Annotated in this window: 51 protein-coding genes (1 of these 51 running past the window's edge); 15 read left to right on the top strand and 36 right to left on the bottom strand. The window is 69.9% G+C overall.

The features are described from left to right. The 21 genes from ACFQ6N_RS20280 to ACFQ6N_RS20180 form a co-directional block, all read right to left on the bottom strand. On the bottom strand, positions 1 to 819 hold the 5' portion of the coding sequence (locus ACFQ6N_RS20280) for a hypothetical protein (protein WP_380650623.1). Its footprint begins 84 nt before the window's first position; 819 of the gene's 903 nt are visible here — the first part of the coding sequence; the start codon lies at positions 817 to 819; its stop codon lies beyond the left edge, outside the window. Then, positions 816 to 2,582 carry a type IV secretory system conjugative DNA transfer family protein gene (locus tag ACFQ6N_RS20275; RefSeq protein ID WP_380650701.1) on the bottom strand — a complete coding sequence of 589 codons (1,767 nt, stop codon included), beginning with the start codon at positions 2,580 to 2,582 and terminating at the stop codon, positions 816 to 818. The genes ACFQ6N_RS20280 and ACFQ6N_RS20275 overlap by 4 nt, the downstream gene beginning before the upstream one ends. A gap of 165 nt (positions 2,583 to 2,747) precedes the next feature. Then, a complete protein-coding gene (locus tag ACFQ6N_RS20270; RefSeq protein ID WP_380650621.1) occupies positions 2,748 to 3,521 on the bottom strand; it encodes a hypothetical protein in 774 nt (257 codons plus the stop codon). Next, positions 3,499 to 4,302, bottom strand: a complete 804-nt coding sequence (locus tag ACFQ6N_RS20265; RefSeq protein ID WP_380650619.1) for a DUF317 domain-containing protein — start codon at positions 4,300 to 4,302, stop codon at positions 3,499 to 3,501. Before ACFQ6N_RS20265 ends, ACFQ6N_RS20270 begins: the two co-directional genes overlap by 23 nt. Positions 4,303 to 4,321: 19 nt before the next feature. Then, positions 4,322 to 4,777: a hypothetical protein gene (locus tag ACFQ6N_RS20260; protein ID WP_380650617.1), complete on the bottom strand. Its 456-nt coding sequence runs from the start codon at positions 4,775 to 4,777 to the stop codon at positions 4,322 to 4,324. A 12-nt stretch (positions 4,778 to 4,789) separates the two neighbouring features. Then, positions 4,790 to 5,380, bottom strand: coding sequence for a hypothetical protein (locus ACFQ6N_RS20255; protein ID WP_380650615.1), 591 nt, complete (start codon positions 5,378 to 5,380; stop codon positions 4,790 to 4,792). Positions 5,381 to 5,560: 180 nt separating this feature from the next. Continuing rightward, the gene (locus tag ACFQ6N_RS20250; RefSeq protein ID WP_380650613.1) at positions 5,561 to 5,818 is read right to left on the bottom strand and encodes a hypothetical protein; all 258 of its coding nucleotides are present in this window, start codon (positions 5,816 to 5,818) and stop codon (positions 5,561 to 5,563) included. A gap of 285 nt (positions 5,819 to 6,103) precedes the next feature. Then, positions 6,104 to 6,523 (bottom strand): hypothetical protein, encoded by a 420-nt coding sequence (locus ACFQ6N_RS20245; protein WP_380650611.1) that lies wholly within the window; start codon positions 6,521 to 6,523, stop codon positions 6,104 to 6,106. A gap of 4 nt (positions 6,524 to 6,527) precedes the next feature. Continuing rightward, positions 6,528 to 7,445: a hypothetical protein gene (locus ACFQ6N_RS20240; protein ID WP_380650609.1), complete on the bottom strand. Its 918-nt coding sequence runs from the start codon at positions 7,443 to 7,445 to the stop codon at positions 6,528 to 6,530. Positions 7,446 to 7,735: 290 nt separating this feature from the next. Beyond that, entirely contained in the window at positions 7,736 to 8,146 is a 411-nt protein-coding gene (locus ACFQ6N_RS20235) for a hypothetical protein (protein WP_380650607.1), read from the bottom strand. A 25-nt stretch (positions 8,147 to 8,171) separates the two neighbouring features. Then, entirely contained in the window at positions 8,172 to 8,936 is a 765-nt protein-coding gene (locus ACFQ6N_RS20230; protein ID WP_380650605.1) for a hypothetical protein, read from the bottom strand. Positions 8,937 to 8,947: 11 nt separating this feature from the next. Further along, the gene (locus ACFQ6N_RS20225; RefSeq protein ID WP_380650603.1) at positions 8,948 to 9,361 is read right to left on the bottom strand and encodes a hypothetical protein; all 414 of its coding nucleotides are present in this window, start codon (positions 9,359 to 9,361) and stop codon (positions 8,948 to 8,950) included. Positions 9,362 to 9,406: 45 nt separating this feature from the next. Beyond that, positions 9,407 to 9,817 (bottom strand): hypothetical protein, encoded by a 411-nt coding sequence (locus ACFQ6N_RS20220; protein WP_380650601.1) that lies wholly within the window; start codon positions 9,815 to 9,817, stop codon positions 9,407 to 9,409. A 234-nt stretch (positions 9,818 to 10,051) separates the two neighbouring features. Next, the gene (locus ACFQ6N_RS20215) at positions 10,052 to 10,255 is read right to left on the bottom strand and encodes a hypothetical protein (RefSeq protein WP_380650599.1); all 204 of its coding nucleotides are present in this window, start codon (positions 10,253 to 10,255) and stop codon (positions 10,052 to 10,054) included. Further along, positions 10,252 to 11,523 carry an ATP-binding protein gene (locus ACFQ6N_RS20210; protein ID WP_380650597.1) on the bottom strand — a complete coding sequence of 424 codons (1,272 nt, stop codon included), beginning with the start codon at positions 11,521 to 11,523 and terminating at the stop codon, positions 10,252 to 10,254. The genes ACFQ6N_RS20215 and ACFQ6N_RS20210 overlap by 4 nt, the downstream gene beginning before the upstream one ends. Before the next feature lie 252 nt (positions 11,524 to 11,775). Beyond that, positions 11,776 to 12,219, bottom strand: coding sequence for a DUF6238 family protein (locus tag ACFQ6N_RS20205; protein WP_380650595.1), 444 nt, complete (start codon positions 12,217 to 12,219; stop codon positions 11,776 to 11,778). A gap of 14 nt (positions 12,220 to 12,233) precedes the next feature. Beyond that, positions 12,234 to 13,694 carry an SCO6880 family protein gene (locus ACFQ6N_RS20200; protein WP_380650699.1) on the bottom strand — a complete coding sequence of 487 codons (1,461 nt, stop codon included), beginning with the start codon at positions 13,692 to 13,694 and terminating at the stop codon, positions 12,234 to 12,236. A gap of 68 nt (positions 13,695 to 13,762) precedes the next feature. Next, a complete protein-coding gene (locus ACFQ6N_RS20195; RefSeq protein WP_380650593.1) occupies positions 13,763 to 15,238 on the bottom strand; it encodes a conjugal transfer protein TrbL family protein in 1,476 nt (491 codons plus the stop codon). Positions 15,239 to 15,269: 31 nt separating this feature from the next. Beyond that, positions 15,270 to 15,974: a hypothetical protein gene (locus ACFQ6N_RS20190; protein WP_380650591.1), complete on the bottom strand. Its 705-nt coding sequence runs from the start codon at positions 15,972 to 15,974 to the stop codon at positions 15,270 to 15,272. Next, positions 15,974 to 16,297 carry a DUF6112 family protein gene (locus ACFQ6N_RS20185; RefSeq protein WP_380650589.1) on the bottom strand — a complete coding sequence of 108 codons (324 nt, stop codon included), beginning with the start codon at positions 16,295 to 16,297 and terminating at the stop codon, positions 15,974 to 15,976. Before ACFQ6N_RS20185 ends, ACFQ6N_RS20190 begins: the two co-directional genes overlap by 1 nt. 99 nt (positions 16,298 to 16,396) lie before the next feature. Further along, positions 16,397 to 17,557, bottom strand: coding sequence for a C40 family peptidase (locus ACFQ6N_RS20180; protein ID WP_380650697.1), 1,161 nt, complete (start codon positions 17,555 to 17,557; stop codon positions 16,397 to 16,399). Positions 17,558 to 18,275: 718 nt separating this feature from the next. On the opposite strand from ACFQ6N_RS20180, the gene ACFQ6N_RS20175 reads away from it, so the two are divergent. The 7 genes from ACFQ6N_RS20175 to ACFQ6N_RS20145 all read left to right on the top strand — a co-directional run bounded on the left by ACFQ6N_RS20175 (position 18,276) and on the right by ACFQ6N_RS20145 (position 26,818). After that, a complete protein-coding gene (locus ACFQ6N_RS20175; RefSeq protein WP_380650587.1) occupies positions 18,276 to 19,046 on the top strand; it encodes a DNA-methyltransferase in 771 nt (256 codons plus the stop codon). 111 nt (positions 19,047 to 19,157) lie between these two features. Further along, positions 19,158 to 19,844, top strand: coding sequence for a DUF317 domain-containing protein (locus tag ACFQ6N_RS20170; protein ID WP_380650585.1), 687 nt, complete (start codon positions 19,158 to 19,160; stop codon positions 19,842 to 19,844). Positions 19,845 to 19,888: 44 nt separating this feature from the next. Further along, positions 19,889 to 21,352 (top strand): DUF317 domain-containing protein, encoded by a 1,464-nt coding sequence (locus tag ACFQ6N_RS20165; protein ID WP_380650583.1) that lies wholly within the window; start codon positions 19,889 to 19,891, stop codon positions 21,350 to 21,352. 39 nt (positions 21,353 to 21,391) lie between these two features. Next, complete coding sequence (locus tag ACFQ6N_RS20160; protein ID WP_380650581.1) at positions 21,392 to 22,279, top strand: DUF317 domain-containing protein; 888 nt, start codon at positions 21,392 to 21,394, stop codon at positions 22,277 to 22,279. Then, on the top strand, positions 22,276 to 24,486 hold the full coding sequence (locus ACFQ6N_RS20155; protein WP_380650695.1) for a DUF317 domain-containing protein: 2,211 nt from the start codon (positions 22,276 to 22,278) through the stop codon (positions 24,484 to 24,486). The genes ACFQ6N_RS20160 and ACFQ6N_RS20155 overlap by 4 nt, the downstream gene beginning before the upstream one ends. Positions 24,487 to 24,722: 236 nt before the next feature. Then, positions 24,723 to 25,889 carry a DUF317 domain-containing protein gene (locus ACFQ6N_RS20150; RefSeq protein WP_380650579.1) on the top strand — a complete coding sequence of 389 codons (1,167 nt, stop codon included), beginning with the start codon at positions 24,723 to 24,725 and terminating at the stop codon, positions 25,887 to 25,889. 116 nt (positions 25,890 to 26,005) lie between these two features. Beyond that, the gene (locus ACFQ6N_RS20145; RefSeq protein WP_380650577.1) at positions 26,006 to 26,818 is read left to right on the top strand and encodes a hypothetical protein; all 813 of its coding nucleotides are present in this window, start codon (positions 26,006 to 26,008) and stop codon (positions 26,816 to 26,818) included. Positions 26,819 to 27,225: 407 nt separating this feature from the next. Here ACFQ6N_RS20145 and ACFQ6N_RS20140 read toward each other — a convergent pair whose 3' ends face one another. Next, the gene (locus tag ACFQ6N_RS20140) at positions 27,226 to 28,038 is read right to left on the bottom strand and encodes a DUF5655 domain-containing protein (RefSeq protein WP_380650575.1); all 813 of its coding nucleotides are present in this window, start codon (positions 28,036 to 28,038) and stop codon (positions 27,226 to 27,228) included. Positions 28,039 to 28,655: 617 nt separating this feature from the next. Continuing rightward, positions 28,656 to 30,098, bottom strand: coding sequence for a tyrosine-type recombinase/integrase (locus tag ACFQ6N_RS20135; protein ID WP_380650573.1), 1,443 nt, complete (start codon positions 30,096 to 30,098; stop codon positions 28,656 to 28,658). 254 nt (positions 30,099 to 30,352) lie between these two features. On the opposite strand from ACFQ6N_RS20135, the gene ACFQ6N_RS20130 reads away from it, so the two are divergent. Beyond that, the gene (locus ACFQ6N_RS20130) at positions 30,353 to 31,207 is read left to right on the top strand and encodes a methyltransferase domain-containing protein (RefSeq protein WP_380650571.1); all 855 of its coding nucleotides are present in this window, start codon (positions 30,353 to 30,355) and stop codon (positions 31,205 to 31,207) included. A 354-nt stretch (positions 31,208 to 31,561) separates the two neighbouring features. Next, positions 31,562 to 31,921 carry a hypothetical protein gene (locus ACFQ6N_RS20125; RefSeq protein ID WP_380650569.1) on the top strand — a complete coding sequence of 120 codons (360 nt, stop codon included), beginning with the start codon at positions 31,562 to 31,564 and terminating at the stop codon, positions 31,919 to 31,921. Positions 31,922 to 31,957: 36 nt separating this feature from the next. On the opposite strand, the gene ACFQ6N_RS20120 is transcribed toward ACFQ6N_RS20125, so the two are convergent. Genes ACFQ6N_RS20120 through ACFQ6N_RS20085 form a run of 8 tightly spaced genes read right to left on the bottom strand, consistent with a single transcriptional unit; the run spans position 31,958 to position 41,796 of the window. Continuing rightward, positions 31,958 to 32,491 carry an adenylyl-sulfate kinase gene (locus ACFQ6N_RS20120; protein ID WP_380650567.1) on the bottom strand — a complete coding sequence of 178 codons (534 nt, stop codon included), beginning with the start codon at positions 32,489 to 32,491 and terminating at the stop codon, positions 31,958 to 31,960. After that, complete coding sequence (locus ACFQ6N_RS20115; protein WP_380650565.1) at positions 32,488 to 33,222, bottom strand: sulfotransferase family protein; 735 nt, start codon at positions 33,220 to 33,222, stop codon at positions 32,488 to 32,490. The genes ACFQ6N_RS20120 and ACFQ6N_RS20115 overlap by 4 nt, the downstream gene beginning before the upstream one ends. After that, a complete protein-coding gene (locus ACFQ6N_RS20110; protein WP_380650563.1) occupies positions 33,215 to 34,012 on the bottom strand; it encodes a hypothetical protein in 798 nt (265 codons plus the stop codon). The genes ACFQ6N_RS20115 and ACFQ6N_RS20110 overlap by 8 nt, the downstream gene beginning before the upstream one ends. 5 nt (positions 34,013 to 34,017) lie before the next feature. Next, positions 34,018 to 35,670 (bottom strand): pyridoxal phosphate-dependent decarboxylase family protein, encoded by a 1,653-nt coding sequence (locus tag ACFQ6N_RS20105; protein ID WP_380650561.1) that lies wholly within the window; start codon positions 35,668 to 35,670, stop codon positions 34,018 to 34,020. Next, positions 35,663 to 36,706, bottom strand: a complete 1,044-nt coding sequence (locus ACFQ6N_RS20100) for a radical SAM/SPASM domain-containing protein (RefSeq protein WP_380650559.1) — start codon at positions 36,704 to 36,706, stop codon at positions 35,663 to 35,665. The genes ACFQ6N_RS20105 and ACFQ6N_RS20100 overlap by 8 nt, the downstream gene beginning before the upstream one ends. After that, positions 36,706 to 37,905 carry a glycosyltransferase gene (locus tag ACFQ6N_RS20095; protein WP_380650557.1) on the bottom strand — a complete coding sequence of 400 codons (1,200 nt, stop codon included), beginning with the start codon at positions 37,903 to 37,905 and terminating at the stop codon, positions 36,706 to 36,708. Before ACFQ6N_RS20095 ends, ACFQ6N_RS20100 begins: the two co-directional genes overlap by 1 nt. Positions 37,906 to 37,916: 11 nt before the next feature. Then, positions 37,917 to 39,929 carry a radical SAM protein gene (locus ACFQ6N_RS20090; protein ID WP_380650555.1) on the bottom strand — a complete coding sequence of 671 codons (2,013 nt, stop codon included), beginning with the start codon at positions 39,927 to 39,929 and terminating at the stop codon, positions 37,917 to 37,919. Positions 39,930 to 39,975: 46 nt separating this feature from the next. Beyond that, positions 39,976 to 41,796: a hypothetical protein gene (locus ACFQ6N_RS20085; RefSeq protein WP_380650553.1), complete on the bottom strand. Its 1,821-nt coding sequence runs from the start codon at positions 41,794 to 41,796 to the stop codon at positions 39,976 to 39,978. Between the two features lie 305 nt (positions 41,797 to 42,101). Here ACFQ6N_RS20085 and argS point away from each other — a divergent pair, with 305 nt between their 5' ends. Beyond that, on the top strand, positions 42,102 to 43,862 hold the full coding sequence (argS, locus tag ACFQ6N_RS20080) for an arginine--tRNA ligase (RefSeq protein ID WP_380650551.1): 1,761 nt from the start codon (positions 42,102 to 42,104) through the stop codon (positions 43,860 to 43,862). Positions 43,863 to 44,046: 184 nt separating this feature from the next. Here the strand turns inward: argS and ACFQ6N_RS20075 are convergent, their stop codons facing one another. After that, positions 44,047 to 46,365, bottom strand: coding sequence for a DUF262 domain-containing protein (locus ACFQ6N_RS20075; protein WP_380650549.1), 2,319 nt, complete (start codon positions 46,363 to 46,365; stop codon positions 44,047 to 44,049). Positions 46,366 to 46,914: 549 nt separating this feature from the next. On the opposite strand from ACFQ6N_RS20075, the gene ACFQ6N_RS20070 reads away from it, so the two are divergent. The 5 genes from ACFQ6N_RS20070 to ACFQ6N_RS20050 all read left to right on the top strand — a co-directional run bounded on the left by ACFQ6N_RS20070 (position 46,915) and on the right by ACFQ6N_RS20050 (position 54,412). Then, a complete protein-coding gene (locus ACFQ6N_RS20070) occupies positions 46,915 to 48,093 on the top strand; it encodes a cysteine desulfurase family protein (RefSeq protein ID WP_380650547.1) in 1,179 nt (392 codons plus the stop codon). 57 nt (positions 48,094 to 48,150) lie between these two features. Further along, complete coding sequence (locus ACFQ6N_RS20065; RefSeq protein ID WP_359820509.1) at positions 48,151 to 49,257, top strand: DUF4007 family protein; 1,107 nt, start codon at positions 48,151 to 48,153, stop codon at positions 49,255 to 49,257. 2 nt (positions 49,258 to 49,259) lie between these two features. Then, a complete protein-coding gene (locus ACFQ6N_RS20060; RefSeq protein ID WP_380650545.1) occupies positions 49,260 to 52,871 on the top strand; it encodes an ATP-binding protein in 3,612 nt (1,203 codons plus the stop codon). Continuing rightward, positions 52,868 to 53,701 (top strand): phosphoadenosine phosphosulfate reductase family protein, encoded by an 834-nt coding sequence (locus ACFQ6N_RS20055; RefSeq protein ID WP_380650543.1) that lies wholly within the window; start codon positions 52,868 to 52,870, stop codon positions 53,699 to 53,701. The genes ACFQ6N_RS20060 and ACFQ6N_RS20055 overlap by 4 nt, the downstream gene beginning before the upstream one ends. Before the next feature lie 192 nt (positions 53,702 to 53,893). Continuing rightward, a complete protein-coding gene (locus ACFQ6N_RS20050; protein WP_380650541.1) occupies positions 53,894 to 54,412 on the top strand; it encodes a hypothetical protein in 519 nt (172 codons plus the stop codon). A 37-nt stretch (positions 54,413 to 54,449) separates the two neighbouring features. On the opposite strand, the gene ACFQ6N_RS20045 is transcribed toward ACFQ6N_RS20050, so the two are convergent. The 4 genes from ACFQ6N_RS20045 to ACFQ6N_RS20030 form a co-directional block, all read right to left on the bottom strand. Beyond that, complete coding sequence (locus ACFQ6N_RS20045) at positions 54,450 to 55,241, bottom strand: phosphoadenosine phosphosulfate reductase (protein ID WP_380650693.1); 792 nt, start codon at positions 55,239 to 55,241, stop codon at positions 54,450 to 54,452. Between the two features lie 479 nt (positions 55,242 to 55,720). Continuing rightward, positions 55,721 to 56,548: a helix-turn-helix domain-containing protein gene (locus ACFQ6N_RS20040; RefSeq protein WP_380650539.1), complete on the bottom strand. Its 828-nt coding sequence runs from the start codon at positions 56,546 to 56,548 to the stop codon at positions 55,721 to 55,723. Positions 56,549 to 56,558: 10 nt separating this feature from the next. Next, positions 56,559 to 56,804, bottom strand: coding sequence for a hypothetical protein (locus ACFQ6N_RS20035; RefSeq protein ID WP_380650537.1), 246 nt, complete (start codon positions 56,802 to 56,804; stop codon positions 56,559 to 56,561). 426 nt (positions 56,805 to 57,230) lie between these two features. After that, positions 57,231 to 57,671, bottom strand: a 441-nt coding sequence (locus ACFQ6N_RS20030) for a tyrosine-type recombinase/integrase (protein ID WP_380650535.1), incomplete at its 5' end; no start/stop codon positions are given.

Raw genomic sequence — 57,671 nt, 5'->3', positions numbered from 1 at the left:
CTGCGTCTGCAGGGACCGGAGTTCAGCCCGGGTGAGCCTGTCAACCGGGGCCTGGTCGAGGGGCAGGCGCGAGCGGTGCAGGTACGCCTGCCCGAGCAGCGGCCGTCCATCGGCGTTGGCGCGGGCGTTGCCGGCTCGGATCGCTGCGTCGAACTCCACGACGTCCGCCCACTCCTCGGGAGAGGTGTCGCGGATTTCCCGCCACTGGGCATTTCCGTGAAATGGACAACCCAGGCAACTCGACTTCGGAGTGGCGCCCCATCCGTGCTCGGCAAGCAGCTTGAGACAGTCCGCGCGGGACATGCCGAGCTCGATCAGCGGGAAGGTGTGGCGAGTGTACCGGACGTCGGAGTCCTTGGCCCGATGGAATTCATCGGTGCTGATGCCGATCCATTGCTCGGCATACACGCCGTTCGGCACCCGGGCGGGATGCGGGTACCCCAGGATCTGCCGGACCTGCCGCTTTATCGGCTTAATTTTATACTCGCCAGTACATTGCCGCCGAGTCATTCCCGGACTGCCGTCCTGGTTGAGAATATAGAGCGGCATCGACGCGAACCTGTGAGCGGGGTCGAGAGCATCCTTGCGGATGTTTCCGGACGACACTCGCAGAATCGGGATATTGGCCGGCCGGGCGATCTTCCGCTCCACCTCATCCAGGTGCCGGTAAACCTTTGACGGCTCCCAGCCGGTGTCCGAGAAAACGGCGTAGTCCAGTTTCGGAAGCTCACCCAACGCCGACAGAAGGAGTAGCGTTGTGGATTGTACGCCAGCGCCGAGCGACAGAATTCGAGTGGCCGGTTCGGTGGTGTAAATCATTCGGCACCACCGGCCTTGGCCATCGCCCGCTCGGTGATCAGAGCGGTCTGCCGGGAGCTGGCCGCACCGACCTCGGCGGCGCCCGGCTCCTTGTACCAGGGGCGCAGGGTCAGCAGTGCGGGTCGCAGGCCGGTCGCAAAAAGGAGGGCCGACCCTTTTTTCAGGGCGCGGATCTGGTCGGGCGGAAGAATGCGCTCCTGGCGCATGCTGACCGAGGTGGACCGGCCGGATTCCGACGTGGAATGCGAAACCGTCTCCACATCGTGGTCGCCGACCAGGCGAGACAGTTTGTCAGCGAAATCTGCGTCGTCGATTCCGCTTCCCACGAGTTTGATGGTGGCCGCGCTCCACATTGCGTCCATGCCCGCCTCGCCCCAGACTTTCTGGCCCTGGCGGTAGCTCTGGAGAATGGTGATCGGGATGACGCCACGAGACCCAAGGTGGGAATACAGGTCGGGCAGGTCGCCGATTTTGCACACATTCGCGGCCTCGTCCAGAATGGCGAGGAGCGGCGGGTCGAGACGGCCTCCGGCGCGCTCGGCCTCGATGACCGCAGTGCGCATCACCGAGTCCGCTGCAGCCGCGATCAGAGCAGAGGCGCTGCCGCCGCCGTCCTTGGACAGCAGGAACAGGGAGTCCTTGCGGGTGACGAACTCCTCCGGCTTGAACTGGGGCAGGTCCGGATTCGGCGTGACCCACTTGGAGATCTGCGGGTCGAGAAGGCAGGCCGCGTATTGGCGGGCGGTCTCAAAAATTCCGTCGCGGGTTTCGACGGCGCCGGAGACGGTGCCCTGGAGCTGGTCCGCGATGGCGGTCATCTGGTGCGCGCGCAGCAGGTCGACCGGGGTGCGGTCTGACGGCACGGCGAGCCACTTGAGGACGTCCGTGATCGGCCGGTGGTCGCAGCCTGCGGCCAAGAACAATGCGCACAAAGTGTTCTGCGCGGCGGTGGACCAGAAGTCGCCCTGGCTCGACTCGTCGACGGCCGCAGCGACGAAGTGGCCGGCGAGCCGTCGCGCGCCCGGTAGGTCCTTGGCGTCGGCCAAGATGTCCCACCACATCGCCTGCGGGGTGTGGGCGATCTGCTGCGGATCCATCGTCCACACCCGGCCGGCCTCGGAGCGGGCCTCCAGGCACGCCGTATAGGCGTCGCGGGCCGCCTTGTTCGAGGTGAGCAGGACGGGGCCGGGGGCGCGCAGGATCGCCGGTACGGCGATGCTGGTCGTCTTGCCGGAGCGCGGCGCCATGATGGCGACCGCGACGTCTTCCCAGTTGGAGCGGACCTCGGGTCCGGTGGGGGCGAGGTCGCCGAGCAGGATGCCGGTGTCGTCGGGGTTGATCTCGCGCGGCTTGGCCTTGGAGAGGCTGGGGCGCAGGTCCCGGGCCTTGGCGGTGATCTCGGCGGGCAGCAGCGGTGCCAGTTCGCTGCGGCCCGCGAGGCCGGTCGGCTTGCGGCGGTGCTTGGACCACAGCAGCAGGCCGGCGGCGGTGAGCGCGATTGACAGCAGAGCCGGGGTGATGCGGGTGCTGATCAGCAGCAGGAGCGGGCTGAGGTGCGGGAAGGTCCGGTCGGGGTGGAGTGCGGCGTCGACCGGCTGGAACGGGGCCCACGGGGCGCCGTCGGTGGTCGCAGCGGTGGCGGCGTTGCCGCCGAGCCAGGCGAAGGTGCCGAAGACGGCGACGGCGATGCCCGCGCCGATGAGCGCGTAGAGGAGGGCATCGGAACCGGGGCTGGCGGAAGGGGATTTGGGGGAGGCGGGCAGGAGCGGGTTCCTTGACAGGGGATTTCGGCCTGCCGGGCAGGGGCGCGCGGCGGCAGGGGCCCAGAGCGGGCGGGGAGCGGGCGGCGATCACGGCGGGACGGAGGCCCGGGACGTGGGTGATCGGCCCGTTGGCCGGCGGGCGGTCAGCCGGCGGGGACTGCGTGGTCAGCGGGAAGCGGAAGCCTTGGCCGACGTAGGTGTGCGGGAGGTGACCGGTGCGGTGGTGGCACCGGTCAGGGCGCCGGGCCGCGCGGGAGGTGCTGTGCGGGTGCGGGCGGCAGCGGCGCGGGGCGCGGCAGAGGCCGGCAACTGCTCGTCGGTCTCGTCCGGGCGTGCCAGTTGGGCCTCGGCGACGCGGTAGCCCGCGGTGGTGAGCTGGGTACTCGCGTCCTGCAGGGCGGTGGCCATGGCGGAGCTGGAGAACAGATCCTGGTCGGTGAGGGTCTCCAGCCGCTGGGAGGCGGTGTCCAGCAGCGCGGTGAGCCGCTCCAGCAGACCGGTCTCGGGGTCCATCACCGCGAGCGCCAGCGTGGTGACGTCCTCCGCCGTGGTGGCCCGGTGGACCTGGGCGGTCGCCTCCACCAGTCGGGACTGCAGGTAGGCCAAGTCTCGTCCGCCGAAGGTCCTCTCGATCCTGCGGATCGGGAGCGGGGGCACCACCCGGGTGGCGTATCCGGCGTCGGTGAGGAGCTGCTCGGCGAGACGGATGCGCTGATTGACGTCGCCGTGGCCGGCGTCCTCGGCGGTGAAGATCGCACTGAGGCCCTCGTTGGAGAAGCCGGCACGAGCGAGGAGGGTCCGGCTGGCCAGGTCGGTGGCCTGGGCCCAGGCACTGCCGGTGGTGGTGGAGCCTTCCCGCACGGGGAAGCGGGCGAAGACGATCTCGGTGGGGTCGGGCAGGGGAAGTCCTTCCTGATCAGCGCCGCGGGGGGTGGCCATGGCCGGGGTGGCGGGCGTTGAACATGGCGCCCGCGTACTCGACGGCGGTGAACCGGCGGGTGGGATCGGCAGGACGGGCGGGCCGAGTGGCCAGCTTCGGCAGCGCGGCGGCGGACAGGGCGCTGCGACGGCGGACCACGGGGGTGGGGTCGGCGATGGCGGAGGCCAGGATCGCCAGGTACCGCACGGGTGTTGCGTGGCCGAGGACGATCGTCCACTGGTCGCTCCAGTCGGGCCCGAAGGAGGCGTGCGCCATCCAGGCACCCACGCCCTCGCCGCACCGGTCGTCGGTCGAGGTGGGTGAGTGGGTGAAGCTGGTGGTGCCGTCCGGCGACGCGAGGTGGACGAAGTGCGGGTCGTCCTTGAGCTGCCAGCCGGCCTTCAACAGCGGGCGCCAGGCGGTCGTCGGCGAGGCGGTCGGCTCAGCGACCATCTCCTCCGGCATCGTGTACCGGTCGGCGGCGATGGCCTGGACGAACGCGCCGACGATCTCCCCTGGCGTGTCTTTGGTGAACGTGGCCTGCCAGTAGGGCACTTGATCCGCCGGATGCTTGCGGACGCTGACCCGGTAGAGGTGGAAGACCCGGTGCGGTTCCATGGCGATCTCGATCCGCCGGCACGGGCTGGTGGCGACGACCTGGGCGAGCGACTCGTCGAATCGGTACGGCCACTCGTGCAGGTGGAGCAGCGGCGCCAGGACCGGCAGGGGCCCGGGGCCGGCGAGGTGGCGGGGGCGGACGAGCACCTCGTCCTGGGCCCCGGCCGGGGTGGACGTGGTCAACGGTGGGCTCCTCGGAGCGTCAGCGGTGGGGAGGTTCGACGATGCGGGAGTGCGGCGGCACGGCGACGGCTGGGGCGAAGTGGACCGACGCCGTCGTGCCGGCGGCCCGCAGTGCCGGGGACTGGGCGGTGGCGGCCCGGCTGCGGGTGGTCTCGTCCGCAGCCTCGGCGATGGCGTCAGCGGTGGCAGCCGTGCGGAAGGCCGCGGCGGAGATGGCAGTGGCCTCCGTGAGCAGCGGCTCCCACAGGGGAGGCCGGTCGCCGTACTGCTGCGCGACCTGGCGACCGATCTCCGTGACAGCATCGGCGAGTTGATGAACTGCGCCGGGCATCAGGGTGAGGCCCAGCAGCACCTCGGCGGCCTCGTGGGCCGTCAGCGAGGGAGCGATCTCGACGATCTCGGAGAATGCGCGGCCGACGCGGGCGATGGCCTGGTTGGCGACATCGAGGGGCCCGGTGGTGCGGGCATCGGTCAACGGTCCTACTTTCTACGGGCGGCGCCCGGATCGAGCCGCGGCGGTGACGACGGGAGAGGGAGCGGGGAGAAGACCTGTCCGGCGGCCGGGTATGCCGGCCGCTGCCGCGCGGGGGCGGCCGGTGCCGGTACTGCGGCTCTCGGCGAGCTGGCAGACGGCCAGGGCGAGGGAGCGGTCGCGGCCGGTGTCCACGATGGTGCCGTCCGGTCGAGCGAGCGGCGCGACGAGGCGGGCCTCGTGGTCGCCGACACGCAGCAGCGCCCACCGGCACGCCGCCGAGGCGTCCTCGGAGGCGATGCCGGTGGCGGCCAGGATGCGCCGGGCGGTCTCCTGGAATCGGTGATCCGCGGGGCCTGCGGCGTCGGGGTCGGTGCGCAGGGTGCACTGCCACACCAGCCTGGTGCGCAGGGCCTCGGCGGGCCCCGCCGGCGGCGGCAGGTGCGCGGCCAGCTCCGTGGCGAACGCCATCTGGTCGGCCGGGACTTCCGCGGCGGGACGCCAGGCGTCGACGAGGCGCAGGCGGTTCTGCTGCTGGGCGGCGGCGGCCGTGGCGGAGGCGAGCAGGTCGCGGGTGGAGGCGTACCGGGCGATCGTGGGGTACACGTCACCGTCCCGGCGCCGGCGCCGGCGTCGGCGCGACCGTCCGGCCGACCGAGGCGAGCACAGGCTCTGCGGCCGGGGGCGTGCTGCTGCCCGGACGGGCGGCGGCCTGTTCGGCGCGCAGGACCTGCACGACGAGGGAGGAGGCTGCCGCGATCCGGGACGGGCCGACGGGGCCGGCGCTCAGTTCGGGTTCTCCGTGACGCGGTCCGCGCTGGTCGCGGCGGCGGCCAGCTCGGGCAGGTCGGCCGGTTCGGACTCGCGCTGGTCGATCCACCAGCTGGCCTTGTCCAGCGTGCGCAGCTGCTCCTCGACGGCCAGCCACGCCTCCTCGGTGAGCGCGCCCTCGACCACCAGGGCCTGGTAGGCGGTGGTCACCAGCTGGTGCCGGCAGCGCTCGCCCCAGGCGATGGCCCGCTGGGGGCCCTCCAGCGGCGGCATGCCGAACTGGCCGGCCCACGCGGTGGCGGCTTCCTGCTCCTCGGCGCGGCGAGCGGCGATCCACGCCTCGCGTTCGGCGGTGTCCTCCTTGCGCTCGGCGAGCCAGCAGTCGCGGCAGGAGCGGGTGGCGAGCCAGCGGGCGTAGGAGGCGCGCTTGTCCGCGGGTCGGGAGGACAGGTCATGATCAACGGTGTGGCCGCAGTCGTGTTCGACAGACCACCGGGTTCGGACAGCTATGTCGGGTCTCCTATGAACTCGGTTTGATGGGAGAGGAATTGGGCCAGGTCAGCGGGCTCGCCGCGGATGAGAGGCAGGGGAAAGCGGGGAAGCCGTCCCTGCTGTGGCCGGGGAGGTGCGCGGGGCGCGCGTGGACTGGAGCCGGGCGATGGTCGCGCGGGGGATCGGCTCGGTCCCGTTCCTGTCGTGCAGCGCCTTGGCGGTGCGGTCGACCTGACTCCCGAGGAGACGGGCGGCGCGTACGGCGGGACCAAGTGCAGCGGGCTGGTCGAGTGAATCCGCCGCCAGTTGCAGGACTTCCTCGAGCTCGCGGATCACAGGACCGAGGTAGCCGAGGAGGTCGGCCACCTCGACCTCCTCGGTGGGCTCCGGTAGCAGCTGGCCCAGACGGCGCACCGCCCACGAGCCGATAGGGCTCGCGTCGTGACCGCCAGGCTGGGCGCGGTTCAGGGCATCGGTGTAGGACATCGGCTCACCGGGAGTTCGGGCGTCCGGCGGCCCACGCGATCCGCGGGTCGACGGCCGGCGCGGACGCCGCGGTGGTCGCGGCAGCGGTGGCGTGCAGAGCGGCGGAGGAGCGGAGCCGGCCACTGGTGGCGAGTGCGGCGCGGGCACGGGGGCTGGCGGGGCCGCTCGTGCGGGCGGCCGGTACGGCGGCGGGGCGGGCCGCGACGGCGGCGAGGTCCCTGCCCGCGCCGGCGAGCACGGTGGTGGCCTCGCCGACCACGGCCTCGACCCGCGCCAGGTCGACGCTGCCCGGGTTCGTGCGGACCTGGTCCTCGATCGCCCGCAGCCGGGAGGCGATCTCGGCACTCAGCGCGGCCCGGTCGTGCAGCATGGCGTCCGCGCGCTGGTCGTCACGGCTCGGCCCGGCCGGCGGGTGGACGACCGTGTTGAACGGGTCCGGCGCCGTCGGGGTGACGGGCCCGAGGACGGGCGCCTTGAACACGCGGGTCTCGAACGGGTCGTCGTTCTGTGCGACCTGGGCCGGCGGCGCGGCGGACGAGGGTGGGGTGCGGTTCATCTCCGCGATCAGCCGGGTGGCGAACGGGTCGGTGGACTCGTACGGGCCGGTGAGCGGTTCGAAAGCCAGGTCGGAGGCCACCCGCAGCCCCTGGCCACGCAGCGCGGCGACGGCGGTGGAGGCCCGCTTGTCGCCCTCGAACTCGGGCTCGTCCATGACGAAGAGGCCCGGGTGCCCGCCGGTGCGGGTGAAGCCGGCCTCGGCGAGCGCATAGGCGGCGGTCTGGTTGCTGTGCGGGTTGGTGGCGACGATGCCCAGCTTCGGGTGGCGTCCGACGTGGACGTCGAAGCCGCGGGGCGGAGCCGGGGCGCTGGCCTGGACGACGGCGTCGGGACCGGCGGCGCGGACGGCCGGGCTGTTGGGCACGGGGCGGGCTGCGTCGTTGTAGTCGAAGGCGGCGTCCGCACTGACCTTGACCCCTGCTCGGCGCAGGGCGGCGGTGGTCTGGCGCGCGTGCAGGAAGATGTTCTGCTCGCTGCGGTCGAGGGCGTGCCGTCCGTCGGCCAGCTGCCGGAATCCCGCGCGGGCGAGCAGCGTGTGGGCGGTCGGTGAGGCGTCAGGGCCGACCTCGGCGACGACGCCGTACTGCGGGTCGCGAGTGATGGAGACGTGCTCGGGGGTGATGCGCTGCTCCTCGGGGCAGATGGTGGACGCGGTCAGCGGCGGGCGGCCGGTGCCGGCGGCGGGGACGTGGGCACAGCGGGTCGGGGCTGGTCGGATACGGCGGAACCGGGCGCCGCGGTCGCGGTACGGGCAGCGGCGGCACGTGCTGCCGCCGAGGGGGAGATGGCGACTACGGCGCCTCCGAGGCCGGACAGCGGCGTTGGCCGGGAGGTGACCGGAACGCCCATCTCCCGCAGAGTGACTGCGAGTTCGGCTGCCGTCCTGGACTGCGTGATCGGGTCGCGCTCGGCCAGGGAGTAGCGCTCCGGGGCGTCCGGGAGGCCGAGGCGGAACCCGGCGGCGGCCAGGGCGTCGAGGACGGCCGGGTCTCGGCTGGCGGTGGTGGCGGTGATCCCGGCGGAGGCCAGGCTGCGGAAGGTGACGCCGGGCTGCTGGTGGGGCAAGCGGTGTTCTCCAGGAAGGGCTCGGTCAGCGGGCGGCGGAGCGGCGGGGAGCTGGTCCGGGAGGCAGCGGCGCAAGGGCGGGGGCGGCTGCCATCCGTGCCCGGCGTGATGGACGGGCGGCCTGGGCGCGGGCGGCAGGCGGGTGGGTGGTGTCCCGCAGTTGCGTGGCCCGGAAGTCGCGGCGAGCCTGTGGCCCGTACCAACTGGCGTAGTGCTCGGTGATGCCGAGGTGGCCGTTTCCGGTGTCGTGCCGCAGCATCACGTACGAGGAGGAGTCGGGATCCCCCGCATCGCGGGCCAGCCACCAGTCGACGCCGTCGAAGGTCTGCATCGCCTCCACGACCACGGCGCCGGAGAGAACGGCTCGGGCGAGGCCCCGGTCGGCGGGGACCAGGCGGTCCGTGGCCAGGTCGGCGCAGATGACCTGCCAGGCCGCCTCCGTGGCGCGGTCGGCGTCGGGGAACGGGCCCTCGTTCTGCAGCCACCAGTAGTGCTCGGACAGGTCGCTGTTGCGCTGCTCGGGGCGGTGCCAGTTGGCGACCGGTACCCGGGCCGCGACCAGCTGGTCGACGAGGCGCGCCGCGTTGCGGATCTGCTCGTTCGGGTCGACGCTCCGGCGCTGGTGCCAGCAGTCCAGCGCATCACCCCGCCTGGAGAATCCGGCCTGGTAGATCGCTTCGCGGGCGGGCTGGGGAACCCAGCCGCTCAGCGTGACGAACTCGCCGTGGTCGTAGTCCCAGCCGAAGCGCACCAATCCGGTGGCGGTGCCGGGCCCAGTCGTTGCGGGCATCGGGCTCCCGCTCAGCGGCGCTGGGCCGAGGCCGGCACGGCCCTCACGAGCACCGGAGTCGGACCGGTGGCCGGTAGGGCCCCGGCGGCCTTCCGCTTCGCCGCCTCCTCGCGCGCCTGGAGCAGCCGCACCAGGTCGGCCTCCAGCACATCGCGCTCCTCGGCCACCTCCTCCAGCCGCTCCAGCTGCGCATCCAGCTCGTCGAGGACGGCGTCGTCGACGCGCCGCTGGGCGGTGGCGACGTTGACCAGCCGCACGCGCTGGAAGGACACTGCGGTCTCGGCGGCCACCAGCGCGCGGTGCGTGTCGAGCACCCGTGCGGTCTCCGCGTCCACCCGGGCCTGGGCGGCGGTCAGGGCGGTGATGCTCTGGCCGAGGGCGGCCTCCAGTCGGGCGTCCTGGCGGGTGAGCGTCGTGGTCGGCATGCGTCTCCAAGAGGTAGGTGAAACAGACGAGTTGGTGAGAGCCGGTCAGAACGGGGCCCGGCCCAGATCGCCGGGCTCTGCGGTGTTCACCGGGCGCGGGGCCGAGGCCGGCAGCGCGCCCGGTCGGCCGAGCACCACGGGGGAGGTCCGGCGGGCGGCGGCAGCACGCCGGGCGCCGGGCACCGGAGCCTCGGCCGCGTACCCGAAGGAGGTCCACTCCTCGCGTGCGGCGGCCAGGGTGGGATGCCGGCTGCGGCCGTAGTGGCCGCTGCCCTGCTCGGTGTAGAGCACCGCCGCCTCACCGGCATCGGGGTAGTCGAGGAGCAGCTCGATCGAACCCTCGGGGTCCTGGTGGCGGGCGTGGACCACCAGCCGGCCGACGGTCCCGTCCTCGTTCACCACGTGCGACACGGTGTGGCGTTCGGCGTGCCGGCGCTGCTCGTCCGCGCTGTACACCCGGGTGACCCCGTAGTCGGCGGCGGCGAGCAGGCGCTGCGCGTCCCAGATCTGCCGCTCCGCGGTGGACGCACTCGTGTCGCGGCGGATGCGGTGCAGCCGCAGGGCATCGTCGCGGACAAACCCTGCCTTCTCCAGCCAGTAGGCCGCGCGCCGGTCGGGAGGGTCGGCGACGATCGTCTCCCGCTCGGGCAGGTGGGCGATGGTGACGTGCGCGATGACGACTCCTGATGGTCAGCGGTGGTGGGTGCAGCCGGCCAGGGCGGGAGCGCCGACGGGTGCAGCGGCGGGCAAGCCGCCGGATCCGGGAAGCAGTCCGGCGCGTTGCAGGATCTCGCCTGCGCCGAGGCCGAACTGTGGGACGATGACGTCGCTGGGCCCGGCCGGATCGGTGTCGATCACCGCGTGGAGCAGCCGCAGGCGGCCGGGCGTGATCATGCCGTATCCGGAGCCGCGTGCATCCGGGCGTCGGTGTCGAAGAGCTCCAACTCGGCTCGGTGGAGCAGGTGTTGGACCACGAAGCTGCGGCCGGCGACCTTCCACAGTCCGCGGCCCTTGCCGAGGGCGGCGATGGCGGCGGTCTCGACGCCGCTGAGGCCGAGCAGGCCGGCGGTGGCGGCCAGTTGGTCGCTCTCCTGCCGGTAGATCACGCGCGTCGCGCAGTCGGTGAGCAGGCCCTCGGCGAGCGCCCGGGTCCGGGAGCCGGCGTCGCCGGCCGACAGCAGGTCGCTGAGGCGGTGGATGATCAGCATGTTCGCGATGCCCAGTCCGCGGCTCAGCTTCCACTGGCTCTGCATGCGTTCCAGCAGTGCCGCGTGCCGCATCACGCGCCACGCCTCGTCGTAGATCACCCACCTGCGACCGCCGTTGGGGTCGCTCAGCGCCGCCTCCATCCACGCGGACGCGCAGGTCATCGCCAGCGTCAGCGCGGTGTCGTCGCCCGAGGAGCCGAGCCGCGAGAGGTCGATCGTCAGCATCGGGCTCTTCGGGTCGAACTCCGCGGTCGACGGCGCGTCGAACATCCCGGCCAGGTCGCCGTTGACCAATCGGCGCAGGGCATGGGCGAGGTCCTGGGCGGCGGCGCCGACCCGCCGGGTCGGGTCGCCGAGCGCGGCGTCCAGGACGGCGGCCTGCCCGAGGACGGCAGCGACGTCGCCCAGCAGCGGGACCTGGCCCGTGCGCGTGGACCGGTCGACCACCGCGTCCAGGGCGATGTCCATCGCCGTGTACTCCATCGGCGCCAGGTCGCGCCGCAGCACGGTGCGGGCGAGCGAGCCGAGCAGCAGCAGTCGCCGCTTGCGGACCTCGCCCGCCCAGTCCGTCAGGTCGACGCCCGCCGGAGGGGCCGGCGCGTCCAGCGGGTTGAGCCGCCCGGGGAGCCCGGGCCCCAGCGCGATGGTGGTCCCGCCGATCGCCTCGGCGACGGACGTCCACTCGCCCTTTGGGTCGCACGGCACGTACACGCGGTAGCCAAATGCCGTGCTCCTCACGGCAATGGACTTGGCGAGTGCCGACTTTCCCTGGCCGATGACGCCGGCGATCAGCGTGTTCGGATTGGTAAAGTTTTCAACTTTCCCATACAGGGCGAACGGGTCGAAGACGAAGCTCGCCTCGGCGTGAACATCGCGGCCGATGAGGACGCCGGAGGAACCGAGCCCGCCCTCCGCGAGGAAGGGATACGCAGCGGACGCGGTCGCGGTGGTCATCCGGTGTGCCGGGAGCCGCAGCTTGCCGCCGCGCAGGGAAGCCGGGCCGGGGCGGCCGGAGGCGGGGTAGACGGGGAGGAGTTCTGCGTTCTCCTCGCGGCGGTTCTTCGGGCGGTGGGGCTGGCCGGCCTCGCGGGCGGTGCGGCGGGCGGCGGCGAGGTCGCGCTTGGCCTGGCGGCGGGCGGCGCGGTCTGAGCGGGTCGGGGTGAACAGGGGGGTGGCACTGGCGGAGCGCAGGAACGTTTCTCCAGATCAGGTGCGGGAGGAGGCGGTGGGGGTGCCGCGCAGCTCGGAGGGGGTGGCGATGCGGCGTACGCGCCCGGCGGTGGTGGTGTGGCGCTGGCAGATCGCCATGTCCGGTGCCCCTTCGGGCAACCGCAGCGCGCACGCCTCGCGGGTGGGGCGGCGTCCGTCGGCGCGCGGGGCGCGGTGGTAGGCGCCGTGCAGCGCTTCGCAGGTTTGCCAGACGCGGATGCGGGCGGCGTGGAGGTGGTCGGCCTCGGCCGGGGCGTGGAGCCTGGTGGTGCCGGTGTGGGTGTCGAGCAGCGCGAACAGCACGACGCAGTGGGCGTGCAGGGCGTCCAACTCGGCGCGGGAGACGGGCTCCTGCTCGGGGAGGGCGGTGTGGTGGTGGACGTCGAGGCCGGCGGTCGCGAAGCGCAGCAGGCGGTGGTCGCCGGTGGGCGGGTGGTGCACGGCGGGGCCTCCCGTCAGGTGCGTGCGAGCGGCAGAGCGGCCTGGGTGAAGGCCGCGGCCTGCTGCCAGCGCAGGAGCCGCGGGTCCAGACCGGTGCCGGCGGCGGCGGTCTCGATGGAGGCGCAGGAACGGCGCAGCTCCTCGGGGGTGTCGGCCGAGACGACCACCAGGCCGGTCAGATCGACGTCGGCGTGCCCAGCGATCAGTTCGCGTTCGTGCTGCTTGGCGTCCGCGTACTCCATCGAGTCGGCCTCGGAGTCGACCTGGCCCTTGCGGACGCGCTCGGAGGCGTCGGCGATGATCGACGCCTTGGTGCGCTGCACTGCCTTGAGCGCGGCGTCGAGGGCCTGCGGGCCGTAGGTGAGGGAGAGCGTGCGGCGGGCTCCACCGGCGAACACCAGTGGGTGGAGGAAGCCGTGGGCGACCTCTGAGCGGGGCCACTGCTCGATCCAGTACACGGCGTGGCAGGCGGTGTCGGTGGTCAGGCGGGTGGGCTCCTCGACGACGACGACCGGGCCGGCGGCGGCCGGGTCGGCGGTGGGCTGGCCGGTCTCGGACCACTGCTCAAGGTGGGCGAGGGCCTTCGGGTCGTAGGCGCTGCGGATCACGGCGGCGATCTCCCCGATGGTCAGCCAACCGCCAGGGTTCAGACCGGCGTTGCGCAGCGACTGCTCGAAGCCGGGGACCAGCTGGGCGAGCACCGCGAAGGCGCCGACCAGGCCGCCGCCGGCCTCTCCTATCAGGCGACGGGCCGCCTTGAGGTCGAGGCTCACCGCGATGTAGCTCTCGTGCGGCGCGGCGGTCGGTCCCGCGGCGGCGAGCAGCTCCTCGTAGATGGGGCCCGCGACCTTCGCGTCGGGACGGCCGTGCTCGGCCCAGTAGCGCTGCAGGGCGTCGCCGCTGTCGGGGACGGTGCGCTCGATGACCTGCACGGTGGTGATGTAGCCGGTGCGGGCGAGCGATGCCAGGCACCGGCCCCAGGCGTTCACGTTGGCGGACTGGGTGGGCGGGTCGAGCAGCGCGAACGCGCGAGAGCTGACGCGGATGACGGCGGTGAGGGTGTTCTTCTGCGGGTCGTGGACCGCGCCGAGTGTGCCGCCCGGCGCGGTGACGGCGCGCAGGCTTGCCTCGGTGCCGGGCAGGTGGAGGAGCCCGTCACGGCGGGGCCGGGTGGCGGGACGGGCGAGCCAGACGAGCTGGCCCTTGGCGCGGCGCAGGTAGAAACGGATAGCGATAGGGGACCAATCGGCGATGGAGCGGCTGTGGACGCGGACGAGGACGAGGGCGGCGGCCAGAGCCCAGATGGGGGTGGCCAGGGCGGCGCCGGCCAGTCCGGTGGCGACCATGGTCGCCAGGAGCAGGGCGCCTGCCGTGCCGACGACGGTGAGCTGGGCGGCACTGAGTCCGAGCAGGACGCCGCGGCGGGATCGGCTGGGGAACCGGACGGTCGGCAGGGGGAGTTCGGAGGCCGACAGGGGCGACTCTTTCGATGAGGGCGGGGGCCGGCCGGGGCTTGGGCGAGATTGGCCCCGGCCGGTGGCGGTCAGGAGGTGGGCGGGGTGGAGGAGCCGACGGAAGTGCTCGGTGCGGAGGCTGGTCCGGCAGCGGCAGAGGGAAACGTTTCTGCTCGCCCGGCTGAGGAGGGTGAGCCGGTGGTCCGCGCAGCGCCGAGGACGACCTGCGGTGCACTGGACCCGCCCGCTGCAGAGGCGGCGGTAAGTGCAGTGTTCGCTTTGGTCGTTGATCCCTCGGAGGGCGTTCCGGGCTGCTGGCCGGAGGTCGGGGCCCGGGAGATCAGGGGCTGTCCCTGGTCGCCGCCGCTGCGGGCGCCACGCCGGGTGATCAGCGGCTGGCCGATCGCGTCGCCGCCGCTGCCGGAGGACGTGCCGGGGAACCGGAAGGTGCTCTGCGACGGGGAGGACTCGCTGCCGCCGGAGTTGGTGCTGTTACCACCGGCAGGGCTGTCCTGGCCGGGCACCTGCGCGGGGCCCTGCGGGGCGCCGCCGCCCGTCGCCGCACCACTCGCGCCGCCGCCGCCCATCGCTGCGGCGCCTGCGCCGCCGCTGGCCGCGGTCATGGCCATCCGGGTGCCCTTCTGGGCGGTTGCGGCGCCGGCCTGAAGGCCGGCCGCGGTCGATCGGTGCAGGTCGTGGGACTGTCCGCCGTCGCCGGCCCAGTGCACGAACTTGTAGATGGCCATGGGCGACAGCAGCACCAGTGCCATGATGACCAAGCCGGAGATGATGTCCGAAAGCGCCTGCACGCCGTCCTTGGTGTTGCTCTCGCCGAGGGCGGAGACGCCGACGAGCATGATCACCGTCATGATCAGCTTGCTGAACACGACGGTCGCGGTGGCTTCGACCCACTTGCGGCGCCAGTCGCGGGTCGGCTCCCACGCTCCGCCGGCCGCCGCGAAGGGGGCGAGCACGACGAGCACGAGGACGGTGACCTTGCGCAGGACCATCGCGCCCCAGTAGAGGATTGCGCCTGCCGCGCAGCCGAGCGCGACGACTGCGGGGACGGCCCAGCCGAGCGGTGACGTGACGTGGATCATCGACACCCGGACAATCCGCCTGACCGCGTCGTCCATATTGGAGTTGGCGATTTGGAACAGCCCCCGCGAGAGGGCGTCCACGATCACGACCGCGACGCCGGTGAAAGTGATCGCGCACATCGCGAACAGCGTCGCCGAGACTGTGCCGGTGACGGCTTGGCCGAGTGCCTGGCCGTCGCGGCGCCAGGCTGCCCTGACCAGCTGGAAGATGAAGGTCATCACCAGCATGGTCAGCGCGATCGGCAAGATCGCGGCGTAGTTGGTGCGGAACCAGTCCGCCGATAGGTCGATACTGGTGGTCTTGTCGACGGCGCGGGAGGCGAGGTCGACCGCGCTCTTGGCCAGATCGCCGGCGCTCTTGGCGATCCACTTGCCGATGGAGTCAGTGACGGAATCGCTGACGCCGCCGACGATGACGTCGCAGAGCAGGCCGGAGCCGGGCAGGTCGCAGATACCGATGGGCAATCAGCTCCTCTGGTTGGGACCGATGGGCGGGTCAGGGGTAGACGGTGGTGGCGATGGTGGCCAGCGCGCAGTCGCGGCCTGGCCGGCACTGCACGGCCATGGTTATGGCGCGGTCCTCGGCGCCCCGGCCGCCGTCGCGCCAGCTGATGGTCTGCTTGCCGGTGACGGTGACCGCGTAGATGTAGGCGATGGTCAGTTGCGTCGGGTCGTTGCCAATGCCCTTCTGAAATGCGGCGGGCAGGTGTGCCTCGGCCACCTCGCCGACGGCGAACTGGCCGTTGTCGCGCATCCGGTCCCACAGGGTCGGGTCCGGGACCTGCGCGGCGAGCGCGTCCGGATCGGCGTACTGGCTCTCACCGGTCAGCCACTCGCGCAGGCCAGCGAGCTGCTGCGGCTGGGTCGCGGCGCGGGTGTCGTAGGTCCACAGCGCCGCGGTGAACGCCTTCGCGAACGCGATCGGGTCGCTGGTATGCGGCGGCGGGGCGACGACGGGGGCGGTGCTGGCAGTCAGGCCGGCCGAGGGGTTGGCGCCAGCGCGCGGCGAAGGCGGCGCGGAAGGCATCGAAACGGCAGGGTCGGAGGGGGAGTTGGCGGCGCTCGGGGTGCGGTGGCCGCCGCCCGCCAGCCGGGCGGTGAGCCCGGCCAGCAGGGCGACGACCACGAGCACGCCCAGGCCGATCAGCAGCCGGCGCAGCAGCGCGGACTGCCCGGTGAACGGCGAGGACGACTTGAGCATCAGTGGACGTTGGTCCCAACTGCGCTGAAGAAGCTGACGATCCCGTTGGCGGCGCCGAGCAGGAGGGCCGCGCCGGCCGCCACGAGTGCGCCCTGCTTGCCCTTCTGCTCGCTGCCGTGCGAACCCGTGTGGTGGCCCCAGGCCCAGACGATGCCGCTGACGCACAGGGCGCCGACCACCGCGATGATCGCGAAGAGGTTGATCGAGCCGACGGTGGACTTGAGGACGTCCAGGCCGGGAAGACCGCCCTGGCTGGGAGTGATGCCGGGGTCGAAGGCCAGCTGCTGGGCCTTGGCGGCGGAATCGGCGAGGTAAGTGAGCAATCACACTCCACGGCTAGAGGGGCGGGAAGGTGCGCGGCCGAGCCGCGCGAGGGAGGGGGTAGAGTGCGCGAAGTGCGCTGAGGTGGACGGCAGTTGCCGTCAGTTGGCGACGCGGCGGGCGGCGATGATGTCCGGCCTCCAGGAGTCGAGCGTGGAGATCTTGACCACGTCGCCGGTCTTCGGCGCGTGCACCACGAGGCCCTGGCCGATGAACATCCCCACGTGCTCCGGGCCCTGTGGGCCGGGGCGGGTGAACAGCAGGTCGCCGGGGCGCAAGGCGTTCACCGACACTGCGGTGCCCTCGCTGACCTGGGTGTAGGTCGTGCGCGTGAGGGGCACGCCGCCGGCCTTGTACGCCTGCTGCGTCAGGCTGGAGCAGTCGCAGCGGCCCATGGGGTCCGGCCCGTGCGGTGCGGTGCACTCGCCGCCCCACTGGTACGGCGTCCCCAGCTGGCCGAGCGCGAACTTGATCGCGCTCTGGACGGCGGGCGGAGCGTCGGTGGGGATCTGGTAGCCGGCGGGAAGGACGCCCGGGGGGATGGTGCCCCAGTCCGTCCCCGTACCCGTGCTGGTTCCGCACCCGCCCGAAGAGGGCGAAGGCGCGGGGGGCGCGGTCGGGGAGGGGGAGCCGCCTGTGCCCGAACTCCCGTTCAGAGCCTGGGAGATGGACTGCTGAAGGGCGTTCGCCAAGCTCTCCCATTTCGCGTACGCGTCGGGGAAGCCGGACGTCTGGACCTTCTGCGCGGCCGCGGTCAGCGGCAGCTGTTCCCAGCCGGAGACGTCGAGTAGGGCCTTGTAGAAGCTGGTGGAGGCGTAGACCGGGTCCTGGATCTGCACGGCCGTGCCCCAGCCCTGCGACGGGCGCTGCTGGAAGAGGCCGAGCGAATCGCGGTCGCCGGAGCTCAGGTTGCGAAGTCCCGACTCCTGCAGGGCGGTTGCCAGTGCAATGGTCTGACCGCGAGCCGGGACCTTCATTGCGATGCCGGTCGCCACGATCGTCTTCGCGTTCGGGATCTGGACGCTCGGGGCGTCCAGGCCGGCGACCGAACCGGCCGGTCCCGCGGCCCCGCTCAGGATCAGCTTGACCTGGGCGGCGACGGCGGCGGCGTCCACAGCCTGTGGGCCGGGGCCGGATGTGCAGGTGTTGGTGCTGGTGGCCTTGGTGGCCTCGTCGTTGGCGGTGACGGCCAGCGCGGGGAACGCGATGGCGAACGGGGTGAGCAGGAGGCCGGCGGTGCCGAGGCCGACGACCTTCTTCATGCTCATCGGGTCTCCAGAGCGCCACCTCCCGCCGGTGCGGCGGCGGAGGAGTCCGGAGGCCGGGAGATGGGATTCGGCGTCCGTGCGGTGAGGGAGCGGATGATGAGGTCTCCTGTCGGATCATGCGACCGAGTGCGGGGGAGGGGCCCGCCCTCCTGCGGATGGGCGGGCCGACTGGAGCGGCAGCAAGCCGCGCTCATAATCTCGAAAAAGGCATGGGTGTCCCCTGAGATGGGTGGGTTGGAATTCGCTTGCGGTGGCCGAAGGTATCGAATCGAGGGCTCGCGACCTAAAACGGTGCGGCTCCTGCGATCCGGGGTATCCCGTCGGCATGTCCGGTGGACGCTAACGCTTTCTCGGCTCGCGACCAAAAACGGGGAAATGGTCGGCGTGCAGGCAGAAGGCGGTGTTCCGTCGGGCTGCCCCACCGTAGAACCTGACCGGCTCGGAACCTAAAACGGAATATCCGGGCCGGGTGATCTCCGGGGGTGTGGCCGACGATAGGCGGAGTGCGGCTCGCAACCTAAAACGATCTTCGCAAGGGTGGGCGGGGGCGCGTTTTAGGTTGCGAGCCGCACCTGGGCTAGGTTCCTGATGCAGCCGCAGCCCGAGGGCTCCGGAGCCGCCTCGCCGGTCTCCCGCTACCAGCCGAAAGGCCAGGTCACTCCGCCGGTTGCGGCTGTCTTCCCCTTCCCCGACCAGGAGGTCAGTCCGCCCCTTGCCCTACGAAATCCACCAGGGCGACGCCCTCACCAGGCTCGCCGCGATCCCTTCGAACTCCATCGATGCCGTCATCACCGATCCGCCCTACAATTCGGGCGGACGCACCGCCCAAGAGCGGACCGGCCGAACGGCCCGCGCGAAGTACACCACCGAAGGGAAGACCGTTCCGGCCGATTTTCCCGGCGAGAACAAGGACCAGAGGTCCTATACCTACTGGCTGTCCCAGCTCCTGGCCGAGTCCTATCGCGCGACCAAGAACGGCGGCGTCGCGCTCGTTTTCACGGATTGGCGCCAGTTGGCCGCCACGAGCGATGCGCTGCAGGCCGGCGGATGGATCTGGCGCGGCGCACTCGCCTGGTACAAGCCCGCCGCCAGGCCGCAAAAGGGCCGTTTCACGCAGCATTGTGAATTCGTGTTGTGGGGCAGCAAGGGCCCCATCGACGGCGATGCCCACCCCGTCTACCTGCCCGGCCTCTACACCGCCTCCCAGCCGCGGGCGGGCCGAGTCCACATCACCCAGAAGCCCGTCTCGGTGATGCGTGAGCTGGTCAAGATCTGCCGCCCGGGCGGCACGGTGCTCGACGTCTGCGCGGGCAGCGGCAGCACCGGAGTTGCCGCACTGCTGGAGGGCCGCAACTTCGTCGGCGTCGAGGTCACCCCGCACTACGCCGCCATCGCCGAGCAGCGCCTCGCGGAGACCGAGCGGCAGATCGCCGAGGGCACGACCGACCCCGAGGCCGTGGACGAGGAGCCGGCCGAAGCCTGACCGCCACCAGCCGGGCCGCCGCCCGCGCGGCGGCCCGGTCGCCCCGAGCCTGAAGGAGACGACCTGTTCAAGAAGTACGGCGACCCATCGCCCTACTGGGGCGCCGCCGACATGCCGCCCGACGGCCTCGACCGGGCGCTCCAGCCCCTGCTCGACCTCGGCGCCCACCTCACCCGCGCCGCGAAGAACACCACGGTCGTCACCCCCGACCACCGGATCCACGTCGCCTACGTCTTCCCGCACTGGAGCTGGCCCTCCTGGCGGGTGCTCGTCCACGACGAGCCGTTCGAGCAGCCGCTCTGGGGCGCACACCTCAACCGGAACACGCCCATCGAGGTCGTAGCCGCGGTCACGACGACGCTCGCACGGCTCCACCAGGGGAAGCACCCGTTGTTCGACTTCTGGGGCACCGCCGAGCCGGCCTCCGCCCTTGACGGCTTCGCCGACGCCGGGTGGCAGAGGTCGCCCGGGCTGCGCGCCTACCCGTTCCGCTACCGGGCTGCCAACGGCGACAGGGCATCGGCCACCCACCACAACCGTGCTGGCCGGATGCTCGATCCGTTCCAGTCGGGCCAGGACGGCTGCTGGGACATCGACGGCGTCAAGGACGACCGGTTCTGGTCGATCTCGGTGAGCGAAGCAGCCCCCGCGCTGGTCCTGACCTCCCTGGTCGACGCGATCACACAGGTGCACGACGCCCTCAACATCCTGCCCCCTGTGTGGTATGCGACCGGTAGCACCGCGGCACTGTCCGACACCGATGCCGCGAGCGACCCCGCCCGGAAGGAAGTCCCCTGAGTAGCCCTGCCCCCGACCTCGAAGTGGTGGTCACTCCAGGCCACTTGGCCGGACCGGGTGATGCCGAGGCGGCCCTCGCCCAGTTCCTCGAAACATCTCCGACCTGGGGCCGCTACAGCCCGGGGCAGGACACCACCGTTGCCCTGCACGAGTCCCTCCTCGCCGCGATCGAACTCGACCACGACACCAGCACCGGGCCCCGCTGGAACATCGCCGCGTACGCCTCGCCTATCGGCGAGCGGACCTGGCACGCGACCTTCTGCACCCGCACACCGGTCGAGGTCGTGACCGCGGTGGCCGAGCGCCTCTCCCACGCTCTGACCGCGACCTCCGAGGCGGTGCGCGGCGAACTGCTGTGGGGGCGTCGGTCGCTGGACAACACCATCGAGGCTGACCTGGAAGCCGCCGACGAGACGTGGCAGCGGGAGACCGCCCCCGTCCCCGGCGTCTACAGCTGCACCCGCCCCGACGACACCGCCGGCATCGCCGTCAACCACAACATCGGCGACATCCGCGGGATCGGGCCGACCGTCACCGTCTGGGGCGGCCCCTGCGGGTACCCCAGCGAACGCTGGCACGCCGTCTTCGCCGGCCACACCCCCAACGCCCTCATCAGCGCCGCGCTCGACGAGGTGGTCAACCCTCTGCCGGCGCTCCGCCAGCGCCTCCAGATCCCCGCCGCCAACCGCACCCAGGTCCACCTCGAACCGCGCCCCCGCCGCAACCTGCCACCCGGGACCGGGCAGCAGTCCGCCCGCGAGGGCCCGGGCGAGGCGCCAGCCGAGCCCGGACCCGCCGGCTCAGGCCAGCCCGACCCGAACGAGGTCACCATCCGACGCACCGACGAGGGCGCGATCGTGGCGAGCGGCGGGGACGAGCAGACCGCCTTCCTCGTCGGCACGACCGGCTTCGCGCCCACCCCCGGCAGCCCGAACCACTACACCCTGCCCACCGGCCACCAGCAGTACGAGGAGAACGAGATCGCCACCGACGCGGCCCTCCTCCTCGCTGCCGCCGGGTACGACGTCACCCTCGACCCCACCCTCGGCAGCCGCCCAACAGCACCACCCTTCATCGCCGTCACCGGGGACCGCCTACCGAGCAACGCCGCGGAACAGCTGGCCGAGCGCATCGACGAGGTCACCACCCACCTGCTGCGCACCACCGACCCGGCCGAGGCACGCCGGGTGGCCGGCGTCATCACCGGCGAGGGCGGCGTGCTGGATCGCAGCGCCCGGGCCCTGCGCGCGGCCGGCGGCTGGGCCCTCTACCACCGCGTCGGTGGAGACGCCGGTGAAGCGCTCCGGCTGACGGCCGAGATCGTCGCCTCCGGTCGGGAGGCTGCCGACCACGCCGTCGGCCGCCTCGACACCGACCGCTCGCCGCGATCCGCAGCAGCCCGCACCCGCACCACACCGGTCACCCCGACCGCACTTCCTCCGGCCGCCGGCCCGCTCGGCCACACCGGCGCGCCGGACCGCGACGGCCCGCAGCCGAGGTCCCGCTGACCGCCCGCACCGCATGAAACCGCCTACCTGGAGCAGCAGTTGACCACGGCCAATCCCCACTGGACCAAGCGGGCCCGCGACCGGCCCTGGCAGCAGGTCCGCATCACCCCAGCCCTGTACGCCGGCCCCACCCCGGACACCGAGCGCGCCATCCGGCCGCTCACCGACGCGGGAGCCGTCCGCCTCGACGACGGCCGCGGCAACCAGCTGATCATCTCCACCGACGGCCGGGTCCGGCTCGGATTCGAGCCGGAGAACGGCGACGTGATGTGGAAGGTCGCCGTCCACGAACGCCCCTTCCTCCCTCCGCTGTGGACCGTCAGCCTCACCGAGAACACGCCGATCGAAGTCGTCGAGGCCATCACCACCGACCTGGCCAACCGGCTGCGCACCGGTGGACGGCTGACCGGGGCCGCCGCCGACGCCGAGTGGCGCACCCCCCTCCATGCCAACGGGTGGACCCTCACCTGGGACGCCGCGACGCGCACCGAGACGGCGTGCTCGGAGTACAGCCCGCAGGACAAGATCGTCCTCAACACCCGGGCCTTCCCGGACCCCGGCGAGTGGGAGGAGGCCGGGCAGGACGCCTTCTGGAGCGTCGACATCGCCGGCGACTTCGACGGCTGGTCCGCCGCGGCGAGCATCTCCACGCCGGACGCCATCCTGCACACCATGGTCAGCGCGATGCTCGCCCCCGCCATCCGCGACATCGGAGACCTCGACGACCTGGCCGTCGGCGCGGCTGTCATCGGCGCCGCCGAACTGACCGAGATCCCTTCCAGCCCGACGCCGCTGGACGTCCACCGCGCCCAGGCCGCCCGCAGGACCTCCCCGGCTCGAGCCGCCGCCGACTCCACCCGGATCGCCGTCTCGGCACCCGCGCTCTCCCCGCAGCCGGCGGCCAGGGCGGTGCCGCGCCCCCGCTGAACACCGGGGCACAGCAGCGCGGGGACCAGCCAGCGGCCCCGCTGCCGAACCAGAACCCGCCGCCCGCGCTGCCACCGTCACCCACGGTCCCAGCCGTTGACAGCCCCCGAGGAACCGCCATCCCCGAAACCACGATCGACGTCACCCCGGCCTACCTCGCCGGGGCCGGCCACACCAACCGGATCTTCGACCGCCTCGTCCAGCAGGGCTGGGGCCGCAGCGCCGACGACGACCTGGGCCAGGAGTTCGCCTGGAGCCCGAACCACCGCTTCCGCATCGCGGACGGCCAGCTTGACCCCGGCACCGCCTGGCGGATCACGGCAGCACCGGAGCCCCTCGGCACGCCGACCTGGATGACCGGTTTCTCGACCGAGACGCCGCCCGAGATCATCATGGCCGTCACTGACGTACTCGCCCGCACCGGAAGCAGCATCGACTGGACCGGCGAAACACACCCCGCTCTCCAGACCCCTACCGACCGGCGGACCCTGATCCGCACCCTCACTGACGCCGGCTGGCGCAGCACCTACCGCGCGGGCGTGCTCGACCTCGAAGCTCCCGACGAACTCGCCCGCGTCCAGGTCCGCCTGGACCCGCCCGGCGATCCGGACGACCTCATGGCCCACCCCCACCTGTACGTGGAGATCGGTCCGCGGGGCTCCGGCGGCTACCCGCCCTACTGGCAGGCCATGGCCACCACCAACGCCCCCGCGGTCGTCGTCGACGCCCTCGTCCAGGCCCTCACCGACCCCACGCCCCTGCAGCGGGACCGGGACTGGATGGACGAGGAACTGCTCGCCCGCCTCGGCCACCGGACGGAGGCCAGCCCCGCCAACGTCAGCCCGTACACCGAGACGGACCTGCGCGAAGCGGCTGCCGAGCTGTGCGAGGAGGTCCTGGAGGAGATCGAGCACTTCGACTTCATACCCGAGTGGTACATCGTGGACCGGGTCATCCCCAGCAGCCGGAGCGGCACCCCGACGACGTGGGGCCAACTTCCCTCGGAGCAAAGGGCCCTGGCGTGCTTGCTGGTGGAAGACATGGTCATCGCGGCAGCGGCGAGTTCGCCAGCCCTCCTCGACCTGGACTTGGGTGCCAACCTCGACGCGCGGACCGCAAGCCGCAAGCCGACACCTCCCCTCACCACGGCGCTGAACGAACTCCCCTTCAACATCAGCGACCTGGAGGAGCCGGCAGCCTACGCCGCTGCGACGCTGATCAACGGGGTGGATCTCAGCGGGATCGCCGATATGCTGCACGACCGGCCGGTCGGCGACGGCACCAAGTGGACCTGGGGATCGCTGCCGACCACCGAGCACGAGCAGGCGCTCCACGCGATCGACCGTCTGCTGACCGGGGCCGCCGCGCGCACCCCGGAGCTCTTCGCCCCGGACTTCAGGCCCGCGCCGCTGGCCCTCGTCGCCCCGGTCTACCTCGCCGGCCCCGGCCACGACCGCACCGCAGCGGTCAAGCCCCTGACCGACCGGGGCTGGACCACCGAGAAGCAGGGCAACACCACGGTGTACACCAGCCCATGCCGACGACTGCGTGCCCAGTCGACCGCCGACGACACGGGGACGAGCTGGACCGCCTCCTTCAACTACCTGCTGAGCGCTGAGGAGGGCTGGCGGGTCACTGCGGACCGCCGCACCCCGCCGGAGATCGTGACCGCCCTGCACACCGCGCTGGCCGCCAGCCCGGGCGAGCTGATCCGGCCCGCCGGCAACGCCGAGGACGGTCTCGTGCCGATCATCGCCGCAGGCTGGCACGACAACAGCACCCGCGAACACCTGATGTGGGACGCACCGGACGCCGAGATGGCCAGCGTCTACCGCTGCACCGCCCCCACCGGGCAGATATTCGTCGGGGAGAGCCGCGCCTGGCAGATCAGCGGCGGCAAACTCGGTCCGGGCGAAGTCGAGGGCTGGACCATCGAGATGTCGGAGAACATCCCGGCCCCGCTCCTGGAAGCCGTCACGGCCGCGATGGCCGACTCGGCGCCGGTGGCCCGCCTCGGCCGTGACCTCACCTCCGAGCACCTGCTGTACCTCGACGTCCGCCCCCTCGCCCCCAAGGCAGCATCCGGCCCGTCCGCGCGGGCCCTGGCCGCCCGCACCCGTGTCGTCCTCTCGCCGCCGGCCCCGGCCGCCGGCCACTCGGCCATCGCCGCCACCCCACCGGACCAGTTCCGGCAGCCGACCCGCTGAGCACCTCCAACGGCAAGCGTTCCTGAGCACTAGATCGACGACCACGAGGAGCACCGGCCTCTTCGACGGCGACGCCGACCGAGCCCGCCCCCACCAGCGGCCGGGCCACTCCTCCAGCCGCCCACAGCGGAGCACCCCAGTTCCTGCGCCCCCTGCGAGAAATCCTGAAACCCACCCACGCCACCGTACTCACCGCCCTCGCGCCGCTGGCCGACGGCACCGCCACCGGCCGGCAGATGATCGCACGCCGAGGCGGAGTGCTCGTCACCGCCGAGCTCGCTCACGCAGGCATCCGCGACGACACCTTCAACGGAATCCGAATCCGAGCCGTCGTGCGGGAGACCGGCGCCGAACTGGGCTCGAACCGCTTCGACTTCGACACCCACGCCACCGTCCCCAACCCCGGCTTCGTTCACCGCATCGATGACCTCGACCGGATGCACCGCTTCGGAGAACTCACCCCCGAACTCCTGCAAGACGCCATCGACCGGTACCTGGACCTCTACACCGACGCGCCGCCCGGTGCGCCGGGTCGGCACCGCATCGCACCGGCCCTCCCCCGCGCTGACACCGCGGGACCGACCCGCAAGTCCGTCCAGGACCTATCCCCGGTGCTGGTCAGCCCGCTCTACCTCGCCGGTCCCGCCGGCCCCCGGGAACTGGCGACCGCACCCCTGATGGAGCACGGCTGGAGCGTGCGCACCGACCGGTCGACGACGACCTACACCAGCCCGTCCGCTCTCCATCACGTCGTCGCCACCCCGGAATCCGCCATCTGGGCCTGGACCGTCACCGGGCTGCACCACGCCGGCGGCCCCCCGGAGTGGCGGGCAGCGGCCGACGCGAAGACGCCGCCCGAGATCATCGCGGCGCTGACCACCGCCGTCACCCAACTCTCCGGCCCACGTGATCCGCGCCGCGCGCTCCCGCCGCCCACTGCCGCCCTGGACCAGCTGGCCGCCGCCGGATGGCGACGGCTTCCCCACCTCCCCGACGACATCATCTACGTCGAGCCCTCCCACGGGCTCGCCCGCGTGTCACGCTCACTTCCCGCCGCCCACCACGCCTTCCGCCGGGACGACTGGCACATCAACGGAGGCAGGCTCAACCTCGGGCCCCGGGCAGGCTGGTACATCGAGATGGACTCCAGCATCCCGTCCCCGCTGCTCGCCGCCGTCACCGGCGCACTGCTGGACCCCACCCCAGTGGAGCGCCCCCGGCACAGCCTCGCCGACGAACACCTTCCCCACCTCGACATCACCACAGTGCAACCCGACCGGACCCTGGCGGCGGGTCGCGCCAGCGCAGCCCGCCGCACCTCCTCGAACTCCACGAACTCCACGGTGTTCGCGACTCCTACGCCCACCCCGCCCCAGCCAGCCGGCACCCGCCGAGCCCGCTGAACCGACCACCACCGCCACGGCACAGATTCCACAGGGAGCACGGCCTGACCACCACCGCCCTCAACACCATCGAACGGATCGCCCGCGCCACTGCCTACCCCACCACTCAGAAGATCATGATCCGCGGACTGCTCGACACCCCCGGCTCGTACGCCGCCCTTGCCGCAGCCGTCCACCGCGACGACCTCCGCCCGACCGCACTCGCCGCCATCCGCACACTCGTCGAACAGGACATTGACGCGGGCCGACCCTGGCCCTCCGAAGCCGCTCGCTGGCTCAGCCGCGCCAACGCGGACTGGCAGACCAGCGCCGCCCTGGCCAACCACCTCGCCTGGTACGCCCGCAGCCGGAGCAGCAGCGCCCTCGCCCACCTCACCGGCAACGACCACCTCGCCCAGCCCGGCACCGACCGCGCCCATGCCCAAGCGCTCCGGCACATCCACCTCGCCGCTCTCCGCTTCGACTTCCGGTGCCGCAGCATCCAGCAGCTGCTCGACCAGGCCCCGGTGAGCGAGCGCACCCGCTGGGATCCGTACACCCGCGCCCTCGCCGCCTTCGCCCTCCTCGGAAGCTCCGCCCCCGGCGCCCTCGAAGCCCTGGACCGCAGCCTCGCCGAGGCCGGCGACAACCCTCAGGTCTGCCACGCCCTGCTCCACGGCCTCTGGCTCGGAGATGGACTGCCCGACCAGGCCGAGCGGATCCTCGAGCTGGCAGCCTGGCCCACCTTCGACGACGCCGACCCGATCATGATCTTCCGCACCGCCACCGCCTGGCGGAACCTCGGGCGCCGAGCTGAAGCCCTCGCGGCGATCGACAGCGCCCTCGAAGCCCTCGGCCCAAACCAGCCCGAAGTGCACGCCGACCTTGTCCGCGAACGCGCGCTGATCACCTCGCTGGCCCGAGAACCGCAGCATGACCGCGAACACTGACCCCACTCGACTCCGGCCTGCGCCCGGAGTCGCCACCCCTTGACGCGGAGGAACACCATCGAACAGCCAACCCCCCAGGATCGTCAGCCCGCCGCCCCTCACCCAAGCCTTGCCGGAGGCGAGGAAGGCCGGACGTACCAGCGAGACCTGAGCCGCTGGGCCGCCCGCCGGGCCCACATCAAGCAGGCCCTCAACTCGCCCCCCGCCGGGCAGGCGAGTGAACCGCCCGCCACCGCACCACCATCCCGCCCCCGCCGCCGCTGACCGCCGCCCGCCCCCGCCCTGCTGACCACTGAACACCAGAGTCAGCACCCAGACCCAGCCCTCCCTTGAGCGATCCGAACAACGGCGATGGGCCGTACCCCGAGAATCCGCCAAAGGGGGTACGGCCCATCGCCATTGCCGGACTACGCTGCAGCGGCGTAGCTCGTCCGCAGCAGCGCCATCGACCGGTCGAGATCCTCCACCGAGCCGATCCGGACCTCCAGCTCGCCCGTCCCGAGGTGCCCGATTCTCCGGACGTCCCGGGTCCAGCCCGGGATCAACTGGACCGTCGTCGGGTCGACGCGCAGGAAGACGACCAGAGCCTGCGCCAGCACCCGGACGCAGGCGAAGTTCCGCCGCCGGCGGTAGGCAACGTAGTGCTGCAGCGACACCGCGTGGCCCTCGCCCAGGTCGAGCAGGCGCGAGTCGAGCTCCTCGTACAGCCCGCGGATCTCGCCGCTGGCCTGCGCGAGCACGTCGGTGACCGTCCGACGGTTGGCCGAGACCGGCCGCGCAAGCTCCGAACGCCGTCCCGACAGAGTGCCGCATCCGCCGGCGACCGACGCCGCCAACTCCAGCGTCACCAGGTCGTCCCCGTAGCGCCGGTAGACCACCATGTCGATCCGGTGGTGGGACATCCCGGCCGCCACCAGGTCGTACCGGGTGAAGTCCGCCGCGATGCACACCACCCGCGGGTTGCTCCAGTCCACCTGCTCGGCCGCCTCGGCGCCGAGCCGCTGCTCGACGAGCGCCTCGAACTCGGCGCGGTTCTCCACCAGCCACGAGAGGTAGAACAGCCCCTGCGCGAGGACCGACTCGCTGCGCTGGCGCTTGTACTCGATCAGCACCGGGCTGCCGTCCTCGTCCAGACCGAGGCTGTCGATCCGACCCCGGTGCACCGGGCCGGTGGAGTACTCGCTCGCCAGGAAACGGACGCCGCCCAGCATCTCCTCCATGTTCGCCTCCACGAGCCGCTGGAGATCGCGCTCGAACTCTACGGTCGCGCCCTCGACACGGCGAACATCCCCACCAGCGACCCGAAACACCTGCAGTCCCGCCACGTACCCCCCCAGTACACCACCCGCCGGCCCGTCCGGCGATGGACGGGACACCATACATGCCAGATGTCGGGCAATCTAGACATCATTGCGTTTGTCACATTTTGGCCGGATGGGAATAGACTGGATTCGGCGTTCCATCCAGTGGTGCGATCTGATGGGCCCTCTGGATGTCGTCACGCTGTGTCGCTGGCGCCTTGTTGGGAGGATGGCCTTTCCGTAAGGAGGTGCTTCCCGTAGGGGAGGTTGAAGCGGGGCCTCGAAGGGCTGGTTGCTGCGTGTGACCAGAGCTCTGGGACCACTTTGGGACCACGCGCCCTGAACGCTGGTGGGCGGTGGTGTTCGGATTTGGACATTCCTGCACATAGTAACCATTGAGCCACTGTCAGCTGGTCCATTCGTGCATGGAGGCGGGTGTGGCGCAACTCGGCGAGTGGTAAGCTGGTTTGAGAGCTTGAGGCTGGCATGCTGGCCTCGCTCGAAGCAGGCGGAGAGGGACCGCACTTGACTGGGGGTCAAGGGGTCGCAGGTTCAAATCCTGTCGTCCCGACTTGCATAACTGCAGGTCGTAGGCCGTTTCCGCTTCTGGCGGGAGCGGCCTTTTTGATGTTCTGTCGGTTGGTGGTCGCAGTGTGGTCTCCGGGCCACATCGGCCAGGCGGTGGTGGGTTCGATCTCCTGCGGCGTCTGATGGGCGGCCAGGCGGTGGTGGGGACGCGGGTTCTGGTGCCATGGGCGGCGGGCGCGGCAGGCGGGCTCGCCGCGAACCGCGCGGTCCGCGGTGTTGAGGGTCCAGGAGATGGCGTCGACCGCCGCCCGCGCCGCGAGGTGGGTGAGTTCGGCGTAGATGTTCGCGGTCGTCGACAGGGTGCGGTGGCGCAGGGTCTTGGATACGACCGGGAGCGGTGTGCCGGCGGCCAGGGCGAAGCTGGCGGCGAGGTGGCGTAGGTCGTGCAGGGCGATTCGGGGGACGCCGGCTTTGTCGCAGAGCAGGTGGAAGCGGTCGAGGACGGTCTTGGGGTGCAGGGGACGGCCGTGGCGGTGGAAGACGTAGCCGCCGGCGGGGGTGATCTGGCCGAACGCGCGTGACCCTGTCCGCTCCTCGAGGGCGTCGGCGACACGGTCGGACAGAGCAACCCAAGCACGACTGCCTTTGGTCTTCGGAGCGGTGAGCAGGAGCTGGTTGTTGTCGATCGCGGAGAGCGTCGCACGGATGAACAGGGTGCGCTCGGGCAGGTGGACGTCGTCCCAGCGCAGGGCCAGGACCTCGCCCTTGCGCATGCCGGTGCCGATCATCAGCTCGGCGAGGTCGGCATACAGCGGGTCGACGAGATGGGTGAAGCGCAGGAAGCGGGCCGCCTGCTCCTCGGTCCACAAGTGCCGTTCGGCCGCGGCGGGCCTGGAGATGAGTGGGGGCTTCGCGGGGTTGCGGGCCAGGCGTTCAGTGTCGACGGCGGTGGCGAGGGCGCTGGAGAGCGTGGACATGATCCGGTGGACGGTGACTCTGCCCCGGTGCCGGCGCAGCTGGTCGGTGACGAATGCGGCCAGGTGCTGGCGGGTGAGGTCGTCGAGGGGGATGGCGCCGAGGGCGGGGATGAGGTCCTGGGTGATGTAGTCGCGGTAGCGGGCGATGGTGGTGGGCTTGAGATGGAGGGCCTTCTCGGCGAGCCAGCTGGTGAGGTAGTCGGCGGTGCTCTGCCTCGGATCGGTGACGACGCCGAGGGGTAGGGACTCGTTGAAGCGCCTCAGCACGATGCGGGCTTCGAGTTCGTCCGGGAAGCCGGCGCGGCGGATGGTTCGGCGGTGGCCATCGATGGAGGGAGCGTCGACGGCGAAGGCCCAGCTGCCGTGATGAGGGTCGGCGGCGAGCTGGGGGCAGCGGGTGCCGAGCTGGCGGCGATGGTCGTCGCGGCAGCCGCAGCGCTGGTAGACGCGACCGCGGTCGGGTGAGGAACGCATACTGATCGCCTCCGGGGCGGAGCTTGTCCAGCTTCCAGTCTCTCGACGATGGCTCGCGACCACCACGCGACCGTCAGGGTCGTTCCAGGGCTCTGATCAGGGATGTTCCCCTGGCAATCCGCAAAGGCTGCCACCGGGCCCGGCATCTTCCTCCTCGGGATGAATTGCCCCTAGATATGCCATATAGTGCAAACCTGAACTATTGGTGCCGCCATCTCGGGCTCTGGCGCGGAACCGCGGAAGAGGGCTGCGCCGTGTCGGACCGTGCTGAACCCATCCATGCGCGCATTGCGGAGCTGGCTCGCCCGCAGCCAGGTGACCAGGTCGTCGATCTCGGATGCGGCGCGGGGCCGACTCTGCGAGCGGTCAGTCGAATAGCGCCGGAAGCTGCTCTCATTGGACTCGACCGGTCCCCAGAGTTCCTGCGTCAGGCGGGCGCGGCCCTGAAGGATCACGCCGGGGCGACGGCGACGATCGTTGCCGATCTACGCGACCCCCTGCCGTGCACGGACGGCAGCGTGGACGTCGTCCTGTCGTACAACACCATCGAGTGCCTGCCGGACCCGCAGGCGATGTTGGCGGAGGTCGCACGAGTCCTGCGGCCAGGCGGTCGGGCGATCATTGCGCACGTCGACTTCGACTCCATGGTGATTGCCGGCGCAGACGCCGATCTCGACCGGCGGGTCTGTCACGCGTTCGCGGACGACGCGCAGAGCTGGATGGACCACGCGGACGGCCGGATTGGCCGCAAGCTCGGGCTGCTTGTGGCGGGCAGTCCGCTAAGCCTTCTCCACCTAGAGCCCCTGCTTGTGTGGTCGACCGCGTTCACGGGGCACGCGAAGGATCGGCTCGGTCAGATCCGGAAGGCGCTGTTGTCCGCGGCCAGGCGCGGCCGCGGCTCCGTCAGCCCCGAGGAGGTTGAAGAGTGGTACGCCGCAGTGGGAGAAGCGGATCGCTCGGGCGGTTTCTTCTTCTCCGAGCTGGCGTTCATCGCTGTTGCGGAGCGCTCGAACGCGCACCATTGCGGCAGCGCTGGGCGGCACCAGGCTGAGGCGGGTATGCCGCCGGAGCGCGGGAGTCGGGTGCGAGACGACTCGGTCGCAGCATGAATCCGGCACGTCGGGTGCCCCGCAGGGACAGTGGGGCATGTGGGCGCGGTGGGGTCTCTCACCGCCTCGCCCTGGGAGGGCGGTACTGCAGGGGGTGGCGATCGACCCCTGCCGTACGCCCGAATTAAATCCTTCCCGAATGGTCGACGAAGAAAGGGCCATTCCTCTAATTGCGGAAACGTATTGCAATCGTTGCCGGTGAAGTTAAATCGGGCATGGGTCTGTCGATGGGGAAGCCTCTCACCTGCTCGAATGTGGTCGGGCTCGCGATTTACGCTGAGTCGGTTGACGGGCCTGCAGGCTGTGTCCTGTAATTGCAGCATGGCGCAGGGGAAATTCTTCAAGGGGAGGGACATGTCTGTCGACGCCAGGGTTGATCACGTGGTGGAGGTGCTCTGTGGGCGCCTCGCCGAGAATGATTCCGTACTCATGGCCCGCCGAGATTTGACGAATATCTGGCGGGAGGCGGGCTTCAAGAGACTGGCGGAAGACTGGACTGCTTCCAGCTCTGTCGAGAGGAGCACGCCCGAAGCTGGTGCCGATCCATTGGCCGAGCTGATGACGGTAGCCCGGACTCGCCTAAGTAAGGGGCACGCCATGGAGCTTCAGCTCGCACTCGAAGAGAGCGGTATTCACTGCGAGCCAGCTCTTGGCCGTCTGGGCGCGGGCACCGACATCGTCCGCATCTACCGGAAGTGGCGCGTGCAGAAGTAGAAGGTGGGGTCCTGGCCCGACTCGAACCGGGACTGCCTACGGCCCGGCGTCGTTGTCGAGGGCGGTGGCGGCGAAGATGCACAGGGCGTTCACGGTGGTGCTGAGCGGGGCCGTGGTGTCCAGCGCCAGCGCGGGTTGTTCGGGATCGGACCAGGACAGCTCCGGCGCGTCCGGGGCTGGGTTGGCCCGGTAGCCGCGGACGGTGCGGAGGGCGTCGCGGGCGTGGCGCACTGGTTCGGGTGCGTGGACGTGGATGAGGTGGAGGCGTTGTCCGAGGAGGTCTGCGGCGAGCTTGCGCTCCGCCTCGGTGGAGGTCACCAGGGTGACGATGCCGATCTGGTGCCGGCCGGCGGCGTGTGCGAGGGCGCGGATCGTGGCGATGCGGTCGGAGGGCGACCAGCCGAGATCTTGCAGGACGCCGGTGGCGCGTTCGACGTCCGCGTCGTAGAGCTCGCAGTCGGCGCCGTGCTCGGCTCGGAGGTAGTCGCGGAGGTGGCGGGCGAGGGTGGTCTTGCCGGAGGCGGGCAGTCCGAGGAGCCAGAAGATGGTTGATGATCGCGGCTGGTTCACGGGGCGTAACCCCATTTTTGGCACCAGGAGTTGAGCAGCGGCGGGATTTCGGCGTCCGGCGGCGGTGGGGTGGCGGCCTGGATACGGCCGGAGGCGATCTGGGGTGACCAGTCGCCGATGCCGTAGACGAAGGGGCCGTGGTCGTGGCGGCCGTAGTCGAGCATGCTCGGATCCCAGGGGATGCCGATGTGCTCGCACAGCGCCTTGCAGGTGACCTCCGGATCGGCGGTGAGCTGCTCGTAGGTGACGTGGACGGCACCCAGGAGGTTGGCGGCGGCTTCGTCGAGGGCGGTGGCGAACTTGTCGACGGTGACGGCTGCTTCCGCGAGGTCATTGGCGTCGCCGGCGCGGCGGATGGAGTCGGCGATGGCGACGGGGTGGCGGCGCAGGACGATGTAGCGGGCTTGGGGCCAGCAGGCGGCGAGGCGTTGCCAGATGAACACGTTGCCGGGGGACTTCTCGACGAGCACGGTCTTGCCGGCCTCGGTGAGCTGGCGGTGGAGTAGGCGGTCCCAGAGCAGGTGCTCGAGGTCGGTGGGGGCGAGGCCGAGGGTGCGCATGGACAGGTCGGTGAACTCGTCGTCGACGGCCACGGTGTAGCCGGCGAGGTGGAGTTCGTGTGGGGCGTGGACGTCGGGGTGGGAGCCGAGCAAGCAGCGCAGCAGGGTCGATCCGGAGCGGATCGGGGAGAGAAGGAACACGGGCGAGGGGACAAGACGGTGATCAGGCACCGAATTCCTCCTTCACGGCGCGCTCGCGTTCGGCGAAGACACGCAGGCGGGTGGCGATGTCGCGGCGGTAGTGTGCGGAGCCGGGGGCGGTCTTCTCGTCGCAGTGGAAGATCCGGAGCGGGAGGCGGTGCAGGTAGCCGATGCCGGGGCCGGCGGGCTGGGCGAAGGTGTGGGAGAGCCAGTCCTCGTAGTTCATCCAGTGCTGGCCGTCGTCGTGGAACCGGTCGCCGGGGATGCCGCCGGCCGCGGCCATGACGGGGCGGGCCCGCTGGGTGTCGTAGATCAGGAAGTGCGAGGAGACGCGGTTGACCGAGCGGGCGCGGTTGCTCAGCGGCGGGCCGGCCTCTTCGAGCTTCCACTGCCAGCAGTCGTGGTCGTCAATGCGCTGGGCGAGCGCGAGCTGCGGGCACTGGTCGAACGTCTCGGCGATCTCGGCGAGGACATCGGTGGCGTGCGGGTCGCGGAAGGCGACGACGTCGCCTTCGATGGTGATCAGGAAGCGGCTCTTGTCGCTGACGAAGTGGGTGTGGATGTTGTTCGCCTGGTCGCCGGAGGCCCGGTGGCGGGTGCGCCAGCGTAGCCGCACCTCGTCGAACCCCCAGGTGTGGTGGGCGAGTTCGACGATCTCATCGGCCGGGGCACTTTCTGCGCCGTCCACGACGAGCACCAGGTCGTACGGGTGGCGGGTGCCGTGGGTCAGGGCGTCCAAGGTGGTGGGGATGGTGCGGCGCAGGAGTTCGATGTCGCTGTGGACGAGGTATGCGATCGTGAACGCGGGTGGATAGGTCACGATGGTCACCATCCCGCCGGCCCGGTCACGCCCGTTGCTGACGTGCTGTCGGCCAGGTCCTTGGACGTGAGCAGGGCGCGGAGGTCTTCCATCATGCGGGCGGTGAGGTCGCCAGCTGCGATGGCGATGTCCCGCTCGATGCCATGCTCGACCTGGTCAGGGATGTGCGGATGGCCCACGCACATCCCCATGACCTGGTACTTGGCGCTGCGGCCGAGTCCGATCCGGTCGGCGAGGTCCTGCAGCGCGAACAGGTCGAAGACGACCGTGCCGGCGCGGTACAGGCGGTCGGCGAAGGCGGCGGTGTAGTGGGATATGAGGTCGCGCGCCGCGGCGTGGTGCGCGGCTGGCAGGGCGGCCTGTTCGAGGGCTTCGGCGACCGGGGTGGGGAGGAAGACGAAGGCGCAGCGGTAGAAGTCGGAGGTGCCGAGCATCCGGAAGCAGCCGGTGCGCTCGAGAAGGTCGACCATCCTCTGGAAGGTGGCCTGGCGGTCTTCGACGAGTCGGCCGATGCTGTCGACACCTTGATGCTTGATGAGCGCCCAGAGCTTGAGCGATTCGAATCCGCGGGAGCCGTAGAACGGGGTGATCAGTCCGAGGTCGAGGCAGCCGGGGTCCTCTGCGCGGTCCGGGTAGCGGGCGAATCGGCCGAGCGCGGCGGGGTCGCGGAAGAGCACGTAGCTGGAGGGGTAGCTGACGAACAGGCCCTTGTGCGGGTCGAGAGCGACCGAGTCGGCGTGCTCGATTCCGGCGAGCCGGACCCTGAGCTTCTCGGAGAAGAGCAGGCTGCCGCCGTGGCAGGCGTCCACGTGGAACCACACACCGTGCTGCTCGCTGAGGTCGGCGAGGGCCTGAAGGTCGTCGATGCCGGTGGTGCGGCAGTTGCCGGCGACGCCGACGACCATGAAGATCCGCTTGCCGGGAGGCGGCGAGGCCAACAGGCGGGCGACGGAGACAGGGTCGCTGGTGAAGTCCGGGGTGGCGTCCGCCCACAGGAGCCCGTCGGTGCCGAGGCCGAGGGCCTGGGCGGCGGCGAGGTAGGAGAAGTGCTCGACGCCGCCGGCCAGCAGGATCACCGGCTGCTCGGGCAGGGCCCGCAGGCCGGTGGTGCGGATCTCGGGGTAGGTGTGGGCGAGGGCGGCGGCGATGGCGATGTGGTTGCTCATGTTGCCACCGGAGGTCCACATGCCGCCGAGAGAGGCGAGCCCCTGGTAGTCGGTCAGAGGCGTGACCGGGTAGCCGATGAGTGCCCGGAGCCAGGTGATCAGCTGGGCCTCGATCACGCTGGCGGCGGGCGCGCTGCGGTCGTAGGCGATCAGGTTCTGGTTGAGGAAGGACGCGACGATGTCGGCCGCGAGGGCGGCGATGCTGTCGCCGGTGTCGGGGAACGCGAGATAGCGCGGGTCTGCCTGGGAGATCGACCACTGGGCGATCTCGGTCAGCGCCTCCAGCAGCTGCTCGTCGTTCTCGCCGGCCGCGGGGAGCGGGCCGGCGAAGCGGTCGATGAGCTCGCTGACCGTCGCGTGCTGCAGGACGAGGTCGTCGCGCAAGGTTCCGGAGGCGAAGTCGAGGCCGAGGTCGACCGCCCGGTGCAGCAGCCGCCGGCCTTCCTCGGTCGGGCGATTGCCCAGGAGGGCGGGCGGATGGGTGTCAGACACGTCCGAACTCCATTCGGTACACGCAGTCTTCGCACGAGGACCAGGCAGGAGCCTGGGAGAGGAAGGAGTCCCGCAGAGCCCCGTACGGCTTTGACGTCCAGATCTCGGCCATCGGCGCCTGGTGGATGTTGCCGAGCACGTTTCCGGGTGAGGACTCCATGTGGACGCAGCACGGCGTGACGTCGCCGTCTTTGGTGATGTACGTGGCGTCCCAGGGCCACGGGCACACGGCCCGGCCTGCGGCCGGGGAGGCCAGCCGGGAGTAGTCGAAGATCGACAGCTGCAGACCCAGCTCGTCGGCGCGGGCGAGGCCGGCCTCCAGGTGCGGCACGACCTGCGAGGGTGGGGCGGCGAACAGGGACTCGGTGTTGAGGGTCTTGTCCTCGCCCCAGTGGTGCAGGCTCTCGACACTGATGCGTGAGACGCCGTGGTCCGCGACGAAGTCGACGATCGCCGGGAACTGGTCGAGGTTCGCGGTGGAGAGCGTCACCGCGGCCGACAGCTCGGTGTCGCGGTCTCGGGTCATCTCCGTAGCCTCGCGCAGCGCGGTGGACAGCTGGGATCGGCGCAGGCCGGAGCGCATCCGCCGGAGCGTGGCATCGTCGGCGCCGTCGACGCTGATGGCGAGCAGGCCCAGCCCCGCCTCCAGCACCGGCTGGAGACGACGGCGCACGAGCAGGCCGTTGGTGTTCGTCGAGGTGAACACGGAACGGTCGGTGCACGCCTGGACGTAGGCGGCGAAGTCGCGGTCGATCAGCGCCTCACCGGCGCCGACGAAGGAGACGTGGCCGAGATCGGGCAGCTGCTTGAGCAGCGCGACGAAGGCGTCCAGGGCCAGGTGCCCGCCGCTGCTGTCGTGCACCGCCCGCACGCATCCGGCGCAGGCGAGGTTGCACAGGTCGGTGAGCTCCACCTGCAGGTACTGGGGAGTTGGCGTCGGCCGGCCCGGTTCGAGCCCGTAGCGGTCGAAGTCGTCGGTGACGAGGAACTTCCGAAAGCGCTCCGGCACCACGATCGGTCGCACCTGCTCGGGCATCACCTGGTCACCTCCTTCCGGTAGACGGAGACCGTCTCGTCGACGAACGCCTCGAACGCCGACGTCCGACGGCCGAACGACGGCCCCCGCAGGTCCTGGCATCTGGCCGCGGCAGAGATCGCCTGCCTCCACGAAGCCGGGTCGGCGTACTGCTCGACGAGGTGGACGCCCTTGTCGTCCGTGAGGTGGCGCATGGACGGCACCGCCGAGGACCACACCGGCACGCCCAGGGCGCGGGCTTCGTGCGCCACGATCGGATGGTTCTCCCACCACTGCGAGGGCACCAGCAGCGCCCGGGCGCCGGCCAGCACCGGCCCGACGTCGGAGCGGGAGAGCGGAGGAAGCCAGCGCACCCGCGGATCGGCTGTGGCGACCAGGCGCATCCATTCCTCGTACGCGGCGTCGTCGGGCACGGTTGCGACCAGGAGCGGCAGCGTGGTCGGGCTTTCCGCGAGGGCGTCGAGGAGGACGTGGAGGCCCTTCTCCGGTGAGCACCGGCCCAGGAACAGCAGGTACTCACCGCTGGCGCTGCTCTCGATTAGCGACTGCCAGCTGCCGGGGAGCCCGTAGCAGGCCCGGTCCCGGACCAGCTTGTCCACCGCGACGCCGGCCTTCGCGAGCTGCACAGCCTGGTGCGGGGTCTGCGTCCACAGCGCCCGCACCCGCCCGTTCAGCCACGCGAGATTGCGCGCCCTCCACGACTCCACGTCCCCAGCCGCCGCAGTCGGCGCACCCAGGCAGCCCGCGCAGGCGGTGGACGGGGCGGTGCTGGTGCACTGGCCACCGGTGGAGCGCACGAGGAGCTGGTGGTCGGGACAGACGGCGGTGTAGTCGGTCAGCGTCGCGACGACTGGCACGTTCCGCAGCGGCGCGGTGTCGAGGAACGCAAGGCCGATGCGGCTGAAGTGCAGGACGTGGACGAGGTCGATGGCAGGTCGCGAGGCGAGCAACTGCTCGATGCGCGCTGCCTGCTGGGCCTCCTGGACGTGCCAATCGGCCGGGTAGTCGTGTGTGAAGACCGTGGGCACGCTGATGTACTCGGCCGCGGTGCGTCGCTGCGGCGGCGGCGGGTCGCCGGCCGCGAGCCATGTGACGTCCAAGCCTCGCGCCATCAGGGCCCGGGCGAGGTCGTCGGCCAGGATCTCCGTCCCGCCGGCCTCCTCTCCCGCGAACCGGTGGGTGACCAGAAGAATGCGCATCTCGCCTCCCGTCAGCAGGTGTTGCCCTGGAGCCCGGCCCAGCGGCCGAGCGGAGTCAGCTCAACGGGCATCCGGCCGTTGACCCCCGCCGAGGTGGGTCGCCCGGGTGCTTCCGGACCGAACAGACGGAGCAGGCCCGCCGCGTTGGGGTTCAGGGCCGCGAATGGCTCGTGCAGCGCCAAGGCCGTCCACCCGCCGTCCGTGAAGTCCGCGAACACGTTCACACCAAGCCCCTCGCCGGAACCGGCCGGTTCGGGAAGCGGCACGAGCAGTTCCAGGTGATCGGCTTCCCAGGAGCGGCGGACGTCGTGGGCGTTCTCCCAGACGGGATCGGGATGCGGAACACGGCGGAATCGGGCGGTGGGTGCTGCGAGCCACCAGGCGCCGTCGCGGGTGCACCGCAGGTACCGCTCGCCGGGCCACTGCCCGGCGGCGAGATCATGCAGGGTGAACACCCCCTCACCCAACGGCTGCAGCCGGACGCGGACAGCTTGGACGGCGTCGGGTGTATCGCCCAACTCCAGGCGCACCGCGAGCCCTTCGGCACCTCGGGCGAGCGTGACGGCGAGTCCCGCAGGGCCGGCCAGTCCGCCTCGCACCCGGCCCGGACCGGCGAGCGGGACGGCTGCCTGCCGGTAGTCGGCAGCGGCGTCGAGGTGGGCCGCCGGCAGGTAGGCGGCTTCGGGGGAGGAGGCGAGCGCTTCGGCGGTGAGTCCGTACGGCGAGGGCAGGGCGTCCAGGACCTCCGGGTGCTGCTCGCGCAGGGTGACGACGAGGCGGATCGACAGGTCGGTCAGGAACCGGATCAGGTCGCACTTCACGCCGTCGGGCTTGGTGATGTCACCGTTCGCGAGGACCGCCTGGTAGTAGCAGCCGCCGCCGCACACGTACCGCGACGGGCACGAGGAGCACTCGTTCCGCTGGTCGACGACCAGGTCGAGGTACTTGCGGCGCTCGGAGTCCTCGACACCGGTGGAGGCGTGGCCGATGTGCCAGCCGGACTTGCCGATGAAGTGCGCGCACGGGTACAGGTTGCCGTTGGTGTCCAGGTAGGTGCCGCTCTTGCCGGCCCCGCACCGGTAGACCTGCGCCGCACGGTCCTTCACCCGGTAGAAGAACCGCATGAAGAAGTCCTCGGAGTTCAGCGCGAGCAGCCGGGCGAGGATGCCCTCCGGGGGCTGGGCGAGGATGTGCTCGACGAGGTCGGCGTAGCCCTGGCGGAAGGCCGGCAGGGTCTCGGCGTTGAGCGCGTAGTCCTTGTCATGGGTGGCATTGACCGGCTTCATGTAGATGTTGCGGGCGCCGACGTCCTCGAAGAGGTGGCGGAAGATCGCCACGAAGTCGGTGCAGTACGCGGTCAGGACCGCCGAGACCCCCATGTCGGGGTGGCGGGCCAGCACCTGGTCCAGCACCGAGCGCACGTGGTCGTACGTGCCGCCGCGACCACCGGTGTAGAAGCGCACCCGGTCGTGGACGTCCCGGGGCCCGTCCAGGCTGATGTCCTGGGGCGGACCGAGCTGCTCGGCAAGCTCCGTCGTCATCGACAGCGTCGCGTTGGTGACCATGGGCCCCGCCCAGACCACGGCGACAGGCGAGTCGACGAGGTTCTCGGCGACCAGCTCCTGGACCGTGTCGTGCATGTGGCGCACGAGCATGGTCTCGCCCGCCAGGCCGAAGTCGATCCGGCTGTACCGGGCGTCCTCCTCGACCAGCCGCTCGCGGTGGGTGCGAAGGCCCTGCACCACAGTCTCCAGCGGGATCGTGACGGGCTTGCCGTCGGCGTGCACCCGGTCCCGGAACGAGCAGTACGTGCAGCCCATGTTGCACTGGTCGGTCAACGACAACTGGGCCTGCGGGTACGCCTCACGGTAGGAGGTGATCTGGTGGACCGGCTCCAGGCCGCCGCACGGACACGGCTGACCCGGTTCGGTGATCTGGCCGCCGCGGACATGAAAGGTGTAGCCGTCCGCGAAGGAGACGTGCGAAGCATCGCTGGTGGACAGGGGAATCGCGTCGCTGATCACAGTTGACCTCTCGGATTGAGATGGCGCGGATCGGTGCGGAACGGGATTACAGGCTTCGTGGGCCAGGCAGACCGAGACGGAGGCGCAGCACGTCCAGCTGGTCGGCCAGCTGCTCCACCTCCGTGTCCAGGCCGGTGGTCAGCGCGGGGTCAGTCGCCTCCCGCAGAGCGAACGCCGCGCGGACCACGGCTTCCACCTCGGCGGCCTCGCCGCCCGGAACGAGCTCGTGCAGGAGCGACAGCTGGGGGACCAGCTTCACCGGAGGCGGCGCAGCTGCGGCACGGGTGAACACGAGCCGAGCCAGCAGCGCCCGGGCCTCGAACCACAGGTACTTGGCGGTGAGTTCGCGGCCCCGCTGCTCGTACTCACTCGGACGGCGGGTAATGGTGGCGGACGGGCCGGCGATGGCGCCGGCGAGCCAGCCGGGGCTGTGATGGTCCGCGCCGGGCCGGCGCAGCTCGAACCATTCGTGGAGATCGCGGCTCAACATCCCGTCCGCGCTGACGACATCCCGCTCGGTCGGCCTGGCGGCGGAGCCCTCGGCGGCAAGCCCGAGGCAGGTGAGCGCTTCGATCACGAGGTCCTCGAGTGCCTGATGCCCGTTGGGGTGGTCGGGTGAGCTGAGCTCGAAGTCGACGTCGCTGCCGCGTCCGAGGACTCCCTGCGCGCACGAGCCGCGTAAGAGGAGCTCCAACTCCTCCAGTCCCAGGAGAGCTTGAGCGGTCCGGGCAATGCGGGCGGTGACTTCCTCGGCGACCTCGGCGCGCTCACACGCCGCGTCCCACCCGCCGCCGCCCCGCAGCTCCTCCAGACGTACGACCAGCTGTTCGGGCGATTGGAGACCGGTGGTCAACCAGTGCTCGGCCGTGGAGAACAGGGCGAGAACCCACGGCCGGCGCAACCGCTCCAGAGCATGGCCGCAGTCGGTGAGGGCATCCAGCCGGTGAAGGAGATCCGCATAGGCGTCCTCACCCTGGTCTGCTCGCAGCCGTGAGGTCAGCACCGTGTGGAAGACACCGAGACCGGGCGGCAGGACGTCCTCGGCGAGATGACCCAGGCGGGCGGCACTCGCGGACTTCGGCCCCGCGGCGGGCAGTTCACTCGCGAGCGTCAACTCGATGCCCCGGCGACGCACCTCCCGCACGGTCAGCCCGGCCGGCAGCCAGGCGGCGAGTATGGACTCGAAATCGTCCAGTGGGGGCTCGTCTCCGCTCCCCGCCGTGATGCGCCTTCTGAGTCCCAGATCGCGTCCGAGCCGGTCGGACCACGCGATGTCCCACTTCATCACGGTCAGCGCACCGGGGGCGGCGGTGCCCGCCGGGACGAGCAGAGCGTCCTCCCAGTCGATCAGGACCGTCCGGCCGCTCTTCCGGAACATGTTCCGCGGAATGCACCCGGACGCCTCCACACCGCGTCCCATCACAGCCAGGAGGAGATCCGCGATCTCCTCCGTTGACAAGCCGGCCAGGCCGTCCGTTGAGGCGGAGAGCGGGATCCCGAGGTAGGGCGACACCAGAGCCGCCGTACGGTCGTCCAGCGGCACCAGGTCGGGAACGCACACCTCGATACGCCCGAATCCGTCCACCGTGAGCGCACCCAAGCGACGCGCCGCCTCCGCAGCGAGCGCGTGCTCCGCGCGCGCTGCCGCCTGGGGCCGGAGCTTGGCTACAAGGTCCCGCCCTTCGTGGCGCAGCCGCCGCACCGCACCGGTGACGTCACCGAACTGCGGATCGTCGAGCGCATGCTTCCCGCGGTCCCCGGCGAACACCGCCCGGATCGCCGCAGCGACGCCCGGCGAACCACCTGCACCCCCAGACAGCCTGCTCACCCCACTCCCCTCCCGAGCGCCGCACAGCAGGCTTGCCACCGTAGCCGCTCCATCACGCTGTGTTCGATCGAATTTGCGGATTCGGCTCAAGGGGGATGCGGAACGCGTGCCTCCCCGGAGGTGGAGGTCTCCACCATTTGGTGCTGATGATCATTCAGGATGATCTACGGTCAAGGGTCTTGAGGGTGCAGGCTTGCGCTCCGCAACGAGGTTAATCCGGGCCGTTGGCTGTGCGGGGCATGGGATACTCGGCAGACGGCGCCGACCGCTCGACGGGGTGGCGCTGTGCGACTCCCGCGGCCCGTCCGCGGATCCGCCCTCTCACAGAAGTGGTCCTTCGATCTATGCCTACGGTCCTCTCCATCGCCGACGCGCTGCGCGAGCGCTTCGCACAGGCGATCTCCACTGCGTTCCCCGACGCCGCGGACAGCGACCCCCAGCTGCGACGAAGCGACCGCGCCGACTTCCAGGCCAACGGCATCATGAGCTTGGCCAAGCCTCTGCGGGCCAACCCCCGCGAGGTGGCCGCGCGCGTGCTCGAGAACCTCGGCTCTGACCAGGTGATCGCGAGCCTGGAGGTCTCCGGGCCCGGCTTCATCAATGTCACCGTCACCGACGCCGCCATCCTCGAGCGCCTGGCCGCCCGCGCGGCCGACGCCCGGTTCGGTGTCGGCAGCAACGCCGGGGCCGGCGTCACGGTGATCGACTACAGCCAGCCGAACATCGCCAAGGAGATGCACGTCGGCCACCTGCGCTCCACGATCATCGGCGACGCACTCGTGCGCGCCCTCGAGTTCACCGGCGAGAAAGTCGTCCGGCGCAACCACCTCGGCGACTGGGGCACCCAGTTCGGCATGCTCATCCAGTACCTCGTCGAGCACCCCGCCGAGCTCGACGAAGGCGCCGAGCCGGACGACTCCGGTCCGTCGATGTCCCGCTTGAACCGCCTGTACAAGGCATCGCGCGCCAAGTTTGACAGCGACGCCGACTTCGCCGACCGGGCCCGCCGGCGCGTCGTCGAGCTGCAGGCTGGCCACGCCGAGACCGTCGCGTCCTGGCAGGGCATGGTCGACGAGTCGAAGGTCTACTTCGAAGCCGTCTACGCCCGCCTCGGCGTCCTCCTCGAAGACGCCGACGCCGTCGGCGAGAGCTACTACAACCCGATGCTCGCCGACGTGTGCGCCGACCTCGAAGCCTCCGGCGTCGCCGTCCGCTCCGACGGAGCCCTGTGCGTCTTCTTCGACGACATCAAGGGCCCCAACGGCGAACCGACCCCGCTCATCGTCCAGAAGAGCGACGGCGGCTACGGATACGCCACCACCGACCTCGCCGCCATCCGCGACCGCGTCGGCATGCTCGGCGCCGACCAGCTCCTCTACGTCGTCGACAGCCGCCAGGCCCTCCACTTCCAGATGGTCTTCGAGACCGCCCGCCGCGCCGGCTGGCTCCCCGACAACGTCCGCGCCCTGCACCTCGGCTTCGGCACCGTCCTCGGCAAGGACGGCAAGCCCTTCAAGACCCGCTCCGGCGAGACCGTCCGCCTCATGGACCTCCTCGACGAAGCCGTCGACCGGGCCCGCACCGTCGTCGCCGAGAAGAGCCCCCAGCTCGCCACCGAGAAACTCGAAGACCGGGCCAAGCAGGTCGGCATCGGCGCAGTGAAGTACGCCGACCTGTCGACCTCCCGCACCCGCGACTACATCTTCGACGCAGACCGCATGGTCTCCCTCAACGGCGACACCGGCACCTACCTCCAGTACGCCTACGCCCGCATCCAGTCCATCCTCCGCAAGGCCCCCGACGGAGCCACCCCGACCGCCCACCAGGACCTCGCCCTGGAGCCGGCCGAACGCGCCCTCGGACTCCTCCTCGACGAATTCGGCGCCACCATCGACCTCGTCGCCGAGACCTTCGAACCCCACCGCCTCTGCGCCTACCTTCACAGCCTCGCGGCGGCGTACACCACGTTCTACGAGCACTGCCCCGTCCTGAAGGCCCCGACCCGCGAGGTCACGGAGACCCGGCTGCTGCTCTGCCAACTCACCGGCCAGACCCTCCGCCAGGGCATGGACCTCCTCGGCATCGGAACGCCCGAGCGGCTGTAGCTCTGGACGAGCCTCGGGGCGGGCAGGTATCACCTGCCCGCCCCGAAGCCGTGTGTAGCTGTGGTCCGGCCGCACCGCTGTCCCTTGGGATTCCGGGAAGCCCCGGAATCCCAAGGGGAGGAGACTACGGGTGTCTATCGACCCCGGTTGGGGGCTGTCGGCAGTCCACAGCAGACTCCCTGGCTCAGAGCCCGAGCCAGGGGGCGAGCGAGTCCCAAGCCATGCCGCACAGCCGCTGGGAGCGCTCGCGCACGAACTCGACGGTCCAGTCCTCCTCGCGCTCCGCGAGGGCTGCAACCAGAGGCAGATAGCGCGCTCGGCGGATGATGGCCTCCGCCCCTTCGCCGATTTCGATGCCCTCGTGGGCCGCCTGTGCGAGCGTCTTTTCCGCCTCCTCGACAGTCGTCGCGGAGAGCGCCCGGAACATCAGCCGTTTGATTGGCCACGAGCGCTGATGGGCGGAGGAGTTCTCGACCCTGGGAAGCAGCGTCAGGTTCCCGAGCATGTGGACGGTGTTCGACTCGTCATAGAGCCTTCCCTCCCACCCACTCGCACCGGACCCCTTCGGGGCCACATGCTCGATCGTGGAGAACGCCTCGTCATGCCAGCGCTCCAGATTGAGGGTGCTCAGGACTCCCTGCCTGCCGATCGTGATCAGGCCGGGCCGCTCCCTGTCGGGAGTCGAGTCGTTGGAGGCCGCGAGGAGCAGGAGCTTGGTGAGCTGCCGCGAGCTCGAGTAGACAGGGATCTCGGCCGCGCGTGCCACCCATCGGTCCTTCTCACCGAGCCCCTCCTCCTGGAGCTGCTGGCGGAAGTAGGCCAGCAGCTCCTCGATCGGGGGAACCTCGGTGAGCTGCCGGCCGAACCGCATGAACCGCGGCGCACCTTCGCCGGATGCCGGGAGGCCCATGAGCTTGCGGTACTTGTTGTCGATGCCATTGGTGCTGCCGAAAGCGCCTCGCCAGAGGCCGTAGAAGGCGCCGCAGGCTCGGACGGCGGTGAGGAACTGACGGGCCCGCTCGTCGATGTTGTCCTGCGCCAGCCGGTGCGAAGCGTAGTACCGGGTGAGCGGCGCGACCACGATCTCGTGCTTGGCCTCGCTAAGTACCTGGGCACACAATGCAGCCTGCTTTCGCAGCGCGTCATCCGTGCATTCCGGCAACTTGTCCGGCTGAGCCCACGGGCCGGAGACGAACTTGGTGACCTGGGCCAGCGCCTGCAGGAAGACCCGCCGCTCGGACTGGCCGGCCTCCTTGTCGAACGAGGTGCGCAGGTAGTGACGCTGCTCGCTGAGGCGCTTGCTGAGCCGGGTTCCGTCATTGAGCAGAGCGAACGGGATGAGGATGTTGTCCGTTGCGGTCTGCCGCTTGTCAGCGGATGACGCACCCTGTGCATCGAGGTACTTCTCGATGGTGTCGAAGTGGTTGTACGACTCCGAGTCGTGCCACTCCTTGAGCGGCTCGTTCTTGATGGCCTTGGGCTTGAACGTCTCGATCGCGGTGAGCGGCTGCCCAGTGGTGTTCAGCGCTTCGAACATGTCGAAGCCGTAGTCCTCGTGCTTGGACGTCACGACCGCCACGGTCACGCGGTTGAGCAGGTAGTTGGCGAAGACGATCAGCCGCAGAAGCGCCCCCAGGCGGTCGTCTTCCCGTGCGGCGTCGATCACGTAGTCGGGGAACGGGCTGTTGAACAGGCCCTCCTGGAGGACCTTGGAGTCCACCATGGCCTGAGCGGAGGGGATCTCGGCCTCGTCCTCCCGAGCCTGCCGCGACAGCGAGACGGCTTGGCGCAGCGTGCGACGGATGAGGACGCGCGTGAGCTCGAGATGCCTGTGAGCCTGGGCGTTGGCGTCTTCGGCTTCGCCCTCGACGAAGGGAACGTGCTTGTAGTCCTGGGAGATCGGCTCGTCGCGGCGGAACTGCCCGTACTGGTGCAGGTAGTACCCGATCGGGGATTCGTACCGCGCTTCGCCCTTATTGCGGGACCACACGTCGTGGAACGAGCGGATCATGCGAGGGTAGAAACGGAAGCTGCCCTCGCCGTAGCGCATATCCTCCTCGAAGGTGTCGGTGAGACGGACCGTCACATCGACTGCCTGGTTGAAACACCAGTCTCGGGCCTCACCTCCGTTCTTGGGGAGCCGATTCGCTCGAAGGCTGATTTCTTCGTGTAGGACAGTGGTCAGCAGGAGAAGGGTGGTCATCCGCTGCTGGCCGTCGATGATGCTCATGACCTTCGCGGGCACCATCGGTCGGTGGATCGGGTCCACGGTGCTGTACTGAAGGTCGCGCAGCGCGATTACCGAGCCGATGAAGCAGATCGATTCCGGGAACTTGGTGATCTGCTCCACGCCGTGGGCGACGTCGGCGATGAGGCGCTTGACCTTGTTGGACTCCCAGCTGTATGCGCGCTGGTACGGCGGGATATAGAGTCCCTGCCCGGTTTCGCTGAGGTACTGCGCCACGGTGTAGGGGGCGGCGTCAAAGATTTCTCGGGTTTCCAAATGAAGCTCCCGTGCATTTCGCGGTTCCGTTTGCCAGCCAGGCTCTCTTCGCGCGTTATCGCGGCTTTTCGGTTCCTCGGCTCACGCGGGCAGCCTGCGGCCCGGCGTCGCTGGAACACTTCACAGCTGCTGCGGTTCCTGCCGGCCCCCTCGCCACGTGTCCCCGGATGGGGGCACCTCTGCTTCCAGCCGTCCCCCTCGGTGTGCCCAACCCTGACCGTCGCGGCCTGCCGCTAATGGGTAGTCCACGACCAGTGATCACCCTAGACCGAGCGACTGACACGCATGAGTTCCTCTCGGAAAATCGCATACAAAAAACCGGGCATATCTGACATATGCCCCGAAATTTCGATGACTCGATTGCGGAACGCCGGTACGACGCCCGGCAGGCGAGTAGCGCACCGTGTCCGGCCGGGCGGTTTGGGTGAGCGCGCGTCGGCAGTCACTCCGGTTGGATAGGATCTCAGTGCACTCCTGGTGGAACGGATCATCCCGCCGAGGGGAGCCGCCAGGAGTGAGAGTCGGAACGCGCCGAAACGAGGGGGCAACATGGTCGAGGGCCGTGCCGCAGAAGCGAAGATCGTGTACCTCGACTACAACGCCACAGCCCCGCTGCGCCCGGAGGCCCTCGAGGTAACGCTGGCCGCGCTCAAGAGCGTCGGCAACGCCTCAAGCATGCACCACTTCGGCAGAGACGCCGCCGCCAGGGTCGACGGCGCGCGCCGCCAACTTGCCGATCTGCTCAGCTGCTCCCCTGGAGAGATCATCTTCACCTCGGGGGCAACCGAGGCGAACAACCTTGCCCTGCGGGCCGCGCTGGCCCGCGGCGGTGCACTGGTGACCACTGCGGTTGAACACCCTGCCGTGCTTGAAGCGGGGCGTGCGGTCACTGGAGGGGAGCTCGGTGATCTTGTCGTACTCCCCGTGGACGGCGATGGCGTCCTCGACCTGGAGGCGCTCCACGAGGCCCTCGACCAGCGGAATGTTGCCCTGGTGTCGGTCATGCTCGCAAACAACGAGACCGGAGTCCTGACCGACCTGGGCCCCATCGCCAAGGCCGCCCACGAAGTCGGCACCCTGGTCCACACCGATGCGACGCAGTATGTCGGGCGGCTGCCCCTGGACCTTGCGGAGCTGGACGTCGATCTGCTGTCGCTCTCTGCTCACAAGTTCGGCGGCCCGCAAGGAGCGGGGGCGCTGTTCGTCCGCCGCGGCACCAGCCTTCCGCACCGCCCCCTCCTGATCGGAGGCGGCCATGAACGCGGATGGCGAGCCGGAACCCTCAACGTGGCCGGCATCGCCGCGCTCGGCGCCGCAGCAGAGGCTGCCCGACGCAACCTGCCCTCGGAAGCCGCCCGAGTGTCCGAGCTGCGCGACAGGCTGGAAGCCGGTCTGACCGCCCGTGTCTCGGGCTGCCAGATCAATGCAGCGAGGGCGTCTCGCCTTCCTGGTGTGACCAGTGTCACTTTCCCGGGAGTGCCGGCCGACGCGGTGCTCGCCGCCATGCCACACGTAGCGGCATCGGACGGCAGCGCCTGCTCATCGGGAGCGCCGGGCCCGAGCCATGTCCTGCTGGCAATGGGCCGCAGCCGTGAGGACGCGGACTCCACTGTGCGCTTCTCCCTGGGATACGCCACCACCGCGGAGGACGTCGACCGAGCAATCGACGCGACTGCTGCCGCAGTCGAGCAAACCCGATTGCTGATGGCCGCTACCGCCAAACAGTGACCGACGTTATCCCTTAGCCCTTCTTTCCTGCGATTGACCACCGAGAGGCATCCCCGAATGTCAGACAGCCGGCTCGCTGAGGCCGTCGAGCTCAATTTCAACCGCCACGAGACCTTCGCGCCGCGGTTCGGTTGGATGCACAAGGCTTACACGCAGGTCAAGGACCACCCCGACATTTTCTACCGCGAGGACGCCCCCGTCCTGCTCGGCGTCGGCCGGAACATGGTCAACGCGATGCGCTACTGGTCGAAGGCGTTCAAGCTGACCCAGGAACACGCGCATACCGACCCGTCCAAGAAGGCACGCCAGTCCGCACCGACATGGCGCGCACGCTGGTTGCTCGACGAGCACGGCGCGGACCCGTATCTCGAGGACACCGGCAGCCTCTGGCTGCTGCACTGGTGGCTGCTCTCCGCCGAACCGGACTCCAAGTGCCAAGCACCCAGCTGGTACGTGATGTTCAACCTGGCGCCCCGCTCCCGAGTCACGACCGCAGAGATGACGAGCGTCATCACGCGCTTCGTGCATGAGAACTTCGATGAAGAGAAGTGGCGGGCTGCGGAGTCGGTCAATCGTGACGTGGACTGCCTGGTCAAGATGTACGCCCTGGACCAGGAGTTCAACCCGCTGTCTCCGGGAAGCTTCGAGGACCTGCTCATGTCCCCGTTCAGGGAGCTCGGACTGCTGGAGGGGCAGGGTAAGGGCAAGCAGCGGACCTGGCGCTTCACCAGCGGATCACGGTCGAACCTGCCCGCGCCGGTGCTCGCCTACGCCTGCCTGGACTACGCCTCTCGGCTCGCCCCGAATGCTGGCTCGATCACGCTGGCACGGCTGGCCGCAGAAGAAGGGTCACCGGGCCGCGTATTCCGCATGCGGGAGCCTGAGTTGACCAAGGCCATCGAGTCCGTGATCAATGACCACCCTGACCTCCAGCTGGTCGAGGCCCTCGGTCAGAGGAGCCTCGCCTACCGCAAGCCGCCACAGGCACTCGCGTGGGACATCTTGGATGAGTACTACGGCCGCGTCCGGGAACGGGACGGATTCCCCAGCCCGGACCAATGGACCGAGATGTACCCCGGGCTTGCCAAAACCGCGGTGAGCAGTCCGCGTAAGAAGACTTCACAGCAGGCCGAGGAGCTGGTGTTCGGCGAGGAGAACTCCTGATCATGACGACGAAGACCAAGCAGCGCTCCCGCCAGAGCGCGGACAGCTTCCAGCTCCCGAAGGGCATCGCCCTGGTCGGATCGGAGCTGCGGTCCACCAACCTCGAACGTGACGTCCGCGAGCGCCACCTGAACTCGCCCTACGTCGGCGCGCGCGCCCTCGATGTCCTTGAGCGTGTCACCAACGCAGTCGGCGAGCTCGGACGCACCCGCGCGTGGTCTTTCACCGGCCCCTACGGCTCCGGTAAGTCCACGCTCTCTAACCTCTTCGACGCCTTCCTCGGACACGACAAGGCTCGCCGTGCCGAGGCAGAAGCGGCCGTTGCGGCAACCAGCCCCGGGTACGCCGCCCGGCTGTCCCGCGTCCGGGACGAGATGACCGCGGACGGCTTCCTCGGTGCTGTTGCTACGGCCCGTCGTGAACCGCTAGCCGCAACGATTCACCGAGCCCTGCAGACCGCAGTCGAGCGCAGGTGGAAGAAGCGGCCCCCGAAGGCCGTTGCCCAGGCCCTTGCCGCGTGCGCCGAACGGGAGGTCCCGACGGCGCAGAGCCTGTTGGATGCCGTCACCGTGCTGTGTGACGCAGCCCCTGTCCTGCTGATCCTCGACGAGTTCGGCAAGACACTCGAGTACCTCGCCGCGGCCGGCGACACCGGAGACGCCGACAGCGACGTCTTCCTGCTCCAGATGCTGGCAGAGAAGGGAGCAGGCCGCTCTGGCCTGCCGCTGTTCATCTTCACGCTCCAGCACCTGGCGTTCACCGACTACGCAGCGCGATCCAGCTCCGTCCAGACCCAGGAATGGGCGAAGATCCAGGGCCGGTTCGAGGACATCACCTTCGCGCCGAACCTCGGCGACGCCGTCCACCTCATGCGCCGACGCCTCGACCTGTCCGCCGTGGCCGAGTCGGGCCGCGCACTTATCGAGGCCCAGGCAGAAGCTGCCGCGAAGGCGTGGAGGGAGGGGCACGCACTCAATTCCGTCGTCGACATCTCGGCCGAGATGTTCGCCGGCCTCTACCCCCTGCACCCGCTGACCGCTGTCGCGGCCCCGTTGCTCGCCTCCCAGATCGGCCAGCATGACCGCAGCCTCACCGGCTTCCTCGCCAGTGACGAGCCCCACACGGTCCGGCGGACAATGGAGACGCTGTCCTCGGACACGCCCGAGCGCGCCTCGACGGTTCGCCTCCCGCAGCTGTACGACTACTTCTTCGCATCGGGCCGCACCACCATCCTGGCCTCGGCCAACGCCAGCCGCTGGCTCGAGGTCGACATGCGGCTCAACGAGGCCCACGGCCTGCCCAACGAGGACCAGGAAGTCCTCAAGGTCATCGGCATCCTGAACCTCATCGACGCAGACGGTCTCCTGCGCGCAACGCCCGGCATGATCCAGTTCGCGCTCAACGACCCACTCGACGCCAACGACCCGGACCGCTTCGCAGCCCTGCAGAAGAAGCTGGACAAGCTCGTCCAAGACGGCTTCGTGGTTCACCGCGCCTACAGCAACGAGTACCGCGTCTGGCAGGGCACCGACGTCGACATCGAAGCCCGGGTCCGCGAAGTCGCCACCCGGATCCAGCCCGCGGACGTCGTCGACTACGTCAGCAAGCATCTCGGCACCGTCCTTCCCGCCGCCGTGGTGGCCGGCAAGCACAGCCAGCAGACCGGAATGCTGCGCTACTTCGTCACAGCGGTCAGCCACGAAGGCGAGAAGATCGACGGCCCCGAGGTGGTCAAGGACGCCGCAGACGGCCTCATCGTCTACCACCTCGGCACCCTCGACACCCGGCCTGCCGTCAACTCGCCCCTTCCTGTACTGATCGGCGTCACCAAGAACCCCGAACGGGTCCTTCAAGCCGGAATCGACCTCGTCGCACTCGAGGAACTCCTCGACGACGACACCATCGACCACGTCGCATCCCGGGAGATCGCCGAACGCGCAGCAGAGATCTCCCAGCTCATCGGAGCGCAGCTCGACGAGGCGTTCAACCCCCGTAGCCCGCAAGCCACCTGGCACCTCTGGAACACCGCTGCCGATGTCGGCAACGCGCCCGACGCAGCTCTCGAAGCGCGCAGCTACGCCAGCCTCGCCTCCCAGGCCTGCGAACTCGTCTACCCCCACACCCCGCGCATCCGCAACGAGATGGCCGGCCGTCACCAGCTCACCAGCAACGGCTCGCGAGCCCGCCGCGAGGTGCTCACCGCCATGATCCAGCGATCGGGCGTGCACCTCCTGGGCTTCGACCCCGACAACTACTCCGCAGAACGCGCGATGTACCACGGAGTCGTCGAGTACCTAGGCCTCCACCGCGTCGCGGGGGAGAGCGGCAACGCTGTCGACGCCGACACCATCCTCACCCACGGAATCTCCAGGCCCAGCAAGGAGACCAACGCCGAAGCCAACGTCACCGAAGTCTGGGACACCCTCGAGGCAGCGCTGACCAAGGCCACCCGACCGACCCCTCTGGGCGATATCTATGAGAAGCTCATGGCACCGCCCTACGGCGTCAAGGCCGGCGTCGTCCCGATCCTCGTGGTCACCGCCCTGATCCTGCGCAGCGACGACATCGCGCTGTTCGAGGACGGCAACTACTGCCAGCGCCTGACCCCGGAGATCATCGAGCGGCTCAACGTCAACCCGGACCGCTTCATGGTCAAGGCCGCACCCGTCGGCCGCGGCCAGCGCCGCCTCGTGGTCGAAGGACTCGCTAAGGCCCTCAACATTACCGCGCCGCGGTCACGCTCCGCCCGCAACCCCATGCTCCTGGCCGTCACCCGGACAATCCTTGGCCGCTACATGGGCCTTGACGACTTCGCCAAGGCCACCAAGCGTCTGAGCGCGCCGGCGCTGAAGCTCCGGGACGTCCTGAAGGAAGCCACCGACCCCGACGAGCTGATCTTCACCGCCCTGCCCCTCACTCAGGGATCCGAGCCCGTCCTGGCCGAGACCGCCAAGGACGAACAGGCAGCCAAGACGTACGTCGCGAGCCTCGTCGCCACCCTCGACGAGCTGTCCGGCGCGAGCGCCGCCCTGCGCCAGCAGCTCGTCGCGGCCCTCGCAAAGGAATTCCGCCTTCCCGCCGAGATCGGCGAACTCCGCGCTGGTCTCGCCGAACGGCTTCGCGGCTTCGCCAACGCACCCCTCGAACTCAGCCTGCAGGGCTTCGTCTCGCGCGTCCTCGACGAGAACCTGCCGGACGAGGACTGGCTCGAGCCGATCACCATCCGTCTCCTCAACAAGGCCCTCGTCAACTGGACCGACCGCGACACGGATGCCTTCCCGGCCAAGGTGAACGAGGTCGCCCGCGCCCTCGACCGAGTTAGCCACCTCTACGACACAAACGACGAGCCGGAGGCCGTCCGGAAGCCTGCCTCGCGGAGGCAGATCGACACCCGCCTTCTCACGCTCACCACCCCCCAGGGCACCGAGGAACGCACCCTCATCCACGTGCCGAAGCAGTCACGCAAGGCAGCCGACAAGCTCGTTGTCAGTGTCATCAGGCAGGCTGAAGAGGCGCTCGGCCCGGACGGCGCCCGCATCCTGCTCGCCGCCCTCGCCGAACGCCTGGCCGCCGCCAGCACCGACGCGGCCCCCGAGACGAAGGAGAAGCTGTGAGCGACACCAGCTCCGGCACCAAGAAGCGCCACGTACTCGGCCTGTCCGGGGGCAAGGACTCCTCAGCCCTCGCCATCCACATGCGCGACCGGGTACCCGACATGGAGTACTTCTTCTGCGACACCGGCGCCGAGCTGCCCGAGACGTACGAATACCTCAACCGCCTTGAAGCCGCGGTCGGCAAGCCGATCGTCCGGCTGAACGCCAGCCGCGACTTCGACCACTGGCTTGAGGTCTACCAGGGCACCCTCCCCAGCCCCCAGATGCGCTGGTGCACCAAGAACCTGAAGATCAAGCCGCTCGAAGAGTGGGTCGGCGACGACGAGGTGATCTCCTACGTCGCCATCCGGGCAGACGAGAACCGCCTGGGCTACGTCAGCACCAAGCCGAACATCACCGCGGTGTTCCCGTTCCGCGAAGACGGCATCGACCGAGCCGGCGTAGACAAGATCCTCGACGAGGCCGGCATCGGCCTGCCGGCCTACTACGAGTGGCGCACTCGCTCGGGCTGCTACTTCTGCTTCTTCCAGCGCAAGCACGAGTGGGTCGGGCTCAAGGACCGTCACCCGGACCTCTTCGAGAAGGCCATAGCTTACGAGGAGAAGGTCAACTACCGGCACACTGCGATGCAGGGCCGAGAGTACACCTGGTCCCAGGGCGAGTCCTTGCATGACCTGATCGAGCGCCGCGAGGAGATCGAAGCCAAGCATCAAGCAGCTCTGGAGAGGGCGGCCACCCGCGTAAGGCCGAACCGACCGCTGCTCGAGATCCTCGCCGATGCCCACGACGAGGACGATGACGAGGCAGGCTGCTCCGTCTGCCACCTCTGAGGAAAAACACCTGAGCCCCCGTTGCGACCGGCGATAGCCGGCCGCAACGGGGGCTCAGGCGCACCGATGGCGCTCGGAGCAACTCAGCCGCGCCGCCAAGATCCAGTACGGCACGTCGGAGAGCGCTATCGTTTGGGAGCCCGCACGTGAGCCGGGCCTGAGTAGACGATGCTCCCCGGAGAAACACTGGTCATGGCCGCACAGCTGCCCTACCTGGTCGGCCACACCGAGATCGCCGCCCTGTTTGGCATCGAGCGCCAGACGTCTCAAAAGTGGCGGACCGACGGCATCCTAGGCGAGCCCGACCTCATCGCGTCCGGGAACCCCTACTGGCTACTCGCCACGGTACTTCAGCTCGACGGGCACAGTGGTCGGGAGATCACCGAAGAGCGACTGGCGCAGTACAAGGCGACGATCCCGGGTGGATACAGTCTCGCGGACCCGAAGGATCTTCCGGCGCTCGTAGGGATCAAGGAGGTGGCTCTCGTCCTGAAGGTCGACGAACGAGCCATCGCTCGATGGCGGAACCGGCAGACGATTGCGGACGAGGATCTCAAGCTGTCGGGGTCACCGCTCTGGCTTCTCGACACGGTCATCGCTGATGCCCAAGCCCGCGGCCGAGCGGTTGATGCAGAAGCACATGCAAGGCTGCTCGCCGGTGAGCGGCTGAGTCAGAAGCCGCGAGGCCGTAAGGCGGCCTCGGGAAGGTAGTCAGGCTGGATGCCGCAGCCCCGGGACGTCGATGACGTTACGTCATGCACCAGCCGGAGTCGCACAACCCGTCGTCGTCGCCGACGACGGGAGGTTCCACCGCTATCGCCTCGGCCAGCGGACGGCCGTAGCGGGTCAGGTACACCGGATCCCGGCCGAGAGCCTCCCGCCGGCGGTTGACCAGTTCCTCGATGTGCATTGACTGGGCGAAGAGATCGGGCTCCAGCGACCGTTGACGGCGCCAGTCCCCTACGGTGCGGAATGGGCAGAAGAAGCACGAACTCTTCGGAGGTACGGGAAGCCCCGCTTGCTCAATGAGGCGCACACAGTCCGTCCTCCGAAGCCCAAGGTCCAGGAGCGGATACTCGATCAGCTCATACGGTTCGCTACGCCTGCGGTTCGCACGATGGATCTCGTCGACGGAGATTCCGATGCCCACGTGCGCCGGAGCACTGGTCGTGGCTCCGTGTTCGCGAAGCCATCGTCCGATCACCTTGATCTTGAAATCGGCTGTGCAGGACCTTCTCCCTGGTGCCCCGTTCGCCATGCGAACGGGGATCGGGATGGAACGAGTGTCGGGTCTACTGAGACGTTGCACCAGCGTTTCGGACTCGCCATCGCGCCGCAGCCGTCGGAGCTGCCTGAGATCGATCCCGGCGCTGGCAGCGAACGGAATTGCGACATCTCGTACGTACGTGAGCGTGGCCGGGTGCTCGCTATCGTCACCGACGTTCGCGAACAAGAACGTCGGGTAGTCGATTTCACGGCGCGCTGCGAGGACGAGCAGCGCAGTGGACTGAACGCCGCCCCCGTACGACACCGCTCTCAACGGGCCGGCCGTCCGCTCTCTACGCCCGGACATCGAATCTACTGAAGGTTGACCCATGAAGGCTCCCAGGTTGATCACTCGGACCTGAGATACTCTATGGATGATGATCGAATGGATCAAGTGTTTATCTCACAGGCTCGATGTCCCACACCGCCACCCTTGGACGGCGAAGCGGGACATCGAGTGGACCTGCGAGTGCGGCAAGGCGCCTGCTTGGCTTGGCGCCGCCAGCGGACTGCCTCAATGCCGACGCGGTGTTGAGGCCAGCTGTCGGCTTGTGAGCGCCAGCGCTCGGGGGCCGGTCTTCACCGGGCCGGCCCCGCCAGTCGCTGAGGGAGTCTCGGCCGGGCGAGATGTGTCGTCCTCGACCACAGGTCATGCTCTGCGAATCTGCCCGACTGGACGGCGGCCAGCCGCTCGATGGAGTGGCGCTCCCGCTTGATCCGATAAGTGCCGGAGGGTGTTAATATTTGTGGCGATTATTCAGTATCACCCATATTTGAGACTGCGGGTGAGGCTGACCTATGTGTATTGCCGGGAATTCGCGACTCGCCCAGTTCGATGTCTCGGCGGCGAGTCTCTTCCACGTGTCGAATGAGGATTTCCTCCATGAGATCGAGATGAAGGCCATCCTTTCGATATTTCTCCAGGAGGCGTTGCGCATCATATCGAAACGACCGGGCGGTGTTGCCCCCTGTAAACGTCGGTGGCTTATCTGCCATGGTCTGCAAGGACCGTCTGCGCTCCGCACGGTCCCAGCCGGCGAGCCACACGGCAGCTGCGCTCTCAGGGATCCCGCACGCTCTCACGAAGGATCCTACGAATCTCCTGGTCGGCACGCGGCGACCCTTCAGGACGCCGTGAATCGTGCCGCGAGAGAGCTTATCGCCTGAGCTTTGAGCGCGGCGCTCCAGCTCTCGCAGCGATAGTTCTCCCATCGCTTGATGAAGTTCGATCAAGGCGAGGCGAAGCGTGGCGTGATCTCTGATGTACTCGGGCCGCATTGGCTGAGGAGAATTGACCCCTCGCCCGGCCGCCCGCGCCCTCTCGTGTCGTGCCCGCTTCCACAATTCGCGGCCAGGTGTGGGGTCAACTCTGCATACCGCTGCGAATGCTTCCACGATCTCCAGCGTGGGCACGATCCGCCCCGAGGCTGCGCGAGAGAAAACGGTTGCAGAAAACGGGGCCTGCTGGGCCATCTCGCGATATGTCAGTCCGGACCGTTGCTTGTGTTCGCGGAGCCAGAGTGCCAGCTGAGCCCTGTGGTGCCATGCGCCTCTGTCGAGCTTTCTCTGGGGTCGGCCCATCTTGGCTGCCTCAGCGACGACGACCAGGAGCCAGGGTCGCCATCTCCCTGGCCGCCGGCATCGCAATGGCAACCGCACCGGCCAGCAGCTCGAGGATGCTGGCGGTCGGGGTGCCGGCGAGAGCCAGAACCGCGGCGAGGAGCACGATCACAAGCACGATGACGACTGGAGCTGTCGGGAGCATCCTTCGATTGCGCCAACGGGGCGTCCCGGTGGAGCACCGGAGCCCGGTCAGGTTCTGGCGGTTGTTCTTCATCATTTCCTCCCTGGCGGCGGGGCGGGCTGGAGTGAACGGCGGACGTCAGAGTGTCGGTCCGTCAGGCCGCTTGTGTGCCTCCGATCCTGCTGCCGGGGAGGCTGCTCCAGCAATGATGATCATGGTCCGAGTGTTGCGTTGATGTGGATGCGTCCCAAAAGAGGGTCGGCGCCCAGGTTTTTTGGAAGCGTGATCGAAAAGGGGGTCGCCGATACATCTGCCCAGGTCGGCGCATTTGATCTTGCTGAGTCGGGCGGAGTTGATGCACATCTGTCCGCAGCATCGGGCAAGGCCCTCACAGGGACAGGAGTCTGGGTATCGGTGCGGTCCACAGACGCCGTCGCGTTCAGCGGGTCGGGTTGGCCGGCGCCCCGGTTGACGACAGGCGAGAGACCTCTGGCCGCGCTCAAACGGAGAGCGAGAGCCTTACGCAGCGCAGCCCACGGTGGCCGGACGGCCAGCCATGCGCTGGGTCTCGGTCTGGTCGAGGCTGCTGCCGTATACGGCGTCCGTCCTCCTTCGGGCCGGCGTTGGCTCAGGCAGCCGGCGCGCGGCTGGACCGGCGCCGATGGAGGCGACCCCGCAGTGGGCATCCGCACGGTCAAGCGCAGCGGCCAGGGCGACGACGGCTTCGTCGGCGGAGTCCTTGAGGAGGTGGCCGTAGAGGTCGACGGTGATGGCGAGGTTGGCGTGGCGGAGGGTCTTGGAGACGACGGCGAGGGGGATGCCGGCGGCGATCATGATGCTGGCGGCGGTGTGGCGCAGGTCGTGCGTGCGCCGTGAGGCGCTGTGGTTCGAGTGGAGGTGAGAGACCTTCGCCGCTGATCCTGTCGCAGCAGGGCGGTGGAGCTGAGGGCAGCCTGATCC

The organism is Kitasatospora sp. NPDC056446, assembly GCF_042796115.1.
Lineage (GTDB): Bacteria > Actinomycetota > Actinomycetes > Streptomycetales > Streptomycetaceae > Kitasatospora.
The sequence above is the reverse complement of the archived record's forward strand: the minus strand, read 5'-3'. Positions and strand labels throughout refer to the sequence as shown.

What these genes read in the sequence shown, in the direction of transcription:
- ACFQ6N_RS20150 (WP_380650579.1), top strand. Translation starts at nt 24,723, where the DNA reads ATGATCGCACGCCGAGGCGGAGTGCTCGTCACCGCCGAGCTCGCTCAC.
- ACFQ6N_RS20050 (WP_380650541.1), top strand. Translation starts at nt 53,894, where the DNA reads ATGGCCGCACAGCTGCCCTACCTGGTCGGCCACACCGAGATCGCCGCC.
- ACFQ6N_RS20250 (WP_380650613.1), bottom strand. Translation starts at nt 5,818, where the DNA reads ATGCCGCCGCTGGAGGGCCCCCAGCGGGCCATCGCCTGGGGCGAGCGC.
- ACFQ6N_RS20095 (WP_380650557.1), bottom strand. Translation starts at nt 37,905, where the DNA reads ATGCGCATTCTTCTGGTCACCCACCGGTTCGCGGGAGAGGAGGCCGGC.
- ACFQ6N_RS20225 (WP_380650603.1), bottom strand. Translation starts at nt 9,361, where the DNA reads ATGCCGACCACGACGCTCACCCGCCAGGACGCCCGACTGGAGGCCGCC.
- ACFQ6N_RS20170 (WP_380650585.1), top strand. Translation starts at nt 19,158, where the DNA reads ATGCCGCCCGACGGCCTCGACCGGGCGCTCCAGCCCCTGCTCGACCTC.
- ACFQ6N_RS20070 (WP_380650547.1), top strand. Translation starts at nt 46,915, where the DNA reads ATGGTCGAGGGCCGTGCCGCAGAAGCGAAGATCGTGTACCTCGACTAC.
- ACFQ6N_RS20140 (WP_380650575.1), bottom strand. Translation starts at nt 28,038, where the DNA reads ATGGAGGAGATGCTGGGCGGCGTCCGTTTCCTGGCGAGCGAGTACTCC.
- ACFQ6N_RS20100 (WP_380650559.1), bottom strand. Translation starts at nt 36,706, where the DNA reads ATGCCCGAGCAGGTGCGACCGATCGTGGTGCCGGAGCGCTTTCGGAAG.
- ACFQ6N_RS20060 (WP_380650545.1), top strand. Translation starts at nt 49,260, where the DNA reads ATGACGACGAAGACCAAGCAGCGCTCCCGCCAGAGCGCGGACAGCTTC.
- ACFQ6N_RS20125 (WP_380650569.1), top strand. Translation starts at nt 31,562, where the DNA reads ATGTCTGTCGACGCCAGGGTTGATCACGTGGTGGAGGTGCTCTGTGGG.
- ACFQ6N_RS20035 (WP_380650537.1), bottom strand. Translation starts at nt 56,804, where the DNA reads ATGAAGAACAACCGCCAGAACCTGACCGGGCTCCGGTGCTCCACCGGG.
- ACFQ6N_RS20135 (WP_380650573.1), bottom strand. Translation starts at nt 30,098, where the DNA reads ATGCGTTCCTCACCCGACCGCGGTCGCGTCTACCAGCGCTGCGGCTGC.
- ACFQ6N_RS20040 (WP_380650539.1), bottom strand. Translation starts at nt 56,548, where the DNA reads ATGGGCCGACCCCAGAGAAAGCTCGACAGAGGCGCATGGCACCACAGG.
- ACFQ6N_RS20245 (WP_380650611.1), bottom strand. Translation starts at nt 6,523, where the DNA reads ATGTCCTACACCGATGCCCTGAACCGCGCCCAGCCTGGCGGTCACGAC.
- ACFQ6N_RS20210 (WP_380650597.1), bottom strand. Translation starts at nt 11,523, where the DNA reads ATGACCACCGCGACCGCGTCCGCTGCGTATCCCTTCCTCGCGGAGGGC.
- ACFQ6N_RS20230 (WP_380650605.1), bottom strand. Translation starts at nt 8,936, where the DNA reads ATGCCCGCAACGACTGGGCCCGGCACCGCCACCGGATTGGTGCGCTTC.
- ACFQ6N_RS20065 (WP_359820509.1), top strand. Translation starts at nt 48,151, where the DNA reads ATGTCAGACAGCCGGCTCGCTGAGGCCGTCGAGCTCAATTTCAACCGC.
- ACFQ6N_RS20270 (WP_380650621.1), bottom strand. Translation starts at nt 3,521, where the DNA reads ATGGCCACCCCCCGCGGCGCTGATCAGGAAGGACTTCCCCTGCCCGAC.
- ACFQ6N_RS20215 (WP_380650599.1), bottom strand. Translation starts at nt 10,255, where the DNA reads ATGATCACGCCCGGCCGCCTGCGGCTGCTCCACGCGGTGATCGACACC.
- ACFQ6N_RS20145 (WP_380650577.1), top strand. Translation starts at nt 26,006, where the DNA reads ATGATCCGCGGACTGCTCGACACCCCCGGCTCGTACGCCGCCCTTGCC.
- ACFQ6N_RS20180 (WP_380650697.1), bottom strand. Translation starts at nt 17,557, where the DNA reads ATGAAGAAGGTCGTCGGCCTCGGCACCGCCGGCCTCCTGCTCACCCCG.
- ACFQ6N_RS20190 (WP_380650591.1), bottom strand. Translation starts at nt 15,974, where the DNA reads ATGCTCAAGTCGTCCTCGCCGTTCACCGGGCAGTCCGCGCTGCTGCGC.
- argS (WP_380650551.1), top strand. Translation starts at nt 42,102, where the DNA reads ATGCCTACGGTCCTCTCCATCGCCGACGCGCTGCGCGAGCGCTTCGCA.